Source organism: Salinicoccus halitifaciens (assembly GCF_021026095.1).
Lineage (GTDB): Bacteria > Bacillota > Bacilli > Staphylococcales > Salinicoccaceae > Lacicoccus > Lacicoccus halitifaciens.
The window spans coordinates 115,344-173,014 of record NZ_JAJNCU010000008.1 but is presented as its reverse complement, the minus strand read 5'-3'; the positions used below and the strand labels follow the sequence as shown (position 1 = coordinate 173,014).

Annotated in this window: 53 protein-coding genes (1 of these 53 only partly in view); 15 read left to right on the top strand and 38 right to left on the bottom strand. The window is 42.9% G+C overall.

All coding sequences use genetic code 11. The annotated features are described in order from the left end of the window. The 6 genes from LPW40_RS12340 to sufB all read left to right on the top strand — a co-directional run. Positions 1 to 299 carry the end of a sulfurtransferase gene (locus LPW40_RS12340; RefSeq protein ID WP_230822555.1) on the top strand. The gene continues 604 nt to the left of window position 1, outside the view, so only the last 299 of its 903 coding nucleotides appear in the window; the start codon falls outside the window, past its left edge; it ends in the stop codon at positions 297 to 299. Between the two features lie 256 nt (positions 300 to 555). Further along, positions 556 to 1,341, top strand: coding sequence for a Fe-S cluster assembly ATPase SufC (gene sufC / locus LPW40_RS12335; protein ID WP_230822554.1), 786 nt, complete (start codon positions 556 to 558; stop codon positions 1,339 to 1,341). Positions 1,342 to 1,356: 15 nt separating this feature from the next. Beyond that, positions 1,357 to 2,673: a Fe-S cluster assembly protein SufD gene (gene sufD / locus LPW40_RS12330; RefSeq protein ID WP_230822553.1), complete on the top strand. Its 1,317-nt coding sequence runs from the start codon at positions 1,357 to 1,359 to the stop codon at positions 2,671 to 2,673. A 22-nt stretch (positions 2,674 to 2,695) separates the two neighbouring features. After that, positions 2,696 to 3,919 (top strand): cysteine desulfurase, encoded by a 1,224-nt coding sequence (locus LPW40_RS12325; RefSeq protein WP_230822552.1) that lies wholly within the window; start codon positions 2,696 to 2,698, stop codon positions 3,917 to 3,919. Further along, positions 3,909 to 4,346 (top strand): Fe-S cluster assembly sulfur transfer protein SufU, encoded by a 438-nt coding sequence (sufU, locus tag LPW40_RS12320; protein ID WP_230822551.1) that lies wholly within the window; start codon positions 3,909 to 3,911, stop codon positions 4,344 to 4,346. Before LPW40_RS12325 ends, sufU begins: the two co-directional genes overlap by 11 nt. A 21-nt stretch (positions 4,347 to 4,367) precedes the next feature. Continuing rightward, a complete protein-coding gene (gene sufB, locus LPW40_RS12315; protein WP_230822550.1) occupies positions 4,368 to 5,765 on the top strand; it encodes a Fe-S cluster assembly protein SufB in 1,398 nt (465 codons plus the stop codon). Between the two features lie 44 nt (positions 5,766 to 5,809). On the opposite strand, the gene cyoE is transcribed toward sufB, so the two are convergent. Further along, a complete protein-coding gene (gene cyoE, locus LPW40_RS12310) occupies positions 5,810 to 6,733 on the bottom strand; it encodes a heme o synthase (protein ID WP_230822549.1) in 924 nt (307 codons plus the stop codon). Positions 6,734 to 6,928: 195 nt separating this feature from the next. Here cyoE and LPW40_RS12305 point away from each other — a divergent pair, with 195 nt between their 5' ends. Then, positions 6,929 to 8,107, top strand: a complete 1,179-nt coding sequence (locus LPW40_RS12305; protein ID WP_230822548.1) for an MFS transporter — start codon at positions 6,929 to 6,931, stop codon at positions 8,105 to 8,107. Between the two features lie 98 nt (positions 8,108 to 8,205). Here LPW40_RS12305 and LPW40_RS12300 read toward each other — a convergent pair whose 3' ends face one another. The 7 genes from LPW40_RS12300 to LPW40_RS12270 all read right to left on the bottom strand — a co-directional run bounded on the left by LPW40_RS12300 (position 8,206) and on the right by LPW40_RS12270 (position 14,187). Continuing rightward, positions 8,206 to 9,795 carry an IS1182 family transposase gene (locus LPW40_RS12300; RefSeq protein WP_230822547.1) on the bottom strand — a complete coding sequence of 530 codons (1,590 nt, stop codon included), beginning with the start codon at positions 9,793 to 9,795 and terminating at the stop codon, positions 8,206 to 8,208. A 163-nt stretch (positions 9,796 to 9,958) separates the two neighbouring features. After that, the gene (locus LPW40_RS12295; RefSeq protein WP_230822546.1) at positions 9,959 to 10,648 is read right to left on the bottom strand and encodes a response regulator transcription factor; all 690 of its coding nucleotides are present in this window, start codon (positions 10,646 to 10,648) and stop codon (positions 9,959 to 9,961) included. Further along, entirely contained in the window at positions 10,649 to 11,743 is a 1,095-nt protein-coding gene (locus tag LPW40_RS12290) for a sensor histidine kinase (RefSeq protein ID WP_230822545.1), read from the bottom strand. 63 nt (positions 11,744 to 11,806) lie between these two features. Then, positions 11,807 to 12,001 (bottom strand): DUF5957 family protein, encoded by a 195-nt coding sequence (locus tag LPW40_RS12285; RefSeq protein WP_230822544.1) that lies wholly within the window; start codon positions 11,999 to 12,001, stop codon positions 11,807 to 11,809. Beyond that, positions 11,998 to 12,405 (bottom strand): DUF6220 domain-containing protein, encoded by a 408-nt coding sequence (locus tag LPW40_RS12280; RefSeq protein ID WP_230822543.1) that lies wholly within the window; start codon positions 12,403 to 12,405, stop codon positions 11,998 to 12,000. Before LPW40_RS12280 ends, LPW40_RS12285 begins: the two co-directional genes overlap by 4 nt. A 227-nt stretch (positions 12,406 to 12,632) precedes the next feature. Beyond that, positions 12,633 to 13,616, bottom strand: coding sequence for a toll/interleukin-1 receptor domain-containing protein (locus tag LPW40_RS12275; RefSeq protein WP_230822542.1), 984 nt, complete (start codon positions 13,614 to 13,616; stop codon positions 12,633 to 12,635). Positions 13,617 to 13,701: 85 nt separating this feature from the next. Further along, positions 13,702 to 14,187, bottom strand: coding sequence for a hypothetical protein (locus LPW40_RS12270; protein ID WP_230822541.1), 486 nt, complete (start codon positions 14,185 to 14,187; stop codon positions 13,702 to 13,704). Positions 14,188 to 14,802: 615 nt separating this feature from the next. Between LPW40_RS12270 and LPW40_RS12265 the strand changes: the two genes are divergently transcribed. Then, positions 14,803 to 15,567: a hypothetical protein gene (locus LPW40_RS12265; RefSeq protein ID WP_230822540.1), complete on the top strand. Its 765-nt coding sequence runs from the start codon at positions 14,803 to 14,805 to the stop codon at positions 15,565 to 15,567. Between the two features lie 218 nt (positions 15,568 to 15,785). Here LPW40_RS12265 and LPW40_RS12260 read toward each other — a convergent pair whose 3' ends face one another. The 20 genes from LPW40_RS12260 to LPW40_RS12165 form a co-directional block, all read right to left on the bottom strand. After that, positions 15,786 to 16,112: a pyridoxamine 5'-phosphate oxidase family protein gene (locus LPW40_RS12260; RefSeq protein WP_230822539.1), complete on the bottom strand. Its 327-nt coding sequence runs from the start codon at positions 16,110 to 16,112 to the stop codon at positions 15,786 to 15,788. Positions 16,113 to 16,660: 548 nt separating this feature from the next. After that, positions 16,661 to 18,385: a septation ring formation regulator EzrA gene (locus tag LPW40_RS12255; protein WP_269063330.1), complete on the bottom strand. Its 1,725-nt coding sequence runs from the start codon at positions 18,383 to 18,385 to the stop codon at positions 16,661 to 16,663. Between the two features lie 1,014 nt (positions 18,386 to 19,399). Continuing rightward, the gene (locus LPW40_RS12250) at positions 19,400 to 20,284 is read right to left on the bottom strand and encodes a glycerophosphodiester phosphodiesterase (RefSeq protein ID WP_230822538.1); all 885 of its coding nucleotides are present in this window, start codon (positions 20,282 to 20,284) and stop codon (positions 19,400 to 19,402) included. A 141-nt stretch (positions 20,285 to 20,425) separates the two neighbouring features. Then, complete coding sequence (locus tag LPW40_RS12245; protein ID WP_230822537.1) at positions 20,426 to 20,779, bottom strand: pyridoxamine 5'-phosphate oxidase family protein; 354 nt, start codon at positions 20,777 to 20,779, stop codon at positions 20,426 to 20,428. A 237-nt stretch (positions 20,780 to 21,016) separates the two neighbouring features. Further along, positions 21,017 to 21,388, bottom strand: a complete 372-nt coding sequence (locus LPW40_RS12240; RefSeq protein WP_230822536.1) for a pyridoxamine 5'-phosphate oxidase family protein — start codon at positions 21,386 to 21,388, stop codon at positions 21,017 to 21,019. A gap of 266 nt (positions 21,389 to 21,654) precedes the next feature. Further along, positions 21,655 to 22,350 (bottom strand): hypothetical protein, encoded by a 696-nt coding sequence (locus tag LPW40_RS12235; protein ID WP_230822535.1) that lies wholly within the window; start codon positions 22,348 to 22,350, stop codon positions 21,655 to 21,657. Between the two features lie 67 nt (positions 22,351 to 22,417). Beyond that, the gene (locus tag LPW40_RS12230) at positions 22,418 to 23,107 is read right to left on the bottom strand and encodes a sugar transferase (protein ID WP_230822534.1); all 690 of its coding nucleotides are present in this window, start codon (positions 23,105 to 23,107) and stop codon (positions 22,418 to 22,420) included. Continuing rightward, positions 23,016 to 23,969 carry a hypothetical protein gene (locus LPW40_RS12225; RefSeq protein WP_230822533.1) on the bottom strand — a complete coding sequence of 318 codons (954 nt, stop codon included), beginning with the start codon at positions 23,967 to 23,969 and terminating at the stop codon, positions 23,016 to 23,018. The genes LPW40_RS12230 and LPW40_RS12225 overlap by 92 nt, the downstream gene beginning before the upstream one ends. Before the next feature lie 20 nt (positions 23,970 to 23,989). Beyond that, a complete protein-coding gene (gene galU / locus LPW40_RS12220) occupies positions 23,990 to 24,877 on the bottom strand; it encodes a UTP--glucose-1-phosphate uridylyltransferase GalU (RefSeq protein WP_230822532.1) in 888 nt (295 codons plus the stop codon). Positions 24,878 to 25,279: 402 nt separating this feature from the next. Continuing rightward, complete coding sequence (wzy, locus tag LPW40_RS12215) at positions 25,280 to 26,665, bottom strand: O-antigen polysaccharide polymerase Wzy (RefSeq protein WP_230822531.1); 1,386 nt, start codon at positions 26,663 to 26,665, stop codon at positions 25,280 to 25,282. Between the two features lie 121 nt (positions 26,666 to 26,786). Further along, positions 26,787 to 27,692: an ATP-grasp fold amidoligase family protein gene (locus tag LPW40_RS12210; RefSeq protein ID WP_230822530.1), complete on the bottom strand. Its 906-nt coding sequence runs from the start codon at positions 27,690 to 27,692 to the stop codon at positions 26,787 to 26,789. 63 nt (positions 27,693 to 27,755) lie between these two features. Beyond that, positions 27,756 to 28,922: a nucleotide sugar dehydrogenase gene (locus LPW40_RS12205; protein WP_230822529.1), complete on the bottom strand. Its 1,167-nt coding sequence runs from the start codon at positions 28,920 to 28,922 to the stop codon at positions 27,756 to 27,758. A gap of 13 nt (positions 28,923 to 28,935) precedes the next feature. Continuing rightward, a complete protein-coding gene (locus LPW40_RS12200; RefSeq protein ID WP_230822528.1) occupies positions 28,936 to 30,180 on the bottom strand; it encodes an oligosaccharide flippase family protein in 1,245 nt (414 codons plus the stop codon). 25 nt (positions 30,181 to 30,205) lie between these two features. After that, complete coding sequence (locus tag LPW40_RS12195; protein ID WP_230822527.1) at positions 30,206 to 31,360, bottom strand: glycosyltransferase family 4 protein; 1,155 nt, start codon at positions 31,358 to 31,360, stop codon at positions 30,206 to 30,208. Then, positions 31,360 to 32,487 (bottom strand): non-hydrolyzing UDP-N-acetylglucosamine 2-epimerase, encoded by a 1,128-nt coding sequence (wecB, locus tag LPW40_RS12190; protein WP_230822526.1) that lies wholly within the window; start codon positions 32,485 to 32,487, stop codon positions 31,360 to 31,362. The genes LPW40_RS12195 and wecB overlap by 1 nt, the downstream gene beginning before the upstream one ends. A 3-nt stretch (positions 32,488 to 32,490) precedes the next feature. Continuing rightward, positions 32,491 to 33,600: a capsular polysaccharide biosynthesis protein CapF gene (locus LPW40_RS12185; protein WP_230822525.1), complete on the bottom strand. Its 1,110-nt coding sequence runs from the start codon at positions 33,598 to 33,600 to the stop codon at positions 32,491 to 32,493. Continuing rightward, positions 33,597 to 34,619 carry a nucleoside-diphosphate sugar epimerase/dehydratase gene (locus LPW40_RS12180; protein WP_230822524.1) on the bottom strand — a complete coding sequence of 341 codons (1,023 nt, stop codon included), beginning with the start codon at positions 34,617 to 34,619 and terminating at the stop codon, positions 33,597 to 33,599. Before LPW40_RS12180 ends, LPW40_RS12185 begins: the two co-directional genes overlap by 4 nt. After that, positions 34,612 to 35,859: a glycosyltransferase family 4 protein gene (locus LPW40_RS12175; protein WP_230822523.1), complete on the bottom strand. Its 1,248-nt coding sequence runs from the start codon at positions 35,857 to 35,859 to the stop codon at positions 34,612 to 34,614. The genes LPW40_RS12180 and LPW40_RS12175 overlap by 8 nt, the downstream gene beginning before the upstream one ends. A 27-nt stretch (positions 35,860 to 35,886) precedes the next feature. Next, entirely contained in the window at positions 35,887 to 37,692 is a 1,806-nt protein-coding gene (locus LPW40_RS12170) for a polysaccharide biosynthesis protein (RefSeq protein ID WP_230822522.1), read from the bottom strand. Positions 37,693 to 37,965: 273 nt separating this feature from the next. Then, positions 37,966 to 39,483 carry an SLC13 family permease gene (locus tag LPW40_RS12165; RefSeq protein ID WP_230822712.1) on the bottom strand — a complete coding sequence of 506 codons (1,518 nt, stop codon included), beginning with the start codon at positions 39,481 to 39,483 and terminating at the stop codon, positions 37,966 to 37,968. A gap of 400 nt (positions 39,484 to 39,883) precedes the next feature. Here LPW40_RS12165 and LPW40_RS12160 point away from each other — a divergent pair, with 400 nt between their 5' ends. After that, complete coding sequence (locus tag LPW40_RS12160) at positions 39,884 to 41,068, top strand: amidohydrolase (RefSeq protein WP_230822521.1); 1,185 nt, start codon at positions 39,884 to 39,886, stop codon at positions 41,066 to 41,068. Positions 41,069 to 41,225: 157 nt separating this feature from the next. On the opposite strand, the gene LPW40_RS12155 is transcribed toward LPW40_RS12160, so the two are convergent. Genes LPW40_RS12155 through LPW40_RS12145 form a run of 3 tightly spaced genes read right to left on the bottom strand, consistent with a single transcriptional unit; the run spans position 41,226 to position 42,794 of the window. Beyond that, the gene (locus LPW40_RS12155) at positions 41,226 to 42,230 is read right to left on the bottom strand and encodes an LLM class flavin-dependent oxidoreductase (RefSeq protein WP_230822520.1); all 1,005 of its coding nucleotides are present in this window, start codon (positions 42,228 to 42,230) and stop codon (positions 41,226 to 41,228) included. Position 42,231: 1 nt separating this feature from the next. Beyond that, positions 42,232 to 42,561 carry a DUF3219 family protein gene (locus LPW40_RS12150; protein ID WP_230822519.1) on the bottom strand — a complete coding sequence of 110 codons (330 nt, stop codon included), beginning with the start codon at positions 42,559 to 42,561 and terminating at the stop codon, positions 42,232 to 42,234. A gap of 17 nt (positions 42,562 to 42,578) precedes the next feature. Continuing rightward, entirely contained in the window at positions 42,579 to 42,794 is a 216-nt protein-coding gene (locus LPW40_RS12145; RefSeq protein ID WP_097042555.1) for a hypothetical protein, read from the bottom strand. A gap of 340 nt (positions 42,795 to 43,134) precedes the next feature. Here LPW40_RS12145 and LPW40_RS12140 point away from each other — a divergent pair, with 340 nt between their 5' ends. After that, complete coding sequence (locus LPW40_RS12140; protein ID WP_230822518.1) at positions 43,135 to 45,090, top strand: LysM peptidoglycan-binding domain-containing protein; 1,956 nt, start codon at positions 43,135 to 43,137, stop codon at positions 45,088 to 45,090. A 357-nt stretch (positions 45,091 to 45,447) separates the two neighbouring features. Here LPW40_RS12140 and LPW40_RS12135 read toward each other — a convergent pair whose 3' ends face one another. The 5 genes from LPW40_RS12135 to LPW40_RS12115 form a co-directional block, all read right to left on the bottom strand. After that, on the bottom strand, positions 45,448 to 46,518 hold the full coding sequence (locus LPW40_RS12135; protein ID WP_230822517.1) for a YkvI family membrane protein: 1,071 nt from the start codon (positions 46,516 to 46,518) through the stop codon (positions 45,448 to 45,450). Between the two features lie 104 nt (positions 46,519 to 46,622). Further along, positions 46,623 to 46,955: a cupin domain-containing protein gene (locus tag LPW40_RS12130; protein ID WP_230822516.1), complete on the bottom strand. Its 333-nt coding sequence runs from the start codon at positions 46,953 to 46,955 to the stop codon at positions 46,623 to 46,625. A gap of 4 nt (positions 46,956 to 46,959) precedes the next feature. Then, a complete protein-coding gene (locus LPW40_RS12125) occupies positions 46,960 to 48,243 on the bottom strand; it encodes a TRAP transporter large permease (protein WP_230822515.1) in 1,284 nt (427 codons plus the stop codon). Further along, positions 48,240 to 48,716, bottom strand: a complete 477-nt coding sequence (locus LPW40_RS12120) for a TRAP transporter small permease (RefSeq protein ID WP_230822514.1) — start codon at positions 48,714 to 48,716, stop codon at positions 48,240 to 48,242. The genes LPW40_RS12125 and LPW40_RS12120 overlap by 4 nt, the downstream gene beginning before the upstream one ends. Positions 48,717 to 48,750: 34 nt before the next feature. Then, positions 48,751 to 49,788 carry a DctP family TRAP transporter solute-binding subunit gene (locus tag LPW40_RS12115; RefSeq protein ID WP_230822513.1) on the bottom strand — a complete coding sequence of 346 codons (1,038 nt, stop codon included), beginning with the start codon at positions 49,786 to 49,788 and terminating at the stop codon, positions 48,751 to 48,753. Between the two features lie 228 nt (positions 49,789 to 50,016). Between LPW40_RS12115 and LPW40_RS12110 the strand changes: the two genes are divergently transcribed. Together LPW40_RS12110 and LPW40_RS12105 are read left to right on the top strand one after the other, a co-directional pair. Further along, entirely contained in the window at positions 50,017 to 50,679 is a 663-nt protein-coding gene (locus tag LPW40_RS12110) for a GntR family transcriptional regulator (RefSeq protein WP_230822512.1), read from the top strand. Between the two features lie 12 nt (positions 50,680 to 50,691). After that, positions 50,692 to 52,281 (top strand): M20/M25/M40 family metallo-hydrolase, encoded by a 1,590-nt coding sequence (locus LPW40_RS12105; protein ID WP_230822511.1) that lies wholly within the window; start codon positions 50,692 to 50,694, stop codon positions 52,279 to 52,281. 43 nt (positions 52,282 to 52,324) lie between these two features. On the opposite strand, the gene LPW40_RS12100 is transcribed toward LPW40_RS12105, so the two are convergent. Then, positions 52,325 to 53,488: a M20 family metallo-hydrolase gene (locus LPW40_RS12100; protein WP_230822510.1), complete on the bottom strand. Its 1,164-nt coding sequence runs from the start codon at positions 53,486 to 53,488 to the stop codon at positions 52,325 to 52,327. A gap of 230 nt (positions 53,489 to 53,718) precedes the next feature. Between LPW40_RS12100 and LPW40_RS12095 the strand changes: the two genes are divergently transcribed. The 3 genes from LPW40_RS12095 (at position 53,719) to LPW40_RS12085 (ending at position 56,349) form a co-directional block, all read left to right on the top strand. Further along, entirely contained in the window at positions 53,719 to 54,825 is a 1,107-nt protein-coding gene (locus LPW40_RS12095) for a YkvI family membrane protein (protein WP_230822509.1), read from the top strand. Positions 54,826 to 55,022: 197 nt separating this feature from the next. Next, on the top strand, positions 55,023 to 55,880 hold the full coding sequence (locus LPW40_RS12090; RefSeq protein ID WP_230822508.1) for a YsnF/AvaK domain-containing protein: 858 nt from the start codon (positions 55,023 to 55,025) through the stop codon (positions 55,878 to 55,880). Positions 55,881 to 56,034: 154 nt separating this feature from the next. Continuing rightward, positions 56,035 to 56,349: a hypothetical protein gene (locus LPW40_RS12085; protein ID WP_230822507.1), complete on the top strand. Its 315-nt coding sequence runs from the start codon at positions 56,035 to 56,037 to the stop codon at positions 56,347 to 56,349. Positions 56,350 to 56,820: 471 nt separating this feature from the next. On the opposite strand, the gene LPW40_RS12080 is transcribed toward LPW40_RS12085, so the two are convergent. Then, the gene (locus LPW40_RS12080; RefSeq protein WP_230822506.1) at positions 56,821 to 57,555 is read right to left on the bottom strand and encodes an MBL fold metallo-hydrolase; all 735 of its coding nucleotides are present in this window, start codon (positions 57,553 to 57,555) and stop codon (positions 56,821 to 56,823) included. Positions 57,556 to 57,671 lie beyond the last annotated feature (116 nt).

Genomic DNA, 57,671 nt, shown 5'->3' with positions numbered 1-57,671 from the left:
ACACGTATGCCCGTCCCGGCCACATACCGGGCGCAGTCAATGTCTTCTTCGGAGATCTGGCCGATCCTGAAACCGGTGAAGTCTACGATGATGAAAAATTGAAAGAGCGGTTTGAAGCGGTGGGCGCACTGGATCAGGATAAGAAGGTCATCACCTATTGCGGCAGCGCCATCGCAGCAACATGGACACAGTACCTGCTGAATAAACTCGGTCAGGACAATGTGGCGGTCTATGACGGTTCATTATCCGAATGGGCGGCGGATGAAAGCCTGCCGATGGAAACAAAGGATTCGAAGTAAGATTACAACATTTGAATCATAAACCATAAGAAACCTGAATGATGACGGAATCATTTGGGTTTTCCCATTCTCAAGGAGGATAAAACGCTTTCCTGCCGTCTTCATACTTTCGAACGAGGCGCCCCCCTTTAATATGTTCAGCTTTTAAGGTATAATATTACAGTGTGAATCATACTCCATTTCTTTGACTATAGATTAGAATTATTATAAACTAGTGGAGTATGAGAATAATATTTTCTAATTGGAGGATAAGTAAATGACTTCTGTTCTGGAAATCAAAAACTTACACGTCGAAATAGACGGTAAAGAAATCTTAAAAGGTGTCGACCTGACACTCAAGCAAGGCGAAATCCATGCGGTCATGGGACCGAACGGTACGGGCAAGTCCACTTTGGCGCAGGCGATCATGGGACACCCGCGTTATGAAGTGACACAGGGCGAAATACTTCTTGACGGTGAAGATGTACTGGAGATGGAAGTGGACGAGCGTGCGAAAGCCGGTCTATTCCTCGGTATGCAGTACCCATCTGAAATCTCAGGAGTGACGACTTCAGACTTCCTGCGTTCGGCGATCAACTCACACCGTGAGGAAGGCGACGAAATCAACCTGATGCAGTTCATCAAGAAATTGGATAAAAACATGGAGTACCTTGAAATCGATCAGGACATGGCAACACGTTACCTGAATGAAGGGTTCTCCGGCGGTGAGAAAAAGAGAAATGAAATCCTCCAGCTGATGATGCTTGAGCCTAAATTCGGCATTCTGGATGAGATCGACTCCGGTCTTGACATCGACGCACTTGCGATTGTATCAAAAGGCATCAACAAACTGCGCGGTGAAAACTTCGGTTCACTGATCATCACTCACTACCAAAGACTTCTCAACTACATCGAGCCTGACCATGTACACGTCATGATGAAAGGCAAGATCGTCAAATCCGGCGGCAAAGAACTTTCAGAGCGTCTTGAGTCCGAAGGTTATGACTGGATCAAAGAAGAATTAGGTATTGATGACGTAACTGTAGAATCTGACGTTAAATAAGACAGGAGGATCATAATGGCTACTGTATCTAATGAATATATTATAAATGCAGATGAAGTCATTCAGCGCGCAACCGAGCGTGGTGAATCCGACTTCCTTATCAATAAAAAGCGGGAAGCACTCGAGACGATCGAAAATCTTGAGATGCCGAAGCCTGACAAGACGAACATCAAGAGATGGGACTTCTTCACAATGGCAGAGCCTGTCGTCGACAGCAGTGTCTACAACAGCCTGGATGAACTGCCTGAAGCGGTCAAGGAGCTTCATGATATCGAAAACACAAAAAACATCTATGTCCAGCACAACAATACGCCTGCTTATGTACAGATAGATGAAAAACTGCAGGATAAAGGTGTCATCATCGAAAACATCATCGAAGCGACACACAATCACCCTGAACTTGTTGAAAAGTACTTCATGACCGACGGTGTGAAAGTCGACGAGCATAAGCTCACGGCCTTCCATACTGCAATGCTGAACGGCGGCCTGTTCGTCTATGTGCCGAAAGATGTTCAGATTGAAGATCCTATACAGATGGTCGTGCTCCACGATGATGAAAAGGCATCACTTGTGAACCATGTGCTCATCGTTGCGGACAAAGGATCGGAAGTCACTTATGTGGAGAACTACCTGTCCAACGTCGAGCAGACCAACGAGCAGATCAACATCGTCTCCGAAGTCCTTGCACTGGATAATGCGAAAATCACTTACGGCGCGGTGGATGTGCTTGCAGAAGGCATGACCGGCTACATCAACAGACGCGGTGTTGCGTCGGCTGATGCAAGAATCGACTGGGCACTCGGCCTGATGAGTGATTCAAACATCATCAACGACAACACGACCTATCTCATGGGCGACCGTTCGAACTCGGACATGAAGACGGTCACGATCGGACGCGGTGAGCAGAACCAGAACGTCACGACGCAGATCATCCACTATGGCAAGGATTCCAACGGACATATACTGAAGCACGGCGTCATGAAGGACAGGGCGACAAGCATCTTCAACGGCATCGGCTATATCAAGCACGGTGCGACACGCAGTGATGCACAGCAGGAATCACGCATTCTCATGCTGAGCGAACGTGCACGCGGTGACGCAAACCCGATCCTCCTCATCGATGAAGACGATGTGACAGCCGGTCACGCAGCCTCAGTCGGCCGTGTGGACCCGCTCCAGCTGTTCTATCTGATGAGCCGCGGTATTTCGCAGAGGGAAGCAGAGAGACTTGTCATCCACGGTTTCCTGGATCCTGTAGTGAAGGCACTGCCGATCGAATCGGTCAAGAAGCAGCTTAAAGAGATTATAGAGCTGAAAGTATTATCGAAATAAGCGTTAAAGGGGTTTTTCCCATATGGATATAAATACCATCCGCAGAGATTTTCCGATTCTGGATCAGGAAGTCAACGGTAAGCCTCTGGTTTACCTGGACACTTCAGCGACCAGCCAGTCGCCGACCCAGGTGATCGATGCGATGAACGACTACTACCGGAATTACAATTCAAACGTCCACAGAGGCGTGCATACACTCGGAACGAAGGCAACGGATGCATATGAGCAGGCACGGATGAAGGTCAGAGGTTTCATCAATGCACAACGCTATGAAGAAATCATCTTCACACGCGGGACGACTTCGGCAATCAACCTGGTTGCCAGGAGTTTCGGTGAAGACAATGTTTCGGAAGGTGACGACATCGTCGTCACTGCGGTGGAGCACCATGCAAACATCGTACCCTGGCAGGAACTTGCGAAACGCAAAAAGGCCAATCTCGTATTCATCCCCCTTGAAGCGGATGGAACGATCAAATTGGAAAATGTCGAAGCAGTGATGTCGGACAGGACGAAAATTGTGGCGCTTACACACGTTTCCAACGTGCTCGGCACGATCAACGACATCAAGAGCATTGCGGAAATCGCCCACAGCCACGGCGCATATATCGCTGTGGATGGTGCACAGGCGGTGCCCCACATGAGCGTGGATGTTCAGGATCTGGATGTTGACTTCTATGCATTCAGCGGCCATAAGATGCTAGGCCCGACAGGCATCGGCGTCCTTTACGGCAAAGCTGATTTGCTTGATAATATGGAACCCATCGAATATGGTGGAGATATGATCGACTTCGTGGATTTGAGAGAATCCACATGGACCGATCTTCCGGTGAAATTCGAAGCGGGCACACCAATGATCGCAGAAGCGATCGGGCTGTCGGCAGCGATCGATTACATCAATGAGGTCGGTGCAGATGAAATACTCCGCTACGAACAGGAACTGGTCAAGTACGCATATGATAAGATGTCACAGATTGAAGGCATAGAGATTTACGGACCAAGGGAAGAACGCGCCGGATTGATCACTTTCAACCTGGACGGTGTACATCCGCATGATCTGGCGACTGCACTGGATTCTGACGGCGTTGCGGTCAGGGCCGGGCATCACTGTGCCCAGCCGCTGATGAAGTTCCTGGAAGTTTCCTCCACGGCCAGAGCGAGCTTTTATTTATACAACACTAAAGATGAAATTGATTACTTCATCGATTCTTTGGAACGCACAAAGGAGTTTTTCACGCATGAATTTTAATAACCTGAACCAGCTGTATCGCTCGGTCATCATGGACCACTACAAGAACCCGAGGAACAAAGGTGTACTTGAGGCAGGCACGATGACCGTCGATATGAACAATCCGACATGTGGTGATGCAATCCGTCTGACTCTGGACGTTCAGGATGGAATCGTCCGCGATGCCAAATTCGACGGCGAAGGCTGTTCCATTTCATTGTCCAGCGCTTCGATGATGACAGAGGCCATCAAGGGCAAATCACTCGAAGAGGCGCTCGGCATGAGTGAGGAATTCAGTAAGATGATGCTCGGTGAAGACTACGATATTCCGGAAGAGTATGGGGATATAGAAGCATTGTCCGGGGTGAGCCAGTTCCCTGCACGTATAAAATGTGCGACGCTAACCTGGAAAGCACTTGAAAAAGGTGTTAAGGAATCCGGACAGTAATATATAGAAGGAGTGATTGTCATGGCTAAAAATGTACCTGAAATAGAAGATTATAAATATGGTTTCCATGATGAAGACGTATCAATTTTCCGTTCAGACCGCGGTCTGACACCGGAAATCGTTAAAGAGATTTCGAAAATGAAGGAAGAGCCTCAGTGGATGCTGGATTACCGCCTGAAATCACTGCAGCATTTCTACGACAGACCAATGCCGATGTGGGGCGGGGATCTTTCAGAGTTGAACTTTGATGAGATCACTTACTACGTGAAGCCTTCCGAGCAGACTGAACGCTCATGGGATGAAGTGCCGGAAGAAATCAAACTGACGTTTGACAAGCTCGGTATTCCTGAAGCAGAACAAAAATACCTTGCAGGTGTTTCTGCACAGTATGAATCAGAAGTGGTATACCACAACATGGAGCAGGCTCTTGAAGAGAAGGGCGTAATATTCAAGGACACGGACTCTGCACTTCGTGAAAACGAAGACCTTTTCAGAGAGTACTTCGGAACTGTAGTGCCGGCGACGGACAACAAATTCTCGGCGCTGAACTCAGCTGTATGGTCCGGTGGATCATTCATCTACTGCCCTCCTGGAGTCACGGTCGATTCGCCTCTGCAGGCTTACTTCCGCATCAACTCCGAGAACATGGGTCAGTTCGAGCGTACGCTGATCATCTGTGATGAAGGTTCAAGCGTCCACTACGTGGAAGGTTGTACAGCACCTGTCTATACGACGAACTCACTGCACTCCGCAGTTGTTGAGATCATCGTCAAAAAAGATGCTTACTGCCGTTACACGACGATCCAGAACTGGGCGAACAACGTCTACAACCTCGTAACCAAGCGTACTTTCGTTGACGAAAACGGTACGATGGAATGGGTCGACGGCAACCTCGGTTCCAAGATCACAATGAAATACCCTTCAATCTTCCTTAAAGGCGAAGGTGCACGCGGTATGACATTGTCCATCGCTCTGGCAGGTAAAGGCCAGCTGCAGGATGCGGGTGCGAAAATGATCCACCTGGCACCTAACACGTCTTCAACGATCGTTTCCAAATCGATCGCCAAAGGCGGCGGTAAAGTTTCCTACCGCGGACAGGTCCATTTCGGCAGAAAAGCTGAAAATGCAAGATCGAACATCGAGTGTGACACAATGATCATGGATAACGAGTCCACTTCCGATACGATTCCGTACAATGAAATCTTAAATGATAACATTTCACTGGAACACGAAGCGAAAGTTTCGAAAGTATCTGAAGAGCAGTTATTCTATCTGATGAGCCGTGGCATCGGTGAACTTGAAGCGGTCGAAATGATCGTCATGGGCTTCATCGAGCCATTCACTAAAGAACTTCCAATGGAATATGCGGTTGAGATGAACCGTCTGATCTCCTTTGAAATGGAAGGTTCAATCGGTTAATGACCATATTAAAACCCCTTACCGGGCTCCGGTAAGGGGTTTTTCTATATTGTGACGATGATCATCACGAGCAGTGTGATGATGAGGTAGATCAGCGAATAACGCAGGTTCCTGCGTGCCCACACCCCGGTATCCATGGTCTTTATTCCCCTGAAGGCGAGGATGATCCAGCCTGCCGTGAGTCCGAGCGTGATAATGAAGAATATCAAGCCCATTGAAGGGAGCAGGACGAACGGGAAAGGGAGGAGGGCGATGATGTATATCAGCATCTGCCGGATGGTCATCGTGACTCCTGAGACGACGGGCAGCATCGGGACGCCTGCCCGCGTGTAATCATCGAGTCTCCTGATCGCGATGGCGAGGGTGTGCGGCACCTGCCAGATGAACAGCAGGTAGAACAGCATGACCGGGACGATATGATTCGCCGGTGCCACTGCCGCCCAGCCGATCAGCGGCGTGAATGCCCCTGAAATGCTGCCGATGATCGTATTGATGGTATATTTCCGCTTGGACCAGAAGGTGTATAGCACCACATAGAAAAACCAGCCGAGGAACGAATAAAGTGCCGCCTCAAGCGTCGTGAACAGCATGATGCCGAGGCCGAGGATCGTTGTGATGACCGCAGCACGGAAGACCGCGGTCAATGTGAAATCCCCCGTGACCGTCGGACGGTTCTGCGTGCGGTCCATCTTCTTATCGAGATCGGCTTCATACCAGTTGTTGAACATCAGGGCACCGGCGATGATCAGCGTGCTTCCGATCATGGTGAGCAGGAAGGTGCTGAAGTGGCTGCTGAAAGCCTCACCGCTGAAGTAGAGCGCAAGCCAGAAAGCGGTGAATACCGGCAGCACATTCGCCACCAGCACTTTACCCTTCAGCAGGTATTTGACATTTGTAAGAAATCCGTAAAAGCCGGAAGCGGTCCGAGACTGCATCCGGCCCCCGGATGATGAATGATCGTTATTCAAAAGAATTCCCTCTCAAGTATTGTACTCAACATAATAATGTTGGAAATTATCCATATTACATTATAGCAGTCCGCCGGGTATTTCGCATTACCACAGGAGCCTCTACGGGCATGTTTCTGGGCATTTGTGTCTGAATTCTGTACAATTAATGAATGATTGCATCTTTTAAAATATTAAAAGGAAGCTGTGTTATAAATGGCCGCTCAAAGAAAAGAGAAATTATGGACGAAAGGGTTCGTGCTGACATCGACGGTAAACCTGATGCTGACACTGTCGATGTACCTGCTGCTTGTCACGATGGCGGTGTATGCCATGGAAACGTACGGCGCATCGGTCAGCATGGCCGGTTTCGTCTCCAGCATATTCATCATCGGGACACTGTTCGGCCGCCTGTACGGCGGGAAGAACATCGCAAGGATCGGCAACAGGAAGATGCTCCTCGGCGGAGCGGCGGCGGTGCTCGCCACCACTGCATTGTACTTTGTGCCGATGGGCATCTATCCCCTGATGGGCTTGAGGTTCCTGCATGGCGTGGCACTCGGTCTTGCGGCGACCGCGACGGGGACGATCGTCGCCCAGATCATCCCGCGCTCAAGGAGCGGTGAGGGAATCGGCTACTTCAGCATGAGCGTCGTACTGGCGACGGCCGTGGGGCCTCTGGTCGGGGTTGTGCTTCTGAATCAGTACGGATTCACCAGCATCTTCATATTCTCACTCATCATGGCCATCATCAGCGTGCTGCTCAGTCTGACGGTGCGTCCGCCGGAAGTGGAAGTGCCCGCCTCCGGTTATAAACGTTTCAGCCTGTCGGATTATTTCGAGGCGCGTGCCGTACCGATTTCGATTGTGATGTTCGTACTGGCCTTCGCCTATTCAAGCATCCTTTCATTCGTCACGGGATATACTGCCGAAATCGGTCTGGTCGAAGCGGGCAGCTTCTTCTTCCTTGTGTACGGGGTTGCGGTGCTGCTCTCCAGGCCGGTGACCGGTCCGCTGATGGACAGGAAAGGTGCAAATATCGTCGTCTATCCCGCGTTAATATTATTCGCAGCGGGCATGTTTGTGATCAGCCAGGCGGATGCCGGGTGGATGCTGCTCGCAGCGGCGCTCCTCATGGGCCTCGGCTACGGTAACTTCCAGTCGATCTCACAGGCACTGGCCATCAAAGCGACGCCGCGGCACCGCATGGGACTTGCGAATACGACCTACTTCATCGCCCTGGACCTGGGCCTCGGCTTCGGTCCGCTCGTACTCGGGTTCATCGTGCCGATGCTCGGTTACAGGGGCATGTACGCATCACTTGTGCTTGTGGTCCTCGCGGGCCTCGTCGTTTATTACTTTGTGCATGGCAGGAAGCACGCAGGCACTGCATAAAGCACCCGCTGAAATTTTAAGGGGCTGGGACATAAAGCCCTTCGACAGGTAAAAAAAGCGGCGATCCATCTGTAAACCCAGATGGATCGCCGCTTTTTCTATATGCCGGCAGACAGGTCGCCCTGAATCTGCCGGAACTTCCGCAGATTCAGGGCGAGTAATGCGAGACCGGTTTCGATTTTGACCTTGCGTGCGCCCCGGACTGAGAATCGTTTGAACGTCAAATTCGCCTTCAAATTGCCGAAAACCGTTTCGATATCGATCTTCCTCTGCTGATAGATCATCCGGTTCTCTTTCATTGAAAGCGTGCGTCGGGCCTGGGCTTTGAAATACTCCAGGTTCATATTCTTTTGGATGCGCTTGTTGATGCGTCTATCGCTTTTGATGCACTGATCATACAGTGCACAGCCGGCGCAGTCCGCGGAGGCATAGATTTTGAGCCGGCGTGTATGGCCGTAGTGATCCGTCCGGTCCGCATAGCGCTCAAACCGGATGGCCCGGCCGTCCGGACAGGTGTAGATGTCGTTTTCAGCGTCATAGGCCCAGTTGGCCGGATGCATGGCATCTGTTGTGTGTGCGTGCTTCCGCTCTCTATAGTACGTGTTGTACGGGATCAGCGCCGTCCGTTCATACGCATCCTGAATCAGTTCATAGTTGGCTTCACTGCCATAACCGGCATCGGCGACGATCTTTTCCGGCAGATGCCCGAACTGATCACGCATCGTATTGAGGAAGGGCGGCAGGGTGCGGGTGTCGGTCGGGTTCGGGTAGAGGTCATACCCCAGGACAAACTGATTGTTGCTGGCAACCTGCAGGTTATACCCGGCTTTCAGCTGGCCATTGCGCATATGATCCTCTTTCATCCGCATAAATGTCGCATCCGGATCGGTTTTCGAATAGCTGTTGCGTGTGCCCAGAATGGCCAGCTGTCCGGTGTATTTCTCTTCCCGCGCCCGCAGGTCGGCACATTTCCTTTTGGTCTTCCGGATGATGGCACGCTTGGCCCGTACGGCTTTTCGCGCTTCAACAGCCTCAGTCGCATCGATGGTCTCCGTCAGTCCGGCCTCCACCGTCTCCAGTGCCTGATGCATGGTGTTCAGGTGCCCGGCTGTGACCAGTGACTCCGATTCCTCAAGCAGCGCCGGGATGATCATCTGCGCATGCATCGTGTCATACATCAGCCTGGACTGGGCGCGCAGTTTCTCCTGATGCTTTTCGACGCTTTTCCTGAAGACGAAGGTATATTTGTTGGCATTGGCTTCGAGTTTAGTGCCATCGATGAAAATCGCATCCGCATCAATCAGATCATGGGCCTGGAGCTGCATCCTGAATTGGATGAAGGCCTCTTTGATGAGGGCTGCCATGGCGGGGTGCACCCGGAACCGGTTGATGGTCCGGTAAGAGGGGCGCTGGCGCTGGGCCAGCCACATCATGCGCAGGCTGTCGCCGAGCTCGGCTTCGATTTTCCGGCCGGACCACATGGACTGGGCATACCCGCACAGGATGATCTTCATCATCATCCTCGGATGGTAGGAGGACGCCCCGAAATCATGCTCGAATGCTTTGAACGGCGCCTCCGGGATGCTCTCCACCATTTCATTCACCGCAACGGCGATGTCATCGCCCGGAATCATCACTTCGATATCCAATGGTATTGTGAGCTGGTTCATGTTATAATCTTTATACATAAGGCACCTCTTCCTTTGTTTGTGTGGTTACTTACATTATAAGAGTGTGCCTTGTTTTTGTCTTATATTTATATAAAAATCCCCGGATTAAAATTCACATTTTAATCCGGGGATTTTTGGTTATGGGCGGGGACTTATGTCCCAGCCCCTCCTTGACTCCTCTTTAATTCCCCTTAAATCTGTATCCCACTCCCCATACGGTTTCTATGAACTGTGGGTTGGAGGGATCCGTTTCAATACTCTCCCGGATTTTCCTAATGTGAACGGTGACGGTGGAACTGTCTCCAATGGCGTCCATTCCCCATATGCGTTCGAAGAGGTGTTCTTTGCTGAAGACAATACCGGGATTTTCGGCGAGGAATTTCAGCAGATCGAACTGCTTCGCGGTGAGCACCTTCTCTTCACCACTCAGGAACACTTTCCGTGAATCCGGCTCGATGACAAGGGCGCCAATCTGGATTTCATCAAGCTTATCAACAGGGTGCTTCAACCGTTCATACCTTGAAATGTGCGCCTTGACGCGGGCAACGAGTTCATTAGGATTGAACGGTTTCACGATATAGTCATCGGCACCGCGGTCGAAGCCGCGGATTTTATCGATGTCTTCTTTTCTTGCAGTGACCATCAGTATCGGGATGTCGAGGAAAGTCCTCAGTTCCTTGCACAGTTCAAGGCCGTCAGTGTCCGGAAGCATAAGATCAAGCAGTATGAGTGCATACTGCTCACGTCGTGCAAGCGCCATGCCCGTAGTACTGTCGAAGGCGATGTCGCTTTCAATCCCATTCACTTCAAGATAGTCCCTCTCCAGTTCCGCAATATGCTGCTCGTCTTCTATGATCAACACTTTCGCCATCTATTCCACCCTCTCCATCCGGAAGTAAATGCTTGTACCCTCACCGGGCGCGCTCTCCGCCAGAACAATGCCGCCATGTGCCTCGATGATTTTCTTCACAATGGACAAACCGAGGCCGCTGCCGCCTGTCTCAGAATTCCTCGATGCATCCGCCCTGTAAAAGCTTTCAAAGATGAAGGGCAGGTCCTTCTCACTGATGCCGCTGCCATTATCCCTCACTTCAATGATCACGTCTTTCCCGTCCTCCATCAGATTCACTTCAATCATTTTCTTATCTTTATCCATATACTTCAGACTGTTTTGGACGACGTTTGATATCGCCCGTTTTAGCTTATCCCGATCCGCTTTGACGATAAAGGTCTCCTCGCCGTCTGCATGAAGTCTCACCTTCCCGTTTTCGCCTTCCATATCGAAGCTTAAGTCTTCCACCATGTCGGATAGGAACGCCTGCAGGTCGATGGATTCAAAGTGATATGGCAGCTGATCCGAATCGATTTTTGTATATAAAAGCAGTTCATCCAGGAGCATATCCATATTATCGGCTGTCTTTGAAATGATGCCGGCATAACGCTCCAGTTTCTCCGGTGTATTGGCAACACCATCTTGTATACCGTGGACATATCCTTTGATGGAAGTGAGCGGGGTTTTCAAATCATGTGTAATGCCTGCGAGCAGTTCCTGGCGGTTCGCTTCATACTGCTTCTGCCTCTCCCTCGCTTCGGAAAGCTTTCTCCGCATATCATCGAATGTATTACCGAGCTCACCCAATTCATCCCGCCTGTCAGTTTCAACACTGTGGTTCAAATCCCCTTCACTGATCTTTTTGGCGGCAAGGGATAATTCTTCAATTGGCTTAATGATACTTCTTGAGACATACCAGGACAAGAGTCCGTTCGTGAAGACAAGGATGAGGACCATTGCTGAAAGTCTCAGAGCAAGGAACGTTCTCATATCGGTGCCTTCGGGATTACCTTCGAATATGACAAACAGCGTATAACCCAGCACTATTTCTATAAGGAAAAAGCCGGCAACCGGTATGAGGATCATGCCAATATTGGATATGAGCAATCTATTTTTAATGGACAAAGGCGCCACCTCCCTTTCTTCGCTTTGCTTCCATTATAATGGATATACTAAAGGCTGCCTTCCGGCAGCCCTTTATCTCTGAAAACTTCTTTGATCTACCATTGGTACAATGATTGCACAGACCAGCGCCGTGAAGTAAGGCAGGTACTTGATGCCGAACGGTGCATCAAAAATCATCATACTAAAGACAGCAATCATGCTGGTTAATGCAATCCCGAGGATGAAGCCGCCAATCAACCCGACAAGCATCGCGATGAATAGTCTCATGCTGTCTCCTCCCTTCCAGTTGCAGATATCATTCTGAAAGCGCTGATGGTCATCCATACAGAAAGGATAAGCAGTCCTGTGCCAAGGACCGGATGAAGCGGTCCTAGCCCGCTGATGCCGATATTTGCTGTGAAGTACATCATGAATATAAGGATAAACGTGCCGAACAGATGCCAGTAGACTTGCCGGGGCATCGCTCCGACTAATGCCGCCAACAGCATACACACTGGCAGGTTGAAGCCGAATATATGGATGAAGCTCGTGTGTTGCAGCCAGTGGGCCGGATTGTCGAAGACCGCCATGCCGGCGGTGTAAAATTGAATTGTTACGCAAAGTGCGAAGATGACGGCAAGCAGAAGATAGATGCCCCTGCCGATACGCCCTCTTAAAGTGTTTTCTCTCATTATTCATTCTCCTCTTGTTTGGATATGGCTTCATACTACAAGGGAAAGTTGAAATATCTCTTATGTAATTCTTAAATATTTCTTAAATCGAAAAAATCCCTGCAGATCGGGTTATCGGTCTGCAGAGATATATAGCTCTATTCTTATATAATATAAATCTGTGAAACTGAGAGTACCATATTATAATGCTTGAGGGTTACATACAATAAATATTAAAGCTTTAATTTTTATCGTTTTAGGTCCGGCTCTAATCTAGAACTCCATAATTCTTTGACTACTCCAACAACCTCTTTATGCTCGGAACTTCCCATCATATTCATCATTAGCTTCATAGTGATCTCACCGTTTTGACTATAATTAAACATAATATTTTCATTCAAACTATTATCTGAATTAATGTCTAACATATGTCCAAATTGAAAATTAATTCCCGGAAATAGATGGTTTCCTCTCCAAACTTTGAAACCGGACTTCAAAGTCCCATCTAGATATAACTTAAAGATATGTTTTTGATGGTTTATTTTTTCATTAGTATATTTGAAGTTAGAATTCTTATTTTCCAGTTCCTCAAAAAGTTGATTAAATAAATCTATCATTTCATTATAAGCACTTGCCTCTAGCTGATCTTTTTCCAAATCATTTAACCTTTTTAGCTTTGGTAAATCAATATCATTAAATATCTTATTGTTAGACGTAGGCTCCTCTATATTAAAGGGGCGTGGTTTTAAATCTTTTTTCTTACCAAGAGGTGGGAGCTCATAATATGGTATGCCCTCCACCCTGTGTAAAAGCTGATTATACTTCTTTTCATATTCGCTGTCACTCGAGAAGTCTATAAAGTGGAACCCACGAAGATGATATGGAACCGCATCTTTGAAGTCTCCATCGTGACGCATTATAAAAATATATTTATCAGAGTTACTAAGTAAGTCCGGTAAACTCTGGAGAGTTTCGAACCCCACCCCACCTTGCATACCATCTGCTTTTCGAGCGTACTCTTTAGTGAGCACCATAATTACGTGATCACTTTCCTTCATTTCCTCAATCATCATTCTCTCTAATTGTACCGTATGCATTTGAGTGATTAATTTATCAATTATGGCATCAACCCCATCACTGCGTAAATCCTTCACTAAATCATATACCCATTGTTCGTGTTCCGGTGTTCCCCAATCATAGCTGACAAATACTTTTTTATGATTATCAGACATAATATCACTCCGCGTCTTTACTTTTATTACTATTAATAAACTATCTGTAAAATGATTATCTATAATTTTGTCTCATAACTTAGTGTCATAGTATTACAGAGTTAATACCTGCGAAGTACAGCTCATAGTGATTCATTAGTGCTTTTTCATAAGCCTTATACATTTTTTGTATAGTAGCAATTGAACCAGATTTCTTTAAATAGTGTTCGAACATACTATCATTATACAAAACTAAAAATGCAGGTGTTTCAGCATCCTCTGCAGGAAGACTTCCCCCACCGTCACCCATTGGTGGAAGTTCTTTTAGCCTTACATCAGAATATTGGTCTAATGTACTATTTTTCCTTAGTTTTACGAAGTTTAACTCGATACTATTATTTCTCCATATAATCTTAAATATTCTATTTATTAAGTTCCTCAATTCTTTATTAAAGATAATAACAACATCTACTAATAATGGAAATGAGAAGTTAATATATAAAAATTGAAAGAATTTATATATTTCTTCAAGAAGTCCGAGGATACTAATAAGTACTATTAGAACTAGTGTAATACTATACTCGTCATTCAACTTTCCTCCAATTTTAAATGACAAAACTTTATGTTTACATACTCAATTATATTGTAACTCATTTATAATATGTTCGGTACAGTTGTTAACATTTAGACCTTGGAAAATAAAATTCGAATATTAAAACAGAATTCTTACGCTATGTTGATAACAATGAGTACGTTTAAATAAGATCGAATTGTATATATGGAGTTGAGATTGCAAAGTTTTTATATCTTAGAGGTATAGAGTGCTGCAATTTATTTCATATTTAATATATGAAGAATACAAAATTAGAGTGAAAGCAATGTCATAACACCAAACTCTTGTTACATATACACCAACTTCAGCTCGTGAATAATTACTTAGAACATTAGTGAAGATTTAAAGTTTTATGTTTAGACATCATAAAACACTTGTCAATTAGTACTCAAATTATTATTACACATCGTGCCCCGGCACTTAGTGAACAATCTTATAAAATCTAAAGTGGAATATTTCATATATTTAATTGATTATTTAGTAAGCATTGTTTACTATCATTTAAAGACTACCTCTATTACGAAATTTTAAGTGTGAGACTAGTTGCATAATTGGAGGTTTATCAAAAAAGTATTTAGTGGAAGAGGTGGAAAGATGAATAGTGAAGATAAATACAATCTTTTTAAAGGAATGACAATTCCTTCTATAATATTTACTGGTACTGCCATTGGAGTTTTTATTATATTTATTTTCGTAGACTTACCAAATGCAAGATTGGCATTCTTGGGAAGTTACTCAGGCGGTATACTAGGTACTTTGGGAGTAATTTATGTTGCTCATATACAAGGTCAACAACAGTTAAAACACTTAAAAACTGTAGAGAATAATGAGAAAGCTAGGCTGAAAACAGAAATTCAATTGAATAAGATTTATACATACCATGATCTATTACAGACACTGGATGCCGATTTAACGAACTTAAAAGATACAGCTAACACTTTAATTCTGTTATTAAGTGGTCCAGAATTTAAAGCTTTGGACAGTAAAAAAACATCCGATAGATTTCTTACAGTTCTGCGTCAAACTTCTCAATACAAAGAAAGTCACTTCTATGAAATGACAGCAAAAGCAGAAATGTTAAATAAAACTCTAAGAAATGACAATGAATTGAAATTAGAAGATTTAAGTCCGTTAAATAGTTATGAAAAGATTGATCACAGTTTAAAAGTCATAAATCAATCCACAAAATTAATTGAAAATGGTCTAAATGTTCATCAGATTGCCCCGATAGTTTCTAGTCTAAGTGATTCTATAGACGAAAACTTCTTTAACGAAATAAATGAAATTGAAAAATGGATTTTTAACGAGAATATAAATATTGATAGTAACCTTACTAAATTAATGGAAAGATTGAATTAGAAGTAACTCATAAGCATTTTAGCTTAACTTACTGTTCCTTCTGAGTGAATAAGGAATATGATGTGTAATGATGATAAACGGAGGGCATTCGCTTTCACTATCTAAAAATATACTACTAAAATGAAAGCACCCTTACACAAGGGCGCTTTCATCTATGCTCTTTAATAGTGATATACTACTCCCCCACCAGCTTCACCTTCAGCGCATAATCTTAAGCATCACCATATCAGCTGCCACCGTGAGCAGTCCTTCTCCTGTGCCAGCCAGTCGATGATCGCCCGGTCGGTCACCACTTCGGTTTCGCCTATGATTTCAAGGTGATTGTCACTCTGCTCGTCGCCGCCCAATGTGATATAAACTAAAGGGTTGTGCTCAATGACGCTTATCATCGGGGAGTTCTTTTCTGTTTCGGTATATAGTGCATAATCCTTTATATAGAAAGTCATATATTCGCTGACTATGGGACTGACTGACGTCGACATGGTGCCTGCTTTGGAAGTCTGGAGTATCAAATCAATCTCGTCCATCAATCCCTCGGATTCCATCTATATATCACCTCTTAATTAAAAGGTAGCCTTTATTGGTTGTAGAAGCAATGAGAAGTTTTGAAAATAAAAACCGCATCCTCATGATGTTTCACTAAAGTCCGAAAGACCTCGCTCATACAGAGTCAAAAATCAGCTAATCGAGTAATCAGAAGATGTAAACTCAAGTAGGATTCAACCACTTTATCACAAATAAGATTCAACAGTTGACCGCAATCAAGACTCCCTACTTTTTGCTTGAAACAATGCTCTTCTGTATTTCATTTGTCAAGGCAACATAAAAATGTAAGAGCACCTACAATTGTCGATTTCCTACAGTTTAATATTGTCATTTACATCCCTACAATATATTAAAGCTGAGGCGGCAAATACCAAATTCATATTATTCTTCATGATTAGGCAGGATTCAATTTCACAATCGACATCACCAAAATGTATGTGCTCTATGTATATTTAACATCATATTCACTTTTAATGCTTTCGTTATTAATTCCTCAAGAGCGATCTGAATCCCGAGACTTGCTATTTTTCATAGTTTTAAGGCGTCTTTATATCCAAGCCCCGTCGTCCTCATATTTATAAATTAATTTTTCATCATTTTCAATTTTACGGACTGCGTCGGGGTTCGCTTTTTCAAGTGCACATCTGATGATTTCGAATGCTCGCTTGTATCTGCCCTCTTTGAACATCCTTTCAGACTCCCTGATTTGCTCATCAAAGTCATGATCATGACTGCGATACCTGTTACCGTGCATAATCATGATTTCCGTAAGTTCGGCCTCCTGCAGCACTTCATAAGACTCCTGTTCAAACTCATCTATATCCTTGACTGTCTGATTCACCTTATCTTTAATATATTGCACATTCAACGGCCGATTGGTAAAACATCTTTCAATCTCTTTGATATTAGTGTCCAGTTCATTTTTTAAAATGTCGATCCTTTTCGGCATTTCAGGTAAATTTGAAGTGAGCAATTTGCTGTAAACCTTCTCTTTTTTATCCTGGATGTAAATCATGTTCTCTTTTGCCTCTTCGGCATCTTCTCTTAAATTGAGCAGATGCTCCTGAATTTTTTCCTGCTCTTTGTTGACGCTCAAAATCTGATCTTTAACCTCGGATATCCTGTTTTCGACTGCGCTGTATCTTGTCTTGGTTTTCAATGTGTCGATAATGATTTCATCATACACATCCAACAGTCTCTCAATCTCATGTTCAAACTTCCGGACAGAATGTATATGAGCATCATTGATATAAAACTGATCCTGCAAATATTGGATTTCTGTTCTTAATGTATAATTCGAGTTTCTTGCGTGGAACAGCTCATCCGTAATGAGTGATTGATCCTGATTCAATTTGATTTTCGCTTTTACTTCGATTTCAATCAGTTCAAGCAAATCATCGACTTGTATGTTGATATCGTCCAGTATTCTCTCCGCCTCCTCAAGTTCCAGCCTGGAAATGAGCGGCTCCGTCAGTTTAAGCTTGCCTTTTAAAGCGGACAGTCTGTATGCCACTTTAATATGGTCCAGGTCATAGCCTTCTGCTTTCAGGGCATGGCATTCTACACTGATCTCCTGGAACTGTGCAGGAAGAGTCTCTTGCACTTCCCTGGTTAAAACCGAAATGGCATCCATATTCTCTTTCAGCGCCGACAGGTCGCTGTACATATCTTCGATATGCTTTGCAGCACTGACATAGTTGCCATCATTGATCATGGCATCGTATTCACGAATCTCAGGGTCCAAACTGTCGATGAGCGTTGCAAGCGGCTTGGCAGCCTCTCCAAACTGATAAGTACTGGTAAGCACCTCTTGCTTAGCCTCTCTATGAATTTTTTCAGCCTCCGTCCTGAGATTTGCGGACTTTTCACTCGACAGCACGAGTTCCTCGATTTCCGAAGCCAATTGATCGTACTGGAACTCTGCTTCGTCCAAACTGGTGTCGGCCTGTTTCACTTTCTTGCTGCTTTCTTTGAATTTGAATGACTCAAGGTCTTTCTTGGCATCCGAAAGTCTTTCTTCAAAGATATCAAGTGAAGCTGTCAGTGCCGTCTGCCATTCCTTCTGCCAGACAACATATAATTTTTTCGCTTCACCACAAAAGTTTAAACTTTTGATTTTAATTAATTCATCCTGGAAAGGCAGTGCTTTGACCTCCTCTATTCTTTGAAATTTATTATTGATCTCTTCCAACCTTATGTGCCTTATGTAAAACATAATAATACCTGAAATTGCTGTAATTACACTGATCAAGATGAGTAGATAAATCCACATATACTTGCCGCTGCCTCCTATAAATATAGTTAATAGTAGTCTGAAATCCTACAATAATACGCTTGCTGGCATTAATGATCAAAATTAGATAAATAATTATGAAGCTGATGAAGATCAGAAATCGAGGCTTAAGAAACCTCGAAAATAGAGCATGGGTAAAGAAGCCTGTAATAAGTAACTTAAAAAGTTAGTTTCCAGAGTATAAAGAAGTCAAGCTTGATTCTGTTGAAGTGAATGACACGAATAAATGAATCATCTTCTAATTTATATGTTTAACCCCCTATGATATGATTTAAAAATTCCTACTCATTGATTGGATTATAAGATCAGACGAATCTAAAATCTCATTTTTGGCAAGTTTACCATTTTTCAGAATAAAAAACTATCAACTATTAAAAAAAGAATCAGATATGTTTGATTACTTATTAAATATGAGGTAATATTAGATGCGTAAATAAAATAAACATAATCCTTAAATAATTCAACCACCAAGAAAAATTTATTTACGGCCCACCATAGCTTATACTATGGTGGGCTTTTTATTAATAATCTTTTTACGACTCGCTGCAAATAATAATCGCTGTTTATACATTGAAATCAAAGCAAGGAAACACTTTCATTCAATCTTTACCTTTACGGTGCTTATTGATAATTGACTTTATACCTTTACTAATTATTTTTCAGTTTTCTTTTTTAATATGATTCTGAAAGTATTAATAAGAAATCTAGTAAGGTCAGGCTGATTGTAAATTATATATTTCCTAAGCGAATAGTATAATGACTGAGTTATCCTCTAGGACCTGACATCAAATAATCATTCCATAATGCATAATTTTGGACATTGATAATTATTCCTCTATGTAATTTCAGATACTCTATTGATTAAGTTTCTCAATTCTCTCTTAAAGACAATAGCTATGACTAGTATTAATAAGGGAAATGAAAGCTAATGAATAAAATGCTCCGGAACATCTTTGTCCAAGAGCATTTAATATGAATTAAATTTTATACTTCTTAATCCAAATACTTGTTGGCTTTCTGTGGCAGGATTACATCCGTCTCAATCAGGCGCGGTTTCATTGATTTAGCTTTTTCATATGCCTCATCTGTATTCACAGAGTATATATGCAGCTTGATGCCTGCATCTTTGATTTTTTCAGCATTTTCTTCATCGATATTATTGACTGATGTTGAATAAATCGCACTTTCATACTTTTGAAGCTCCTGGATGTCCGCTTCAACATTGTCCGCAGCGTTGCCGAGAAAACTCACTGTTTCTTCCGGGTACCACGAATTGAATTGGTCACGCATACCCTGGTTGCTCAGCACGAAAAATGAGTGGTCGAGTATTCTTTCTTCTTCAGCAATTTCCAGGATCCCGTCTACAAACGACTGATCGCTCCAATCACCTTTTGAACCATCAAAGTTGACGCCAAGACCATATTCGTACGCTGCTTCCAATGCTTCTTCAAGCGTCGGCACTTTATACTCCGTCACATTGCCGTCTTTATCCAAGATGGACAGCTCCTGAATTTCTTCCCACGTCAGGTCGACGACTCTTCCGGAACCTGTTGTTGTACGGTCAACTGTATCGTCATGCATCAGTATGTACTGCCCGTCTTTAGTTTTGCGGACATCGATTTCGATGAAGCCGTAACCAAATTTACCTGCCCATTCAACAGCTTCCAAAGTGTTCTCCGGCACCATGACGTGGGAACCGCGGTGTGCACTCAGTTCCATGTTGTTGCTTGTCAGCCAGTTCTTATTCCTTGAATCTCCATTTGCACTTACATTACTGTCAAAAAGCATAGTTACAATCAATATGAGCGACATAGCGATAAATAATAGCCGATAGAAATTTTTCAACTGTATCATCTCCATTTCCTTTGATGCTTCCAACGATACAGGTAGATTGTTGAGCAGGTATTAACCTTCCATTAAAATGCTGAAAATATAATGATTGAATGTAAAGAAAGCACCCATATCTCTATGGGTGCTTCTTCATTTCCATCTATAAATTTAAGCAAAAGCTAGTAATCTTTACTCCCCCACCAGCTTCACTTTCAACGCCATAATCTTAAGGATTACCATATCAGCAGCCACCGTGAGCGGCCCCTTCTCCTGTGCCAGCCAGTCGATGATCGCCCGATCGGTCACCACCTCGGTTTCACCTATGATTTCAAGGTGATTGTCACTCTGCTCGTCGCCGCCCAATGTGATATGGACCAAAGGGTTGTGACCGATGCCGCTTATAACCGGGGAATTCTTTTCCGTTTCAGTATATAGTGCATAATCCTTTATATAGAAAGTCATATATTCGCTGACTGTGGGACTGACTGACGTCGACATGGTGCCTGCTTTGGAAGTCTGGAGGATCAGATCAATCTCGTCCATCAATTTCTCGGTTTCTATCTATATATCACCTCTTATTTAAAAGATAGCCTTGATTCGTTGTAGAAGCAAAAGGTGTTTTGAATATAAAAACCGTATTCTTATGAAATCACTCTGAAGCCAGAATGGCCTCACTCGTGTAGGGTCAAACCTTGACTCATTGACATGTAGACATATATAAAGCACCCATATCTTTATGGGTGCTTCTTAATTTATATATTAATAGAATCTAGCAGTCTTTTACTCCTCCACCAACTTCACTTTCAACGCCATAACTTTAAGCATCACCATATTTGTCGCCACAGTAAGCGGTCCTTTCTGTTGGGCCAGCCAGTCGATGATGTCCTGGTCGGTGACCACTTCAATCTCACCTATAACCTCAAGTCGATCCGCAGCATCCGCATTCCCACCCAGCGTAATATATACAAGCGGGTGCTCCTTGATGCCTCTCAGGATAGGAGAGTCTTTTTCCGTTTCGGTGAATAGTGCATAATCCCTTATATAGAAGTTCATATATTCGCTGACTGTATGATTGACTGATGTGGACATGGTGCCTGCTTTGGAAGTCTTGAGGATGAGGTCAATCTTGTCCATCAATTTTTCGGTTTCCATCTGTATATCACCTCTTATTTAAAAGATAGTCTTTATCTGTGCGTGATGCAATGGGAGCTTTAAAAATAAAAACCATGTCTTCATGAGACTACTTTTAAATAAAGAACTCAAGTTGATGTAGAGTTGAACACGATTATATTAGTAGATTAATCTGGGTACATTAGTAATAAATCACTTGTAAGTTTTTCCTTTTCAATATTACTTATTTACTTTTAATAGATCATTAAATTAAATAAAGTAGAATTAAAAAGCTTTAACTTTAAGTATCACTCTTTATTTTGCTTGTTAATAATATTGAAAATTTTTTCTAAACTATTTTGTAAGTTGCTAAGTACAATATTGTCAATTTTTATTTCACCCTCAGATTTCGCTAATCTCTTATTGATTTCTCTACAAAGAGTAGCATATGTAGATATATACTTAAATAAAAGAGTTGGTTCTTCTTTTCTGTGATGAGGAAGATAATTGAACCCTTCAAGACTTTTTAGCTCTATAGCATCATATTTATAACGCTTCATATTTTCAATATGTAATTCCTCAATTTCTTTATGGATAATGAGATTATGATTTTTAGTGTAAGGTCTTATTTTACCTTTCTCACCTACAACTACATTACCAAAGATATGTGAGGGTCTGTTCACCCTGATTTCACTGTTCAAATTATCTTTTAAAAGCATGTATTTAGACCAGTATTCATTTATGCGCTTATCTTTTTCGAATTCCATTTGTTTTTGCGCAATTTTCATACTGTATCGGCCTGATAACCACGCACCTATTAAAGCACCAAAGAAAGTAGAAAATACTCCTAAAAAAGAGATGCTTATTATTATAACATCGGTAATATTCACATTTTCCAAGATACTTTCAATAGTAGAACTGACAAATAATATTATAATGCTTAAAAGCAATATTAAAATAATACTTAATAAAATTATGTACTCAATATCTTTTTTATTATCCAAAATTGACGCAACCTTTTTGTACTACTTATAGTTGTAATAAAAGATATCATCTAAATTCTTTTTCATTTTAAACTGAACCTTTACCAGTGATCACCTGGATAAATGTCATCCAAATTATTTTGAGATCTAACCAAAAATTATTGTTATCTATGTACCATAAATCATACTCAATCTTCTTCCCGTGGTTCATGTCACTTCTCCCATTTACTTGGGCCCAACCTGTGATACCAGGCTTGACTTCCAAACGCCTTTGTTGCTCTTGGTCATAGTGCCTTGTAATCTGAATAATTTCAGGTCTGGGTCCGACTATGCTCATGTCGCCTTTAAGCACATTGAGTATTTGAGGGAGCTCATCAATAGAATACTTTCTAATGACTTCCCCGATATTAGTTATATTGGGGTTATTACCAGAAGCAGTTTTAAAAACAAAATCGTCCGGTACTCTTCCCTTCCAATTGTCATAAGGATTTTCATCGTTATTAGCATGAGTGCCAATGACCTTGTTATCAACCTTCATTGATCTGAACTTATACATTTCAAAAGGTTCATTATTTAAACCGCTTCTTTTTTGTTTAAAGAATACAGGTCCGTTGTCTTCTTTTTTAATCTTATAAGAAGCATATACCAGGACAGGGCTTACAGCTATTAGTGCAACGGTTCCTAAACTAACGTCCAATGCTCTTTTTGAGACTTTGTTCAATAGATTCTTGAACGTTTTTGATTTTTTCTTTTTCCTCATCCCTAAGATCTGAGTCATTTTTGACACCTCCTATACCATTTGCAATACCGATAACCCTGGTCGGTCTCGAAATTCTGTCTATAATGATTTCTCCATCCCGTCCCATGATTCCCCCGGCCACGACTATCTCACCATTGATAACATCAGTTCCGATAATATTATCAAATTCAGAATTTAAACGGGAGGTGATGTAGCCATCCATGATTTCCTGTGATTGTCGGACATCCAGTCTTCGAACTTCATGATTTGATTCAAGTGCCCTTTTTATAAACCCTTTGGAAAAATTACCAATACCGCCGTCTAAACAAAGTGCATTATCATTCAATATTTCTAAATAAGACTTCCCGACAACTTTTTCTGAAGAAACAAATGAAACAAGGCAGTCTACTCTTGACTCACTGTCTCCATAGCAGATGAAGTCAGGCTCGAAAGTGATTTGCTTTAAAGCATCAACACATATTCTTATTTTTTTAGGATTACGGCCAAACATATAAACTTTAGCACTTCTTTCAGAAAGCCTCAAAGCAAGTTTGGACGCTATATTACCTGTCCCATAAATAGCTACTGATTTACCTCTTAAATCTCTTTTAAAGTAATTTAGTATGGCTAAATCAGCTGCCTCCATGGTTAAATCATTAGGCTTGTAATCAAGAACAGTGAATGAGGTATCAAGGGTCTCATTATATAATGAGACCCCTTGTTTGCTTTCACAGTCCGCTATGATGATCTCATCTTTGTCCAGATTACTTAAGAATTCATTAAGCTTCATTTTAGAAGAGATCAGAAAGTTGGAACTTTCATTACTTAAAATAATACGATCAGGTAATTGTAAGAATTCTGTATTATGCTTAGCAGTAGTACTAAGTACAGTAAATTTCAATTATGCCACCCTTTCGCTATTTATTTAAATGTTTTATTTCTATGCTTTTTTAATGATGCTTCCATATAATTCAGTAAATCTTCTTTCATTGAGGATTTGAGTGCGTATTCAAGAGTTGTAGTGACAAATCCTGTTTTATCCCCAACATCATAACGGGTCCCTTGGAAATCGTAGGCATAGACAGAACGCTTTTGGCTCAAATCAGCCAGTGCATCAGTTAACTGAATTTCGCCCCCTGCACCTACTTTTTCTTTTTCAAGCTCCTCAAAAATATCTGCTGTTAGCACATATCGGCCCATAATCGCCAACCTTGAATTGGTCTCGGATAAATCAGGCTTTTCATACATTTTAGATACATTATATAAGTTTTCTTCTTTACTCTCATATTCAATGATGCCGTACCTTGAAACTTCCTCATCAGGTACTGTTTTAACACCTATGATTGGACCCTCGACCTGATCATACATATCGACTAACTGTTTGATACCAGGAGTCTCACTCTCCACAATATCATCACCGAGTAAAACCGCAAAAGGTTCATCACCTATGAATTGCTTTGCAGTATGAATAGCATGACCAAGGCCTTTTGGTTCTTTTTGTCTTATGTAAAAGATATTTGCTAAATTAGTTGAGAAATTCACCTTCTCTAAAACATCGTACTTCTCTTTTCTTTCTAAGTTCAATTCAAGCTCCACTTGGTGATCAAAGTGATCTTCAATAGCCCTTTTATGCCGACCAGTAACAATGATGATATCTTCTATCCCAGCTGCAACTGCTTCTTCCACGATATATTGAATAGTAGGTTTATCTAGAATCGGCAACATTTCTTTCGGCATCGCTTTTGTTGCCGGTAAGAATCTTGTACCTAATCCTGCAGCAGGAATTACTGCTTTTTTAACTTTTTTCATCTTTATCCTCCTTCGTGTAAATCAGTAATAAACGATTCTATATAATTACCTATTTTTATTACGTGCTCGTATAAAGTATTTAAATGGAATCTTTACTTATGTTTGTTTAATTGGATAATCATTTTTTTAAAATTTTACTAACTGATGAGAATATCCAATTATTAATGTAATACATTTAAATATTATAATGATTGAATTTATCATCATTTTTAAAACTATTGAAATGTGGTTTTATCCGCACTATATAGTAAAAACAATAAATTTCAGAATCTTTTGATACTAAGAAGTATATTATATTGTTAATATATTACTGATATTGCATCTACGATAAGGTACTAGAAAAAATTCATATTTATCATATTTTCATTTTCAATATTAGAAAATATTTACAAATTAAAATCACTAATTATTAGTAATCTTACGTTTAAATTTAAAGTTTAACCCTATAATTATTACTATAATAATAGGTGCTAAATATGCAAATGATGACAGAAGGTCCCCTCTTAACAAGAAAAACTGATAAGCAGCAAAAAATGGAGTAAAAATAGTTATAAAGTTCATTTCCTTTTTTCTTTCGCTCTCAATATATTTTTTTTGTATATATGAAGTAAGGTAACCATATAAGGCAAATAATAGTATTACACCGATAAAGCTAAAATTCACAAAAAATTCTACCCACAGAGAAGCGGAGATATTCAGAAACTCATATCCTAAGCCCTCACCAATTGTATATCCTGTACCGACTGGTTTATCAGTCCATATACTCCTTGGTACCCAGAATAATAGAACACCTATAAGTTGATAACCAAAGCTATAGCCATATATATCCGTATAAACTTTAGAATTCATTACTTGTTGAAAAGCATCAAAGTCTCCGCTAGCTAATACGAGTATTATCTCTCTAATCTCTATATTTGCTTCTAAGCTATTTCTGAACAGATCAGCGTATGGAAAAAGCACGATAAATATAAAAATAAAGAGGAATATTATTTTTGTTTGGCTCAAGCGACCCCATTTCATAAACACTATTATAATACTGAGATAAACAGCACCAAACCAATATCTTGGTGATGAAATAGGATTATTAATTATCAAATTGAATATCAATAGTGTTATGATACTCAATAATAGTAATAGGTCCCTATACGTCTTTATACCTTTTGGTGATTTATATTTCCATAACACTAAAGCAAAGAGAAGTGAGATATAAATAGGAACTTGCTGGAGTTTCCCTAATAATTGACCAATACTTGAACTAATATCCTCTGTTTCTGCTGCAATGTTTCTCGGTAAAAATAAATTATTTACACCAAGAAATAAGGAAGAGAATACAAATAGGACAATTGAAACTAATATTAGCATCATAAGAGATTTAAGATTAAAATATTTAGCTTGTGTCTCTGATTTGATTTTATTCTTAGGTCTCCGATACTTATGAATAGCTAAACCTATTTCATACCCGATGATACCGATATAAATAATAATAAAAGCATGTAATATATCAGTTTCACCATATACTCCAGAATAAGGAAAATGACCCAATTGAATTTGTGCTATAGGAGATAAGCCCAAAAACACATATATAAATACAAAAAAAGAGATCTCGATTAGTCTAAATTTCTCATTATACATTATTACAGACAATCTAAAGATAGAATAAACTGCTACAAGATAGGGGAGCATCAAAATCAGTTCAAAAGATTCTTGCATTAATATTAATGGAAATATTACTCCCATTACCCCAACTAAAACAATACTAATATATTTTCGTAAAAAAATAGAAATCATAAAATTTGTCCTTTTGATTATTATTTCACTACAGGTATAAAATATCTTCTAGAGGTATTGTTCTTATTTCAACGTATTCGAAAATTTTTTATTTATAGTAGGGTTAAACTTAATATTTTTATTACCACAATTCACCTAAGTGTTTATCATATATTTCAGGATAAATATTTCTATAACCACTACCACTAGTGAATGTCATCTCACCAAAATAAATTTTTCCATCACAATTATATAAATCAACTCGTACATGAGAGAAACCTTTACAAAGCGTTTCTGCTACTTCAACCATTCGATCAAAATTCTTTGGTGGTTCAATTTTCTTATTACTTCGCGGAAAATCATCAATTCTAAATTCTTGTAAATTCCATTCAGTATCGTATATATTTCTCTTATATTCTTTTTCCTTATCCAAATGCACCCAACAGTAATATACTTTTCCATTAAAGCAAATGAATTTATAATCTTTTAACTCGTTATGTTGATCAACTATATATTTCTCGACTATTATCTTAGGTTTTATATCTTTATACTGTAATTCAAATCCGCTTGTAAAAGCAAAATTCGTATTTAACCAAATATTAAATAGTTTTTTCGAACGTTTTAAATTTAAATCACTTTTATTTTTTACAATTATATTTGTTCCAGAACCATGATTCGCTTTTAATACAAATTGTTGAGGTAACTTTTCAAACTCAATCTCTTCAAAAGTATCCCACACTCCAAGTAGCGGAATAAGATACTGTTCACCAATCGTATTTTTAACCCAATCCCTCACTAAATATTTATCAGATAATATCGTTTTAATGTCATCTTGTTCATATAATTTCGACCACTGCATTTTCTCACTATAAGTCTCGATATGATTCCAGTTCAAATCTTTTCCAGTATTTCTCTTATAAAGTTTAGCTAAAATTATAGGATAAGATTCTTCTCTTCTTAACTTGTAATACTGAGCTAGAAAATATCTATATAAACTTCTTATTAATAAATAAGTTTCTGGAAAACTTTTTTTAATTAACTTCTTCATGCTACTAATTTTCCTTTCCACTTTTCAGAGATTTTTCTTAACTATTTGCTCTTTAATCCTACGTTAATCTCTCCCAAAAACATCTCTCGTATATACTTTTTCATTAACACTCTCTAATTCTTTTGAAAATCTGTTCGCTATAATAATATCTGCATACTCTGTAAATGTCTCAAAATCATCTATTACTTTAAGTCCCTCATACTGATTACCTTCTACCAAAGGTTCGTAAATAACTACTTCGATATGGTTATTTAAGAGGGTGTCAATAACGCTTTGAATAGCACTCTCTCTAAAATTGTCAGAGTTGTATTTCATAGTGAGTCTATAAATCCCTACAGATTTAGGGTTTTTTTTCATTATCCTGTCGGCGATATGAAACTTCCGTGTCTGGTTGGATTCCACTACAGCACTCATTATATTATTTGGCACATCTCTATAGTTAGCAAGTAATTGTTTGGTATCTTTAGGCAAGCAATAACCTCCATAACCAAAAGATGGATTATTATAATGATTACCTATTCTCGGATCAAGACTGACCCCTTCAATAATTTGCTTCGTATCCAACCCTCTTATTTCAGAGAAGGAATCTAATTCATTAAAGAATGATATTCTCATAGCGAGATATGTATTGGCAAATAACTTTATTGCCTCCGCCTCAGTAGGATTAGAAAATACTACTGGAATGTCGGCTTTCTCAGCGCCTTGAAGAAGAAGCTCTGAAAATTGCTTAGCTCCATGGCCCTCTCCTCCAACGATGATTCTAGCCGGGTTTAAATTATCGTAAAGAGCTTTTCCTTCCCGTAAAAATTCTGGAGAAAATATTATTTTGTTATAGGAATGCTGCTCTTTCATATCATCTGTGAAGCCGACAGGTACAGTTGATTTGATTATTATATAGGCCTCTTTATTAATTTCTAAGACCTTTTTTATTGACTCTTCTACAGTACTTGTATCAAAAAAGTTTTGATCAGGATCATAGTTTGTTGGCGTACAAACTATTACGTAGTTTGAATTTTCAATAGCTTCTATATAGTTTGTAGTTGCTTTTAAATTAAGGTCTTTATACTTTAAATAAAATTCGATTTCTTTATCGTTAATAGGGGATGTCTTGTTATTCACTTTTTCGACAGTTTCTTCTAGAATGTCCAAGGCTATCACTTCATTGTTTTGTGCAAGCAATACTGCATTTGATAGTCCAACATACCCTAATCCTATAATTGTAATTCTCAATGACTGTTTCCTCCTAATGAATATATTGGTTATTTTTAATAGCTTTATTCACCATGAATAATGAAAAGATAAACCTTAAAAGATGCCCACTTAATAGTGCCAAGACTGCCCCACTAAGAGCATATAATGGAATTAATAAAATTGATAATACGAGCGTGATCAGTGTGGAACTCAAATAAATTGGGATTTGAATTTTAAATCTTCTCGTAGCAATCAAAGCTGCATTTAAAAATCCTGACATATACCAGAATATAGATGTTACCATTATAAGAATGAGAATGTTTTTATACCCAATATATTCTTCGCTATACAACAATGATAAAATTGTGTTTCCAAAAAGAATAGCTACAACTAATCCAATTACTCCCAATAGAAACGCTAAAAATAACATCTTCCCTATTAACTTTTTATATGCGTTTAAATCAGTTATGTAGTATTTTGCTAATCTTGGAATTGTAACCTGTGATAAAGATACTATGAAAGTTTGACCAGCAATCATAATATAACTTATTCCAGCATATATTCCTAAAGCCTCTTCACCGTTAAAGAAAGATATAAAATACCTTGGTAAATTTGCATGAAGAGAATCCAATGTCATCGCGATCCCTAATGGAATTGCATAAATCATTAATTTTTTGAAGGTAAAAAAATTTAGCGAAGGTTTAGTAATACTTAAACTATAGTCTTTCTTGATTTTTAAAAAGTCATAGAACAAAACTACTAATAACCATGATACTAATTGAAACAACAAAGATAGTATAAGACTATCTGTAAACCATAGGACTACAGTAAATACAATAATTGAGAATAAAGCCCTGTAACATTTAGAGATAGCAACATATCTCATATTTTCTTTTTGCTGAAATTTTCCATGGCATACATCACTAAGTGTCTCGACCCATTTTACACCAGCCACTAAAAAAATTACTATTTTATAGTAATTTTCAAAAGGCAGTATAAATAACAAAAGTGTGGAAATTCCTAATGCCATTGACGAAGTAACAAACCTAAAGATAAAATACTTCGAAAAACTAGTTTCTCCTTGTATATCTGTAGCTATAATGGACTTTAAATTCATCGATAAAAATAAAAATATGGGAGCAGTGATAGCAAGAGCCAACGAATAAAGTCCAACAGTTTCAGCATCAGTAAGTTTTGCAATAATGGATATAATATACCATTGACTAAAAGCATAAAAAACTCCTGAAAAGAATGTCCATGAAAAGTTATTTCTAAATGTTAAAACCTTTGCATCCAACTAATCACCTTCAAAGAAATCATTTCTAAGATTTAAAGCTAAATAATTTTATATAATTCTCTAATTCATCTTCACTATTAGAGACTTTTTTCCCAAACTCAAATGCAGAGCGTGCAAAAGTTTTATAAACTTCTTCATCCATTTTAATGATACAAGATAAAGTTTCTAAATATTCGTTTTTATTGTCTAAAGGGATATCCCATCCCGCCTGAATTTTCTCCAAATTTCTCCAAGGAGTTTCATCGCTTATAATAACAGGACAACTTCCTATCAAAGCTTCAGAAATAACATGCCCATAATTTTCACCTAAAGTTGGAAATAAGAAAAAATGATTATCCATAAATATATCATTGACTTGTTCTCGTGTAGCCAATCCACGATATTTTACATTAATATTTTTTGGTAAGTTGTTAATGATAGCTAAACACTTATCCCAATAATTAGCGTCCTCAATGGGACCAAATATATTAAATGTAATATTTCCTTTTAACTCTTTTAATAGTTCAATAGCATAATGCAGGTTTTTCTTTGGATGTATGCGAGAAACAAACACTAAATCAACATTTCCAGGTTTCTTATTGATCTTTTTATTAAAAGTTAATCCCTCATAATTTGCAGTTAAATTATTTGCTACTTTTATAACTTTGCCTTTTCCTAATATATCCATAATGTGGTTTCTTTCAGATTCAGCGGTAGCATGAAATTCAATATGCTTATATAAACCTAATAATTTTGTAAAATTTACATACATACTCTTTTTGATTTTTTTTAATTTAAAGGCACCAGGTGAAAACTCTCCTCGCGGGGCTAAAACAATTTTTTTGTTTGGCAATAATTTTAGCTTCTTTAGAACTGTTGGAATAATACTAAACTTGTAGTTAAAAAAACTATTCAAATATATAGTATTTGCATTAGTTGAAGTGATTATTTTGTTAATCTTAAAAATGTTGAGTTTAGAAGCATCTGTATACATTACGTTTGCTTTACCATTCTTTATCCAACAATCTACTTCAATATTTTCAAAAGGAGATTGATCTCCAAGGTCCCTATCTGAGGTAACTATAAAGAAATCATATTCGTTCGATAAATTATCTACTATATTTTTAATAGATTGAACAGGCCCTCCTGCTTTAAAACTGGGTGAATAATAAGGCGCCATTATTAAAACTTTTTCTCTCATTAAGACTCTCTCCATACTTTTCTATTTATATAGTCAGAATAAGATAAGATAACTCTTAAAACCTTATGTGAAACATTATCAACATTATAATCTTTCACCATGTCTAAATCATATTTCTTCTGATTTTCTAGTATACTGATTCCTTGGAGAACCCTATTTTGCTTAAGTCCTACCATCATAACCGCGCCTTCTTCCATTGCTTCCGGTCTCTCATGAGCTTCTCTAATATTAAGTGCTTTAAAACCTAAAATTGAAGATTCTTCACTTATTGTTCCACTATCACTTAATACAGCCTTTGCTCCTTTTTGAAGTTTCACATAATCATTGAAACCTAAAGGTTTCATAGTATTTATTAATGAATTAAATACTACATTTTTCTCTTCTATCATCTTTTTGGTTCTCGGATGGGTACTCACAATTACAGGCATTTGATATTTTTTAGCGATAGCATTCAAGCTATCGACAAGATCATTAAAATTCTTTTCTGAACTAATATTTTCTTCTCTATGAGCTGAAACTACAAAGTATTGGTTCTCTTTAAGATTCAATTTTTCTATTATATTTGACTTATCTATATCATCTTTTCTTGAATTAAGTACCTCTAACATTGGACTCCCAGTTTTGATAATCTGATCGGCAGGAAGTCCTTCTCTAAGTAAATATTCCCTCGCTATGTCGCTATAAGTTAAGTTAATATCTGCTATATGATCTACTATTTTTCTGTTTGTCTCTTCCGGCACTCTTTGATCAAAGCATCTATTCCCTGCTTCCATATGAAAAATCGGGATTTTTTTGCGTTTAGCTGCTATAGCACATAAGCAGCTGTTTGTATCACCTAATACTAAAAAGGCATCTGGTTTTACTTTATCCATAATAGGATCCACCTTAATCAGTATATTGCCAATCGTTTCAACCGCTGTGCCTATCGCTGCTTCCAAAAAATAATCTGGTTTTCTTAAATTAAAGTCATTAAAAAAGACTTCATTAAGCTCGTAATCGTAGTTTTGGCCAGTATGTACTAACACATGTTCTATAGCCTCAGATTCTTCCAGACGGTTAATTACAGCAGAAAGCCTTATTATTTCCGGTCTTGTTCCTACTACTGTCATAACTTTAAGTTTCTCCATACTTTAGACCTCCTCATAAAATGTATCCGGATTTTCAGGATCGAATAACTCATTCGCCCACATGATTGTCACCATATCAGTGTTCCCTAAATTTTCTATGTTATGGGTATATCCAACTGGTATATCAATCACTTCAAGCTCTTCTCCATTGACATGATATTCCATTATTTCATCTTCGTTGATTTTTCTAAAACGAATAACACCTTTACCACTTACCACCAGAAATTTTTCATTTTTAGTGTGATGCCAATGGTTTCCCTTAGTAATCCCAGGTTTCGATACATTGACTGATACTTGTCCTCTATCAGCTGTTTTTAAAAACTCTGTGAAAGAACCTCTTTCATCTACATTCATTTTTAAATCATAACCAAAATCATCTTCCGGTAGATAACTTAAATAAGTGCTATAGAGCTTTTTAGTAAAAGGATCACTCAAATCAGGTATTGAACGATCATTCCTAGTCTCTTTAAAGCTCTGAAGTAAATCAGCAATCTCTCCTAACTCCACTTGATGAACCGGCTCTACTTCACAATAGTCATTTTTTCTATTCTCAAGACCATCCATACTATTTTGAAATTCTTTAATTATGTCGTCTATGTATACCAACCTCAATTTTTTTTGAGAGTCATTAATTTGAATAGGTAAATTATGAGTGATGTTATGACAGAAGGTCGCTACCACACTATTATAGTTAGGTTTACACCACTTACCGAATACATTAGGCAATCTGTAGACAAGGGTTTTGATTCCTAGTTCTTTACCATATTCAAAAACTAGATCCTCTGCTGCTTTCTTACTTTTGCCGTAAGGGTTATTTTGTTCAGCCTGTATGGATGATGTAATAAGTATTGGTGAAGTATTATTGTATTTCTTCAAAGCCAAGAGTAGTTCTTTAGTGAAATCATGATTGCCTTCCATAAATTCATTTTCTTTTTCCGGTCTGTTGACACCTGCCAAATGAAAGATAAACTGAGCTTGTTCGCATGCTTTCTCCAATTCTTCTTTTCTTGTGGTTCGAGTTATTTTTAAAACATTGTGTTCACCATTATGTCTTAAATCTGCAATCAGATTTTTTGCTATAAAACCATTTGCTCCAGTCACCATAATATTCATGAATGGACCCACTCCTTAAGCTCTTCTTGAACATATTCCAATTCCAAAAGCTTTTCTTTAATCTGTTCTACATTTAACCTGGTCGTATTGTGTGAATTATATTCCTCTTCAGAAGATAGTTCCTTATCGCCTTCTACGAAATATTTATCATAATTTAAATCACGTGAATCAGCAGGGACTCTGTAAAAATCCCCCATGTCTTCTGCAACCACATGCTCTTCTCTGGTCAATAATGTTTCATAAAGTTTTTCTCCATGTCTTGTTCCAATGACTTTAATCTCATTGTCAGCATTAAAAAGTTCCTTAATGGCTTGGGCTAAATCCTTAATAGTTGATGCTGGAGATTTCTGCACCATGATGTCCCCCGCTTCCGCATTTTCAAACGCAAAGATCACCAACTCTACTGCCTCTTCCAAACTCATTAGGAATCTTGTCATATCAGGGTCTGTTACAGTAATGTCTTGACCACTTTTTATCTGATCTACAAAGAGTGGTATAACCGAACCACGAGAAGCCATTACATTACCATACCTGGTTCCACAGATAAGCGTTCTTTCTGAGTCTACATTTTTGGATTTAGCTACAAAAACCTTTTCCATCATTGCCTTCGAAATTCCCATGGCATTGATAGGATAAGCAGCTTTGTCTGTAGAAAGACAAATTACTTTTTGCACTCCAAATTCCACTGATGCATCGAGTACATTTTCAGTCCCTATAACATTTGTTTTAACGGCTTCCATCGGGAAGAATTCGCAAGAAGGAACTTGCTTCAATGCAGCTGCGTGAAAAACAAAATCCACATTATACATAGCATTTTTCACACTGTCTTTGTTACGAACATCACCGAGGTAAAACTTAATTTTATTGTTTTTATATTTCTTTCTCATATCATCTTGCTTTTTTTCATCACGTGAAAATATTCTGATTTCTTTTATATCAGTATTAAGAAAACGTTCTAAGACTGCATTGCCAAAGGATCCTGTGCCTCCGGTAATAAGAAGTGTCTTGTCTTTAAACATTCTTCATGTCCCCCCGAATTTTTGTTATTAAATCCACATATTTTTGTGTAGATATGTCTTTTGTATGTTTCTCTTTAAATAATTTTCTTGCATTTCTGCCCATATTTTCAACTCGCCCTTTTTCACCTAAATTAATCAGCTGTTTTCTTAAGCTTTCAGAGTCACCATTCTTAACATGTAAGCCAGCATTATAATCTGTCAAATCTGTAACTATATCGCAGTTCTCACTCATTATTGCAATAACCGGCTTGCCCGCCATTAGATAGCTGTAAGTTTTACTTGGTACAGCCAGCCCATTTAGCTTTTCATCCAACGTTACAATAAAGCAATCACTCGCATCTAGTGCCTCAGAAAATTCTTGTCCATGAAGATAAGAATAGATGTCTATATTGGTAATATCATGCTGATGCACAAATTCTTTAAGCTTTTCTAATTTATTTCCATGTCCGGCAAATAAAAAATGAATGTTATCCTCTGCCTTAACTTTTAACATAGTATTCATTAATGTTTCTATATCTTGTGCTGTTCCTAAGTTTCCAAAGTAAGAAACTATTAATTTATTCGATTGCTTCAGTGTTTTGAAATATGAAGAATCTTCATATAAGAATCTTCTATCTTCTTTATTATTATCCTCATGCCAATTAGGTATGACTTCTATTTGCTCACTTTGCAACTGGGACCTATTTTGTAATAGGAAACTTTTCATTTCATTTGAGAGTGCAACGACACTCGTTAAATTTTTAAATATAAATTTATTTAATAAATTCATTATTTTTGAAAGGACACTATTTTCCGAGAGAACCCCGGTTTTTTGTGCTATCTCGGGGTATATATCATAACTTACAAAAACTACATCTACACCAAACAGCTTTTTTGCTAGAGCTGGAATTATTGGCAGTACCGGTGGATTAGAGTAGACTACAATAACTTTATAATTTCTTAATCTCCCAAATTTCTTGAATACAGATATCGTAAAGGAGAAGTAATTTATCAATCTTCCTACAAAAGAACTTCTGTCCATTTGTTTATAGTTCAACCTGCTTATCCAAATATCATTTATAACTTCATTTTCAGGGATTGATTCTTCTGATGTATATTCCTTCGGATACCCTGTTATGACATCAACTGAAAACCCTTCTTCTGAAAGTCTTTTTGCCGTGTCATATGGTAAAGTCGCTGATGATATATACTCCGGATAGAAATACTGGCATAAAAAAAGTATATCCTTCTTATTATTCATATAATGCCTCTTTTATTAAATATTTTATTATTGAATAAAATCCAAAAGCTTTTGCTTTATATTACTATTGTCTTTAGTCTCATTTAACAAAGTGATTAAGGAACTTATAGCATGAAAATCCTTGCTTCTTGCTTTACCAATATATATTTTCTCATAAATTTGCTCAGAATGGACTTCATTCTTATCCAATAATTCCTCATACAACTTTTCACCAGGTCTGACCCCGCTAAATTCAATTTTTATCTCATCTTCTGTATACCCACTAAATTTAATCATATTACGAGCCAGATCTACTATCTTGACCGGTTCTCCCATATCCAACACAAATACTTCTCCACCCTGAGCTAATGTCCCAGCCTGGATAACAAGTCTTGATGCTTCAGGTATGGTCATGAAATATCTCGTCATTCTTTCATCTGTCACTGTAATCGGACCGCCAGCTTCTATTTGTTTCCTGAATTTCGGTATGACTGACCCTCGACTTCCAAGTACGTTACCGAATCTAACTGCTACTAATGTAGTATATTCCGATTTTGAATCTAATGCCTGGACTACCATTTCAGCGACCCGCTTCGTCGCACCCATGACATTTGGAGGATTAACTGCTTTATCTGTGGATATCATTACAAATTTTTCTGTTCTAAATTCACATGATGCTTCCGCCGTATTTTTTGTACCTATTATATTATTTTTTACGGCCTCTATAGGATTGTATTCCATCAACGGTACATGTTTATGAGCTGCTGCATGATATACAATATTAGGTTTATATTCTTCAAACACCTCGAATATTCTTTCACGATCTTGTACATCTGCAATAATTGGTATATACTCCACACTGTTTTTATAAGCATTGATTTCTTCTAAAATCGTATAGATGCTATTCTCTCCGTGACCAAGAAGAACCACTTTTCTAGGTTGGAACTTTGTTATCTGCCTTACAATTTCAGAGCCGATACTACCCCCAGCCCCTGTCACAAGAATCACCTTATCTCTAACCTGATCCTCAATACCTTCCGTGTCCAGTTCCACTGGTTCACGTCCAAGAAGATCTTCCACTTCGACTTTCTTCAAATCATTGACTTCCACACTGCCTGACATTACATCATCGATGTTTGGCATGATCATCACTTCAACACCTTCTGCGACAGAAAGACTGTGAATCTCATTCAATTCGCTTTTACTTAGTGAAGGAATCGCGATGACTACTTTTTCAATACCGTACTTCTTGATGAGGCGCTGGATATCATTCCTGCCACCTTCAACTCTCACTCTGTGTGTCAATTCCATCCGCTGTTTAGCAGAATCATCATCGACAGCGACAATCGGAATCATCTCCATCTGCGGCGTATCCAACATTTGTTTCACCAACATAGCTCCGCCACGCCCGGCACCAACAATTAAAGTACGTTTTTTATTTTGATATCCTTTATCTTCTTTACCAACAATTCTGCTTCTGGCTACACGCCAAGACAATCTTGAGCCACCAATCAATATAAGATGCATCATCCATGTGATAATCATCAACCTTGTAAACGACGTCTGGAAAAATACCATCGTCAATATGTATGTAACTATTATTGATGCCGTCACCGCCTTCGTAATCGACATCAGTTCTCTTACACTCGCATACTCCCAAGCTCTGTGATATAAATTAAAAATGTAAGCAAAGACATGATGACTGACAAGGAGAGTAATGGAGACACCGACCAGCACCGGCCATGTATAATCCAGGAAAAACGGGGCCAAAATATAGTAGCCTAAAAATACGGAAAAAGTCACTATCAGCGAGTCAATCGCCAACAGTAATATGTAACGTCCTCTTGCGCCCAATCTACAAACCTTCTTTCTAGAATCTTCGAATAATATTACTATCTAATAGTTTTAATTCATTTTTTTCATTTAGCTTATACTATAACATAATATTTGTAAGATATTACCGGAATCTTAAAATTTTATCACACTCTTAACATTAAAATTTTCTTAAAACGTTTCCACATCTCACCTATATTATATTCACAATCATGTATTCAGAATATAGTTTTTCAGAAAAGAAAATGGCACAGTCCTTTTCGACTGTGCCATTATTAACCATTTATTTAAATACTAGAATGGGAAGCTATTCAAATCAATACCATAAACCACCGGCAGTGCCAGATAGATGAAGCCGACAATGATAATCAATGCAATGATGTTCAATGCAAAACCGGTCTTCGCCATTTCCTGAATAGATATCTTACCCGTACCGAAGACGATGGCGTTCGGGGGTGTACCCACCGGCAGCATGAATGCACAGTTCGCAGCCATCGCCGCAGGGAGCATCAACGCTAACGGATGGACATCCACCGCCATCGAAAGGCCTGCCAATACCGGTAAAATCATCGTTGCTGTTGCAGTGTTCGAAGTGAACTCCGTGAGGAACAGGATCATCAGTGCAACGATTCCGATCATGATGACGATAGGCATACCCTCGATATTCGCGAGCAGCTCACCGAGCCATGCGTCCACACCCGTTTCAACAATTGCCGCCGCAAGTGCCAAACCTCCGCCGAAGAGTAACAGCACACCCCAAGGCAGGTCTTTTGAAACCGACCAGTCGAGTATGCGACCGTTCTGCCTTCTCGTCGGGATGAGGAACAGAAGCACGGCTGCAATCATCGCAATCGATCCGTCCGTCAGCAGCTCCAAAAATGCGAAATTCTCAAAGACGAATCCACGGAGTATCCACATGGATGCCGCAAAAAGGAAGATGACAAGTACCCATTTCTCCTCTTTCGTCGTCTTACCGAGTGCTTCATATTCCTGGTTGATGATCTTCTTGCCTCCCGGCAGCTCCTTCAGATCATGCTTGAATGCAAAGTACGTCATATAGACCCATGCAATCGCAAGCAGGATGATGACCGTCGGTACACCGATCAGCATATACTGTGCAAAGCTCATATCATAGCCGAACAGTTCGTTCATCTGACCCGCCAGGATGATGAGCGGCGGCGTACCGATCAGTGTTCCAAGGCCGCCGATTGTGCCCGCGTAACCGATTCCAAGAACGAGCTGCTTTTCGAACTTCGTCACATCACCGCCATGCTCCTCGGTTGTGAGCGCGTGCGCCTCCTTGATAATCGCAAGCCCGATCGGAATCATAATCATCACCGCTGCAGTATTCGATACGAACATTGATAATAATGCTGTTGCAATCATGAAGCCGAGCATGATTGTGGCCGACGTCGTACCGATTGCACGGATGATTGTAAGTGCGACCCTAGTATGTAAGTTCCATTTCTCCATCGCAACTGCGAGCAGGAAACCGCCGAGGAATAAGAATATGATATCCGCGCCGTATGAACTGGACACCGTCCCGCTGTCCATTACGCCGCCCATCGGGAACAGGAACAACGGCAGGAGTGAAGTTGCCGGGATTGGTATGGCTTCGGTCATCCACCATGTCGCAATCCATAACGCGGATGCAACGACAAAGACGCCGTTTTGATCAAGCCCTTCCGTATCGAGGAACAACAATGTCAATATGAACAACAGCGGACCGAGAATCAATCCGGTCATCTGGAGTCTATTATATGAAGGATAGCCGGAATACTCTTCCTCTTTGTTCTCCACAGCCTTCTTCATATCCTCCGAACTGAAGAACTTCAAAAGTGACTTCGTACGCCGGGATTCCCGCCATATATTGTCGTAACTTTTCTTAACAAAAGATGAATCTTCTTCGCTGAATTTTCTGAAATTTGAATCATGATTGCGCTTTCTCAAAACCGTTTCCTCCATTCAATTAAAGTACAATGAGATGAATTTAACATATACAGAATATTTAAGCTATAGTCATTTTTACTCTTTAGTATGTCTCTTTTACACCTTTGAAGTTCTGGGTAGAGGACTTATGATACTTGGGAGCTGGTCAGATTTTTACGTCAGTGCGGTGTACGATTTCTTTAGTATATATCCACCGGTAATATCTGATAAAATGACAGTGAGGCTGAATTTGAAATAGTCAAAAATCAGGAGGATGAATTTTATGGAAGCGTTATTCAAAGCGTTGGAAGATGAATTCGATAATATGGTGGATTTCCGCCGGGATATGCATATGTATCCGGAGCTCTCCCACCACGAGGAGAAGACACCGGAGAAGATTGCACAGTTTTATAAGGATCTCGGTCTTGAGGATGTCCGGACGAAAGTCGGCGGACGCGGTGTCGTCGCGACACTCGAAGGCGGCAAGCCCGGCAAGACGGTTGCACTCCGTGCGGACTTCGATGCCCTGCCGATTCAGGACGCAAAAGACGTCGAGTATAAGTCTAAAGTCGACGGCGTAATGCACGCGTGCGGACACGATGTGCATACCTCGACACTGCTCCACGTCGCAAAAGTGCTGTTTCAGAACAAGGAGGAGGTGCCGGGCAAGGTCGTGTTCCTGCATCAGTTTGCGGAGGAAGTGATTCCGGGCGGTGCAAAATTCATGATCGAGGACGGCTGTCTTGACGGCGTTGATGCCGTATTCGGCGCACACGTCATCTCCACTATGCCGTTCGGCAAAGTCGGTGCACTGCCGGGTGCATTCATGGCAAGCGGGGACACTTTTGAAATCACCGTGCAGGGCAAGGGCGGACATGCCGGCATGCCGCAGCACAACAAAGATCCGTTGACTGTTGCGACCACTTTGTTCCAGAGCCTGCAGACGATTGTGAGCCGAGATACCGATCCGCTCAACTCCGGTGTCGTATCCGTCACGACGTTCAACACAGGGCAGCCTAACTTCAACGTCATCCCGGACAAGGTCGAAATGAAGGGCACCGTCCGTACGCTTGATGATGAAACGCGTGACAAGGCGGAGGAACGGATCAAGCAACTCACGAAAGGCATCGCTGACGCTTACGGTATGAGCGCGGAAGTGAATTATACACGGGGCTACCCTGTCGTCGTAAATGATGATGACGAAACTGTCCGCATCTTAGAAGTGCAACGCCAGGTCATGGGTGAGGAGAATGTCATCGACATCAAGCCGCAGACCAGCATGGAGGACTTTGGATATTACCTGGAGGAACGTCCAGGCTGTTTCTTCATCGTCGGTGGTACGATGGAAGACAAGGACGATGTCTATCCGCACCACCATCCGAATTTCGATGTTGATGAGCGCGCCATGATCAATATCGGCAAGATCTTCATCGCCACCGTGTTTGATTACAATAGTGATGCGAAATAAGTTTTTAGAATAAGTGACAGATAAAAAAAGAAACCCGAGCGTTTGCTTTCCTGGGGCATCGCGTGAGCCTGTAGTCTCACGCTGATGCTTTTCCCCTAGGAGTCAAACGCTCGGGTTCTTCAATTAATACTCTCAATATAAATATATATATCCTGTCTTATTCTTCGTCCATTGCTTTCTTCAACAAATCGAATGATTTGATTTTGTCTTCAATGGAATACGTATTGGTGGAGATCATGATTTCATCGGCTGCCGCTTCATTGGCAAGGCCCTTCAACCTTGACGCAACTTTATCTCCCGTACCGGTGAGCATGTTATCGAGCCGCTTCTCCACGTTTTCCTGTTCTTCAGCAGTCAGTTCGAAGTTCATGGCATCTGCTACGCTCGGCAGGCCATCATTTTCGCCGCTTTCACCGAATGACCGTTCCTTCTCAACACCCCAGATGAGCGTGCTCATCGCAATATCCTTAGCCTGCTCATCACTTTCTGCAACAAAGGCAGTCACGGTGACCATCACCTGCGGTTTCTGTCCTTCACTTCTTGGTTTGAAATTATCCCTGTACGTATCGAGCACTTCCTGCATATCGCCGGCATTCGACATGAAGTAGCCGAAGCAGTAGTTCATGCCGAGCTTCCCTGCGAGTTCTGCGCTCTTCACGCTCGTGCCGAGCATCCATACTTCAGGGACAGGATCTGCAAGCGGGCTCATCTTCAGCTTATTGTTGTGGTTGTCATGATGGATGTAGCCCATGAGTTCTGTCACGCGTTCCTCGTTCGCATACACATTCTTCAAGTACTCCTTATTGAGTGCTTCCGTCGCCTCAGCGGGACCGCCCGGTGCGCGTCCGAGCCCCAGGTCCACCCGGCCGGGGAAGAGTGTCCCGAGCGTATGGTAATTCTCCGCCACCTTATACGGACTGTAGTACGGGATGAGCGTTGCACCCGAGCCAATCCGGATTTCATCCGTCCTGCTGCCGATGGCTGCAAGCGTCACTTCAGGCGTGCTTGAGGCGAAGCCCGTCATCGCATGGTGTTCGGCGAGCCAGAACCTCGAATAGCCGAGCCGCTCACCTTCCATGGCGAGCCGTATCGCATTGTGGAGGGCATCACTCGCCGTACTCCCTTTAGAAATCGGTGCCTGATCCAATATGCCAAGTTTCATATCATGCACCGATGTTCCCGACGTTTTTGAATGTCACCGTATACTCATCCGCCGTTTCATTGTCTTCCGCTTCATACAAATTCACGATGCCGCTGTAGAAGTTGATGATCTCGCCGCGGAATGCGAGGTTCTTCTCCGGCACTTCCACATCAAGCGTCCCTTCATATAACAGACCCGCCGTTTCACTGTAGACATCCTTCGTCACATTGAACGACACCGTAATCTCCTCGACATCCCTTGCTCCCGACCGCATGCCTTCTGCGAAAATCGGTTTATCCTTATAATCCGTCAGTTCAATCTCTTTGCCGTTCAGTCTTATCTTCTCTGCCATTTCCTCTTCACTCTCACTTATGATTGTCTGTTTTCGATTTCCTGGATGGATACGCTCGTGACAAGGTTCGGGTTGACCAGGAGCCTCTGCCCGCCCCCGAGATCCACGTTGATGAACTGCGAGTTGTCGATCGACCTTGAAAACACCCCGATCAAACCTTCCACCGCTTCAGGATGTGCAATTTCCGTCGACTCACCGCCGACCATGTGCAACGTCACCATTTTCTGTGTCATGATTATTCCTCCTTATTCTTCTTATACTATTCATAATACACTTTAAGAGGTCTTGCGAAACTTGAGGGGACTTATCATGTGGATCGGGTTTTTATTTTAATAATTATTAAGGGTTTGTAAATCGTCCCGGTTAGCGGCCCTGTCTTTTATATGCAGAGTAAATATTCTTTTTTAGTATAGAATCGTTAAGTTTTTTTACAATTGTTTTAGTTACATTACAATTGTGTTACAAGTGACTTTTTTCAAGTTATGTCTGCTAATATAGGTCTTGTTGATAATCAATTGCGAATTCTTTCGATAATTCTAAATAATAACATAACTTCAGGAGGTACTCCCTTTTATGAAAAAGGTCATCACAGCATTAACAGCGACAGCAGCAATTTCCACTTACGGTCTCTCTCAGGATGCAATCGCGAATAATGGCACCGGGACTTACTCGATCCTCAACGGTGATACACTTTGGAGTATTGCTCAGTCGAGCGGCCTAACGGTCGATCAGCTGAAGAGCTACAATAATCTGTCATCGGACCTCATCCGTACGGGCAGCCAACTGAACTTGTCAGCGCCTTCCACTCCAGCCACTTATACGGTCAAGGCGGGTGACACACTTTGGGGCATCGGCAACAGGCATAATGTTTCCGTTGCGGATCTGAAGGAATGGAACAACTTGTCTTCAGACCTGATCCTGGTCAACCAGACGCTCTCTTTGAAAGGTGAAGTCGAGGAAGAGGTTGAAGTGGTCGAGGTTGAGGTAGAAAACGCGGCAGTTGAAGAGACTGAAGTTGTTGAAGTAGAAGTTGAAGACATCCAGACTAATGCAGATACATATACTGTGAAACCTGGGGATACACTTTACGGCATTGCAAGCGAATTCGGCATGACTTACCGCACTTTGATGTCGATCAATGGACTGACAAGCTATGTCATCTATCCGGGCGACGTCCTGAATGTCAGCGGCGAAGCGCAGGCGGTTGAGGTTGAAGCGCCGGTTGAGACTGAGGAAGAGCCTGTTGCTGAAGAAGCACCGGTCCAGGAAGTGACTGTCGAAGAAGTTGAAGCAGAAGAACCTGCAGTTGAGGAAGCACCGGCCGAAGAGGCAACTGTTGAAGTGGCAGAGCCGGCAGCTGAAGTAGAAGTTGTTGAAGAGGTTGCAGAAGAAGCACCTGTAGCTGAGGAAGCGCCTGTTCAAGAGGAAGTTGCTGAAGAGGTTGCAGAAGTAGAACCTGCAGTCGAAGAAGAGACTGTCCAAGAGGAAGAAGTCGAAGCAACAGCTGAGCCTGCAGTCGAGGAAGCACCGGCTCAGGAAGAACAAATTGTAGAAGAAGAACCAGCAGTTGAAGAGGAGCCGGCTCAGGAAGAAGCCGTAGAAGAGACTCCTGTAGTTGAAGAAGCACCTGTCGAAGAAGAGGTTGCTGAAGAAGAGCCTGTTCAGGAGGAAGTTGTAGAGGAAGAGCCTACAGTTGAGGAAGAACCTGTTCAGGAGGAAATCGCTGAAGAGGTTGAAGAAGTAGAACCTCCAGTCGAAGAAGCGCCTGTGCAAGAAGAAGTTGTTGAAGAGGAAGAAGAAGTCGTTGAGGAAGAGCCGGAAGCTCAGCCTCAACCTTCCAACATTACTGGCGACTCATACACGGTTCAAAGCGGTGACACTCTGGCAAGCATCGCAAAGAGAGCCGGCATGAGCTACAACGACATCATGGCATACAACGAAATGGATACAGTCCTGATCTACCCTGGCCTGACCCTTGACCTGGTGGACAACCGTCCGGCAGAACCGGTGCAGGAGGAAGTTGAAGCGCCTGTCCAGGAAGCAGCAGTTGAAGAAACTGCAGCGGAAGTTCAGCCTGAACCGACTCCGGAACCTGTCGTCGAAGAAGTCGTTGAATCAGAGCCAGAACCGGTTGTAGAAGAAACACAGACGCCTCAAGTACAGGCGCCTGCAACTGCTTCATACGGTACGAACTGGTACCCGCAAGGTGAATGTACATGGTATGCGTTTGAACGCCGTAAGCAGCTAGGCAAACCTGTCAGCGGCAGCTGGGGTAATGCATACAACTGGGCGAGTGCAGCACGCTCCCAGGGCCTCGCTGTTAACAACACACCTTCAGTCGGTGCTATCATCCAGTCGAATGCATGGCAGAATGGTGCATACAGCTTCGGACACGTTGGTGTCGTCGAGCAGGTGAACCCGGACGGATCAATCATGATCTCCGAAATGAACTGGAGCAACGGCTTGGGTGGCAAATCATTCAGAACGCTGTCCGCATCACAGGCAGCAAGCCATAACTTCATTCACTAAGTTTCCTACCCCCATAATATAGATGACCCCGCTTACTTGATTGTAAGCGGGGTTTTATTATATTCAACCGATCGTCCCGATACGCGCGATAATCTGCTGGGCTTCCAATGGACCGTTCCGGTGCGTGCGATGGGCTGTTGGGTGTCCAATGGACCGTCCCGACGCACGCGATGAGCTGATGAGCTTCCAACGGACCGTCCCGACGCGTACGAGGAGCCGCTGGGCCTCCAACAGACCGTCTTGGCACGCGCGATGAGCTGCTGGGCTTCCAACGGACCGTCCCGGGCTAATCGATGATCGGTTGGCATGCAAAACGGCCCTGCCCCTTCATGAGGGACGGGCCGTTTATTTTCATTATTATAATAGGTCTTCCGCTGAACTTTTGTTCATGAACCAGCGGATGGTGAGTCCGAGGCCGATCAGGAGGCCGAGGATACCGAATGCCGGATAGACGATGCCTACCAGTTCCACGAAGCCGACGAAGCTCAGGAAGTAGCCGATGACGGCTGCGATGATGAGTATGATGTAATACTTTCTGGAGTACGGGATGCTGTAGCGTTTCAGGAACGGATACATGACCCCGACCGCCGTATTGTAGATCACCAGCAACATGACGATAGCTAATATGAGCTGCAATGCCGGGTGGATGTTTGCAGCAAGTGATAACGTCGGCAATGCCAGGTCGTTGACCACGTCCATATTCGATATGAGTGCCGCGTTGATCAGGAGCATCAGCACCGTGATGACCACCCCGCCGAGCAGTCCGCCGCGTGCGGCGGCCGTATGGCTTGATGAGTTCGCACCCATGATGGATAGGAAGCTGAATGCCGTGGCGAGTGTGAAGCCGGCATACATCGCCCCGTCCAGGAACCATACGCCGCTCGGTGTACGTTCCGGCTGTGCGAGCGAATTGACGTCCTCAAGCGGCACCTGCGGGTTGAAGATGTTGACGAGCGCCACGATGATGACGATGGCGATCAGGAACGGCGTAACCGAACCAAGTACTGCCACGATTTTATCAAAGTCGAGCATCAGCGTGATGACGACGAGTATGACCATGATGAGCGTCCCGAGCCAGTAAGGCACACCGAAACTTTCATTGAATGCCGATCCTGCACCTGCGAACATGATAACCGCGATGCCGTACAGGAAGAAGACGAATAAATAATCTATGATTGTGCCCATGAATTTGCCGAACATCGTGAATATCGGCGTCTTATGCGACTCCGCCTGGATCCGGTAGCCGAACTTCGTCGCCTGCCGGCCGATGAACAGCACAATCAGACCTGATAAAAGGATTGCTATGTAACTGTACAGGCCATGGTTGGTGAAGAACTGCAGAATCTCCTGGCCGGTCGAGAACCCCGCGCCGACGATGACCCCGGTATATGCGAAAGCTATTTTCCAAATTTCCCTGTTCAATTTCATAAACTCCTTTTTTGAAAAGATACTTTCCCATTATACCGATTTTTCTGATTTATGTAAAATCAAGGATTGATATGCAGTAAAAAAAGCAGACCCTTCGGCCTGCTTCATTTCATGACTGTGGCAAAGATGATCATGTCATCCGTCCCTGTATTCTCAACACCGTGGGAGCCGCCCCGCTCTATCAGGCAGAAATCCCCGGCGGTGACGATGTGTCTGCCGCGTTCGTCCAGGAAGATCCCGTCACCCTGCATGATGTAGTACCCTTCATAATCGTCATGGTGTGTATGGTAACCGATGCTCGCACCGGTCGGCACCGTGACTTTCACAACTGACTTGAAGGCCGCGTGACCCGGGACATCGCACTTTTCAATCGTGATGATGCCTCTGCCGCCGTGGAGGTTTTCGATATTGGTGCTTTTATTCGTCTTATAAATCATATCATCACTCCCCTATCAGATTCGGCAGGAATGTCGAGATCGCCGGGAAGAAGATGATGAGCAGCACCATGATGCCGATGATGGCGAGGACGTGCAGTATATACGGGAGCGTATCCTCGATGCCCATCTTGCGATCGGTGATGCTGCAGCCGGCGATGAGTGAGAGCCCCACCGGCGGCGTGATGTTCGCAAGCGCGAAGTTCATGATCATCACCATGCCGAAGTGGATCGGGTCGATGCCGTACTGCTGCGCAATCGGCATGAAAATCGGACTGAGGAGTACGATCAGCGACGTCACTTCCGTGAGCGTGCCCAGTATCAGGAGTATCAGTGACACGATTAACAGGAACATGAGCGGCGAGTCTGCGAACTCAAGGAAGAAGTTCGATATTTCCGCCGGGATCCTGTTTGCGGTGAGCACATAGGTGAACCCGCTTGCGAGCGATATGATGATGAGAATCGTTGCCGATGTCACCGCAGACGACCGCATGATCTGGCCGAATTTCTTTATTGTCAGCTCCCTGTAGAACATGGCGAGTACGAAACCGTATGCCACGGCGATGACCGCTGCTTCAGTCGCAGTCGCAAAGCCTGTAAATATGCTACCGAGTATGAATATCGGCGCAAGCAGCGGCAATACCGCCTGCCTTGCGATCGTGAAGAATTCTTTCCCGTTCATCTTCTCATGGCTTTCCGTACCGAATCCTTTCCGCTTTGCCATAAATGCCACATAAAGGCACATGATGACGGTGAGTATGATTCCCGGAATGATGCCGGCAAGGAATAGATTCCCGATGGAAATATTCGCCGTGATGCCGAGTATGACCATTGTGATGCTCGGCGGGATGATCAGGCCCAAAACACCTGCCGGGCCAATGACGCTCGCGATGAAGGAGTTGCTGTAGTTTTCTTCCTTCAGTTTCGGTACAAGCACGGAACCGACCGCGTAGGTCGTTGCGACGGTCGAGCCGGACACCGCACCGAAAAGTGCAGTTGTGACAACTGTCGTCACCGCGGTGCCGCCCGGCAGTTTCCCGAGCAGGGCTTTGGCAAACCGCATGAGGCGTGTCGTCAGACCGCCCTCCCCCATGATGTTACCCGCAAGGATGAACAGCGGAATCGCGAGGTACGAGAAGTTATCCACCCCTGAAAACATGCGCTGGACGAGAATTTCATTCGATACACCGGTTGAAAACAGCGCGACCACGGTGACGATGCCGAGTATGTATGCGATCGGCACACCGAGGAACAACAGAAGGAAGAAGGCAATCAGTATCATAATGATCATAAGGCCGCCCCCTCCTCATTCTCCACCGGGTTTTCAAATATATCCGTAACGATGAAGAAGATCGCGAAAATACCGCTGACCGGAATCGCCGAATAAAATGCCGTCATCGGAATCTGCAGCGTCGATGATGTCGAACCCATCGCAGTCATGGACAGCTTAAAGCCGTAGTAGATGACGATAAGATAGAAAACGACGATCAGTATATTGACTGCCGCCTGCAGGTATTTCCTGCGTTCTTCTTTGAACCTGCGGACGAAGAATGTGACCGCGAGGTGCATCTTTTCATAAAATGCAAGGCTGCTCCCGAGGAATGTCAGCCAGACGATCATCAGCCTTGAAAACTCCTCAGTGCCCGGCATTGAATAACCGACGGCCCGCGTGATGACCTGCAGCAGGACGGTGCCGGTGAGCAGCGTCATAATGATGATCACGACGACGGTCAAAAATCCTGCGATGATTTTCCTCAATTTCATAAGAATCCCCTCCTGAAAAAAGAAAGGGAAGAAATTAATCTTCCCATCCTGATGCCTCACGGTATATATCCATCAATTCTTCGCCGAAGACGTCCTCTTCCCATTCTTCATATACAGGGAGCATCGCTTCACGGAATGCTTCGGTGTTGACGTTATCGTTGATTTCCATGCCATTCTCTTCAAGCTCGGCAAGGTATTCATCTTCCATTGCGTCATTTTCCGTCTGCACTTCCTCCGACGCCGTTTCAAACTCCTCCAGTATCACCTGCTGGTCCTCTTCGGAAATGGTGTCCCAAGTGTCCGTATCCGCCACGACCATGACGGTGTTGTAGAAATGGCCGGTGAGTGACAGATAATCCTGCACTTCGTAGAACCTCGGTGCGACGATGTTCGCAAGCGGGTTCTCCTGTGCATCGAGCGCACCCTGTTGGAGGGCACCGTACACTTCACTGAACGCCATGACCGTCGGCAGCGCGCCGACCTGTTCGAATGCATCGACACGCAGTGCGGTCTCAGCCACACGGATGTTCAACCCCTGAAGGTCTTCCGGCTCGACGATCGGGCCTTCATTGTTCGTGATATGTCTGAAGCCCCACTCCAGGTAGCCGATTTGGGTCATTCCCTGATCTGCCATGATGTCGGCGAGCGCCTCACCGAACTCACCCCTGTAGGCTTCACGTGCGTTTTCAATATCCGCCCACATATAAGGCAGATCTTCAATCGCCATCTTCATATCCAGTGCTTGCATACTGCCGACCATGATGGCACCCGACTGCATCGACCCGACCTGAATCTGCTCAAGCATTTCAGTTTCGGATCCTAACTGGCTGTCCGGATAGACATCGAATTCCACACGCCCCTCGGTTCTTTCAGAAACATTTTCAGCCACCTGGTCGATCTGGTCAGACGCTGGCGTGCCCGGTGACAGTGCGTGACCCAGCTGCAGTGTTACACTTTCACCTGAACCATTGTCCTCAGCCGCACCGTTATCTGCACCTTCTTCACCGCCGTTGCCGCATGCCGCAAGCATGAGAGACATCGCACCGATCAACCCGTATTTTATAATCTTCATATAATAGCCCCCTAATTGAAATCGTTTACACGTATACTGTATACTAAAAGATACATTAATCCGAATTTACAGTCAACTACATTTTTATAATTTTAAGAAAACTCATGAATTTTATTAAAAATACTGGGAAAAGCACTTTATTCCTTTAAAATTTTAGTGGATTGCCATTTATGAAAGTGCTACCATTAAAAAACCAGTATACTGTATACTAAATCATGGAGGCGCGGGATGAAAAAAATCAATAAGACGGTCAGGCTTTCCGATCAGGCGTATGACATCATCAAAGAATCCATTTTGACGGGCGAGCTGGCTGCCGGGGACACACTGCCGGAAGAAAGGTATGCCACCCAGCTGGGCATCAGCCGCACCCCTTTCAGGGACACGCTGGCGAGGCTCGCAGCAGAGGGACTCGTCATCCAAAAGTCCGGTGCACCTGCGGTGGTTGCAGAATTCACCAAGGAAATGTCACTGGAATATATGGAACTCCGGTACGTCCTGGAAGTTTATAACCTGGAGAAGGTGCTGCCGAAAGTGGATGAGGAAATCATCTACAGTTTAAGGGAAAATGTGGATCAGCAGAAGGATGCAATCAGCCGTAACAGTTATTCGGATTTTATGGCACGTGACAGGGAGTTCCATTCCATCTTCATCGATTTGAATAACAACAGTGAGTTGCAGAAAGTAGCTCACAAATACAACAATGATGTGAGCCGGGCATTCTTGCTGCTTTCTAGTACAGTGCCTACTAGTGCCACCGAGGCATTGGAGGAGCATTGTGAAATCCTTAATGCAATTGAACAGAAGGACTATGTCGGGGCGAAAAACAAATTGCTCATACATTTAAGTAAAGTTGAACAGCGGTTCATGAGATATTACGAAAATCAGGACTAAGGGGCGCATGTTATGAATTGGCAATCTGAAAAACAGCTTGAAGCACTCATCAAATTGTTGGTGAGCTGGGACAGTCGATCAAGTACTAAAGGGGAAATCAACTTTCCACACAAACTTAAAAACGAACTGAGGGCAAAACTCGGTACGTCTGAAAATTTGAATGTCGATCTGATAGACAGCGGTTTATCCAGAAATGCTCTGGCGGCTTCATACCTCAAGGAAGGCAATGAAAGTACGGTCATTCTGATCAGTCATTTTGACACCGTCCACACTGAAGAGTTCGGAAAAAACGAACATCTGGCCTTTGATGTGGATGCACTAACTGAATACTACAAAGAGAACGCCGGTAATTTCAAGGCCGATATCCAAGACGATATCGCATCCGGTGATTATTTGTTCGGGCGGGGCATAATGGATATGAAAATGGGCCTCGCACTTCACTTGAACATACTTGATAAAGCGATGCATGAATCATGGCCAGTCAACATCATCGTTCTCACCGTCCCGGATGAAGAAGTGGATTCTTCAGGCATGCGCAGTGCAGTCCGGTATTTGAACGATTTCAGGGAAAAGCACCGGTTGAACTACAGTCTCATCCTGAACAGTGAGCCGAGCTTCAACTTGCATCCGGATGACGATCAATATTATATTTATACGGGATCCATCGGCAAAATCATGCCGGCGACCCTCTTCTATGGTGTGGAGACGCATGCGGGGGAGCCGTTGAAAGGGTTGAATGCATTGTATATGAGTGCCTACCTGACCAAAAATCTGGAGTTTTCCGATGTCTTCGAGGAAACAGATATGGGTGAGAAGACACCTCCCCCGCTCACGTTGAAGACCCTCGACTTGAAGAATGACTATTCAACACAGACGACCAATCATGTCGCTAATATATCGAATGTCTTTACATTACGCCAACAGGCTGATGAAATATTTGATAAATATAATGCACTGGTCGATCAGTCGATGAAGGAGCTTCAGACTGATTATGAACGGATGGCCGAAGCGAATGCCGTCAGCCGGCCGTATAAAGTCAGGACAATGTCATATACCGATCTACATGACTATGCGGTCCGTAAAGCCGGTAAATCCAGAGTGAAGGAAATCATCGCGTTCTATACAGAGAACGAATTCATTGATGACCGGATCAGGAGTACTATGATCATTGATGATTTAATGGAGGAATGCCGGGAGCTCGCCCCGGCAGCCATCAATTACTTTGCACCACCCTACTATCCGCCCGTCAATAACACAGATGATGAGCTGATCCGCCACATCACCGCCCATACTAAAAAAGAGCTGAACGAAAAAAATATCGATGTCACCGTGATCAATTATTTCAACGGTATCTCCGATTTGAGCTATGTCACATATCAGGGGAATGAGGAGAGCTGGAAAGCTTACGAAGCTAACACACCTGTATGGGGAGAGACGTACACAATACCATTCAAGGAGATGGAGCTTCTGGATACCCCGTTCATCAATATCGGTCCTTTCGGCAAAGACCCGCATAAACTGACTGAACGGATACACAAGGCGAGTGCCTTCAATGTCACACCAGCCATACTCCAAAATGTAATACTGAAGTTTTTCGGCTAATGCATATGAAAAAGCTGATCAGGCTTGACCTGATCAGCTTTTTTTATTCGTCCAATAATTTTTCTACAGCGCCGAGCATAGCTTTCGCGCCCGCTTCAATATCCTCATCCGAGGAGAACTCCGCCGGGTTGTGGCTGATGCCGTCCTTGCTCGGGATGAAGATCATGCCGGCATTCATCCTGCGGGACAACGGGTTCGCATCGTGGTTCGCCCCGCTTGTCAGCACCTCATATGAAAGGCCGTTCTCCTCACATGACTCACGGATGTAAGCCATGATCTTCTCCGACATGTGCGCCGGTGCTTTCGCCGGGTTCTGGACGATGTCCACTTTGAAGTTCTCTTCTGCATACTGCTTGAACTGATTGATGATCTCCTTCAGCGTGTCCATGTCGTCGCCGCGAAGGTCGATGGAGAACTCGACTTTCCCCGGGATGACGTTCGGGGATGATGGATAGACCTGGAGTGTTCCGACCGTGCCGACGTTCGGTGCGCCGTAGGATTTCACGATGCGCTCGAATTCAGTGAGGATCTTTGCCGTATTCATCAGCGCATCATTCCGTTCCTCCATGCTGATGGTGCCCGCATGCCCCGCTTCACCGTGGACGGTTACATTCATACGGTTCAGGCTTGCAATCGAGTTCACGATGCCAATGTTCTTACCACTAGTCTCGAGGTTCTTCCCCTGCTCGATATGCAGTTCCAAATAGTCGGTATAGTCCTCGTAGCCGATGGACTCATCGACCGTGGCTGCAGTCCTGTTGATGCCGGCAAGCCACTCCTCGAAACGGTCCGTGCGTTCGAGCAGGTCCGTGAAAACACTGCTGCCGATGAGGCCGACTTCCTCTGCTCGGAAGGCGACGACGGTGACAGGTTTCTTGAGGGGCACTTTATTGTCAATCAGCGTTGCCGCCACTTCGAGCGCCGTGATGACCCCGAGTGCACCGTCGAATTTACCGCCGTTGTTCACCGTGTCGAGATGCGAACCGATGAGGATGCCTTTCCCCTCTTCCGGACCGAGCGTGCCGAAGCTGTTGCCGAAGGCATCCTGATGAGTGCGGAGACCGAGTTCCCTGCACTTTTTGATGAACCAGCGGTGCGCCTCATCCTCGAAATCCGAGAACGCCGGGCGCGTCATCCCCTCCCCTTCGTCCGTCACTTCATTCAGCTCATCCAGCATGCCGATCAGCCTTTTCAAATCAATTTCCATGAAAATTCCCCTTCCCTTGTGATGATTGCGTTGTAATCGCTTTAAAGCTGTGAAATTCTGGAATCTACTTTGACAAGCCGGGTGGAAGTATGTTTAAAATGATACTTGTGTGGTATTTTTCACAATACCTTTTCCTCAAATCCTCTGAAAGCTCCCAACCCTCATTCACCACAACACTTTAAATATTCTTGAAAATCAATTATAACAAATTAATTAGGAGATGATCATTTTTGAGTTCCGGACAAAAAGATGCGATTAAAATAGGATTTGCCTATGTCGGGGTCGTGCTTGGCGCAGGATTCTCGACGGGACAGGAAATCCTTCAATTTTTCACTAACTTTGGCATGATGAGTTTTGCGACGGTGATTCTATCCGCGCTCGTCATAATGTTCATAGGCAGACAGGCAGCCAAACTCGGGCACAGGATGGAGGCGGAATCGCACCTTGAACCCATCAAACTGTTATTCGGGGACAGGCTCGGCACTGTAGTGGATTATATTTTAATATTCTTTTTATATGGCGTAATGATCATTATGCTTGCAGGCGGCGGTTCTGCATTCGAAGAAAGCTTCGGGGTGCCGGCATGGCTCGGTTCACTTCTCATGGCAATCGCTGTACTGATCACTTTAACAATGAACTTCAATAAAATTTTAACGACGCTCGGTGCGGTGACGCCGGCGCTGATCATCATCGTAATGGTGATCGCAGCCTACAGTATGTTCAACCCGTCCATGCCGCTGGCTGAAACCGCACAATATACAGACATAGAAAAGACGCCGACGGGCATATGGTGGCTTGAGGCCATCACATACAGCGGCATCGTGCTCGCGATGGCATTCAGCATATTGTCCATCGTCGGATCACAGTCCACAATGAAGGTCGCAAAACGCGGCGGACTGTATGGCGGAATCATTTTACTTATACTGATGCTGCTGATGAACGGCGGGCTTCTGGCGAAGATCGATGTCACGTCAACTGCAGATCTGCCGACTTTGATACTCGCAGCAGAGATCCATCCGTTACTGTCATTGGCGCTCACGATTGTGATGCTCCTCATCATTTATAATACGGCAGTGGGCATGTTGTACCCGTTCCTGTCCAGGTTCTGGACGCCGTATACGAGGAAGTACAAGATCGCACTGGTCACAAGTGTCACCGTGGGTTATTTCCTGAGCCTGGTCGGTTTCGTCGACCTTGTGAACTTCTTCTACCCGATACTCGGCTACCTCGGCATCGCGATTGCCGTGCTGCTGACCGCACTCTGGGTGAAGAGCAAAGTGCAGGGTGGTCTCGACATCAAGCCGCAGGTCAAGGTCAAAGGACCTAAACGGATATAATATAATAGTAGATTTTGAGGATTTGAGGGTGGCCACCAGACCGAGGGTTTTGGTGGCTTTTTTCTATGCGCGGCGGAGGCAGTGTACGTCACGGGCGGCCGATCGCTGGAGTGATGGTTTTTATTCCACTGTTTCAATATAAAGGTGAAGGGGAATACATTAACTGATATATGTTATTGATAATGGAGGCTGAATATATGGGCAGAATAGAATCGTTTACTACTGAACGGGTTTTGATGGACAGGATCGGGCAATTGAAGTCGGATGGCCTGGCGGAGGACCGGATGACGGTCATTTCGAATTATGAGCTTGATGGTTTAAGGTCAAGATACAGCGGCATCGGCCACAGGACGACGGATACGGATCCGTGGGATAAGATCGTGTCATGGTTCCAGGGCGACGATGCCGAGGATCAGGTGATGGACCGGCTGGAGCTGACGGACCGTGAAAAGGAGAAGTACCGGAATCATCTGGAGGCCGGGCGTATGCTCCTCTACATCGATTATGATGAGCGTTCGTTCTACCGGCTCACGGAGAGTGATGATACGTATGATTATGATGATCCGGAGCGGCCGCGCCGTCCGGTGAAGCTCGGCCACACTGTGGAAAATGATGTTGAGGGCAAAACGCGGGTGCCGGGCAGTGATGAAGAGGCGCTCCAGCTTCGGAAGGAAGAGCTCGTGGTCGATAAGGAGTCGCGCCAGGTCGGCGAAGTCGTCGTGGATAAGTATACGGATTCGGAGGTTCAGGAGTTCGATGTGCCTGTCGACCGTGAGGAAGTGACGGTCGAGCGCCGGAAGATCGAGGGCGAGCCCTTGTTTGAGGAGTACAGCTATGATGATACCGACGATGATGAAGGCACCATCCGCATCCCTATCACGAAAGAGCGCATCAAGATTGTGAAGGAGCATGTGGTGACAGAGGAAGTCATCATCCGGAAGCGGATCGTGACGGAGAATAAGCATATCTCTGAAGTCGTGCATCGTGAAAACATCGATATCACTGAAAAACGCAATCCGGGTGAGGTTTCTAGTGACCTGGATAAGCGGTTGTAGATTTGAATTGGAGTGTGTGGGGATGTGCCCTTCGCGCTCCTTTTTAATTTGTGGCTGAAATTCGAAAATTGGTGGGTGCGGGCAGTGCCGGCCGTCATTTCAGGAATGATTCTGTTAAAATGAAATTATTGAAAATAGACTGCAGGAGGACGACATGGGTAAAATCGAATCATTTCCAAGTGAGGCACTGTTGATAGAAAGAATCGAGAAGCACCTGTCGGAAGGTGTGGCCGAGGAGCGGATGACCGTCATCGCCAATACCGACTTGAAGAAAGTGAGATCCGAGTACCCAGGCATCCGGAATGAATCGAAGGATATCGGCCCGTGGGAGAAATTTCTTTCGATCATGGCTGTCAAAAGCCGGGAGGAAAAGGAACTGGATAAGCTCGATGATCTGACCGAACATGAGAAATATGTATACCGGAAGGCGCTGGAGGATAATGAAGCGGTGCTGTATATCGGGGAATGATGAATAGGGGCTCCTTCGGGGAGCCCTGTTTTTGTGTGCGGGGGAGTTTGAAGGTATGTGGCTGTTTAGTTAGCCTTGGAATTACATGTTAACTGAACACTTGAGGGGCGTTACTGTTCAGTTAGTTTTGAAATCGCATGTTAACTGAACACTTGAGGGGCGTTACTGTTTAGTTAGACTTGGAATCGCATGCTAAGTGAACACTTGAGGGGCGTTACTATTTAGTTAGACTTGGAATCGCATGCTAAGTAAACACCCGAAGGCTGATGCTGCTCATTCGTGAGGATATCGGATATCTAGACCTGAGTAAGCAGAATTTTGGTTTCCCTGCTCATTCGTGATGATATTCAGGGCTGAGTGAGCAGGATTTTACTTTTTCTGCTCATTCGCGATGATATTCAGGACTGAATAAGCAGGATTTTGTTTTCTCTGCTCATTCGCGGTGATTTCAGTCCTTGAGTGAGCAGGCTTTTATATTTCAATGACCATGCCGGTTTCGGCGAGGCTGACGTTTTTGAGTCCTGCGGATTTTGCGGTCTGAAGCAGCTCCTCTATATCCCCGTAATGTGGGAGATGGGAGAGGATGGTTCTTTTCGCTTGTGACTCCTCGGCAAGGAGGGCCGCTTCTTCTGCGTTCATATGACCGAGCCGTTTCGCATCCTCCCCTTCGTAGTGGCTGCATTCGGTGATGAGGACGTCGGCGTTTTCTGCGAATTTGGCAAGGCTTTTCTTATAGCTTGTATCCGCGGTGTAGACGAGTGTTTTACCTTCGTCGTCAACGATTTTCATGGCGTATGTCTCCACCGGGTGCGTGTTCTTATGGAATGTGATGGTGAATGGACCGACGTTGAAGGTGCTGTTTTTATTGTAGGCATGGAATTTATTGAAGTTCGTGTCATCCACCTGCCTCGCGATATCGTTGTCCGCGGGGCCATAAATGTGAAGGCGTTCGTCAGCCTGGTCGATATACGTGCCGATCATGCGGCCGAACATGAAGGCGCCGAGGTCGACGGAATGGTCATAATGGTAATGCGACAGGAAGAGGTGGTTCAGCTCATTCAGTTCGATATAGTTCTGAACATGCGCGGCCACCCCGCTGCCCGCATCCAGCAGTATGGCGAAACCGTCCTTCTCGACGAGGTAACCGGATGTGGGTTCGTTCTTTTTCGGGAAACCGCCCCACATGCCGACGATGGTACATTTCATTGAAGACACTCCTCTACTCATAATGATTGATGTAAATTCATCATATCATGGTATCATTAAGGGATCGAAGTTTTTTATTCTAATAGGTTTGGACGCGGCGGTGAAGTGTGACGATT

Excerpts from the sequence above, each read along its gene's own strand:
- sufC (WP_230822554.1), top strand. The coding sequence starts at position 556 with ATGACTTCTGTTCTGGAAATCAAAAACTTACACGTCGAAATAGACGGT.
- sufD (WP_230822553.1), top strand. The coding sequence starts at position 1,357 with ATGGCTACTGTATCTAATGAATATATTATAAATGCAGATGAAGTCATT.
- LPW40_RS12325 (WP_230822552.1), top strand. The coding sequence starts at position 2,696 with ATGGATATAAATACCATCCGCAGAGATTTTCCGATTCTGGATCAGGAA.
- sufU (WP_230822551.1), top strand. The coding sequence starts at position 3,909 with ATGAATTTTAATAACCTGAACCAGCTGTATCGCTCGGTCATCATGGAC.
- sufB (WP_230822550.1), top strand. The coding sequence starts at position 4,368 with ATGGCTAAAAATGTACCTGAAATAGAAGATTATAAATATGGTTTCCAT.
- LPW40_RS12305 (WP_230822548.1), top strand. The coding sequence starts at position 6,929 with ATGGCCGCTCAAAGAAAAGAGAAATTATGGACGAAAGGGTTCGTGCTG.
- LPW40_RS12300 (WP_230822547.1), bottom strand. The coding sequence starts at position 9,795 with ATGTATAAAGATTATAACATGAACCAGCTCACAATACCATTGGATATC.
- LPW40_RS12295 (WP_230822546.1), bottom strand. The coding sequence starts at position 10,648 with ATGGCGAAAGTGTTGATCATAGAAGACGAGCAGCATATTGCGGAACTG.
- LPW40_RS12285 (WP_230822544.1), bottom strand. The coding sequence starts at position 12,001 with ATGAGACTATTCATCGCGATGCTTGTCGGGTTGATTGGCGGCTTCATC.
- LPW40_RS12280 (WP_230822543.1), bottom strand. The coding sequence starts at position 12,405 with ATGAGAGAAAACACTTTAAGAGGGCGTATCGGCAGGGGCATCTATCTT.
- LPW40_RS12275 (WP_230822542.1), bottom strand. The coding sequence starts at position 13,616 with ATGTCTGATAATCATAAAAAAGTATTTGTCAGCTATGATTGGGGAACA.
- LPW40_RS12265 (WP_230822540.1), top strand. The coding sequence starts at position 14,803 with ATGAATAGTGAAGATAAATACAATCTTTTTAAAGGAATGACAATTCCT.
- LPW40_RS12260 (WP_230822539.1), bottom strand. The coding sequence starts at position 16,112 with ATGGAATCCGAGGGATTGATGGACGAGATTGATTTGATACTCCAGACT.
- LPW40_RS12255 (WP_269063330.1), bottom strand. The coding sequence starts at position 18,385 with ATGTGGATTTATCTACTCATCTTGATCAGTGTAATTACAGCAATTTCA.
- LPW40_RS12245 (WP_230822537.1), bottom strand. The coding sequence starts at position 20,779 with ATGGACGAGATTGATCTGATCCTCCAGACTTCCAAAGCAGGCACCATG.
- LPW40_RS12240 (WP_230822536.1), bottom strand. The coding sequence starts at position 21,388 with ATGGAAACCGAAAAATTGATGGACAAGATTGACCTCATCCTCAAGACT.
- LPW40_RS12230 (WP_230822534.1), bottom strand. The coding sequence starts at position 23,107 with ATGACTCAGATCTTAGGGATGAGGAAAAAGAAAAAATCAAAAACGTTC.
- galU (WP_230822532.1), bottom strand. The coding sequence starts at position 24,877 with ATGAAAAAAGTTAAAAAAGCAGTAATTCCTGCTGCAGGATTAGGTACA.
- wzy (WP_230822531.1), bottom strand. The coding sequence starts at position 26,665 with ATGATTTCTATTTTTTTACGAAAATATATTAGTATTGTTTTAGTTGGG.
- LPW40_RS12210 (WP_230822530.1), bottom strand. The coding sequence starts at position 27,692 with ATGAAGAAGTTAATTAAAAAAAGTTTTCCAGAAACTTATTTATTAATA.
- LPW40_RS12195 (WP_230822527.1), bottom strand. The coding sequence starts at position 31,360 with ATGAGAGAAAAAGTTTTAATAATGGCGCCTTATTATTCACCCAGTTTT.
- wecB (WP_230822526.1), bottom strand. The coding sequence starts at position 32,487 with ATGGAGAAACTTAAAGTTATGACAGTAGTAGGAACAAGACCGGAAATA.
- LPW40_RS12185 (WP_230822525.1), bottom strand. The coding sequence starts at position 33,600 with ATGAATATTATGGTGACTGGAGCAAATGGTTTTATAGCAAAAAATCTG.
- LPW40_RS12180 (WP_230822524.1), bottom strand. The coding sequence starts at position 34,619 with ATGTTTAAAGACAAGACACTTCTTATTACCGGAGGCACAGGATCCTTT.
- LPW40_RS12175 (WP_230822523.1), bottom strand. The coding sequence starts at position 35,859 with ATGAATAATAAGAAGGATATACTTTTTTTATGCCAGTATTTCTATCCG.
- LPW40_RS12165 (WP_230822712.1), bottom strand. The coding sequence starts at position 39,483 with ATGAAGAAGGCTGTGGAGAACAAAGAGGAAGAGTATTCCGGCTATCCT.
- LPW40_RS12160 (WP_230822521.1), top strand. The coding sequence starts at position 39,884 with ATGGAAGCGTTATTCAAAGCGTTGGAAGATGAATTCGATAATATGGTG.
- LPW40_RS12155 (WP_230822520.1), bottom strand. The coding sequence starts at position 42,230 with ATGAAACTTGGCATATTGGATCAGGCACCGATTTCTAAAGGGAGTACG.
- LPW40_RS12150 (WP_230822519.1), bottom strand. The coding sequence starts at position 42,561 with ATGGCAGAGAAGATAAGACTGAACGGCAAAGAGATTGAACTGACGGAT.
- LPW40_RS12145 (WP_097042555.1), bottom strand. The coding sequence starts at position 42,794 with ATGACACAGAAAATGGTGACGTTGCACATGGTCGGCGGTGAGTCGACG.
- LPW40_RS12140 (WP_230822518.1), top strand. The coding sequence starts at position 43,135 with ATGAAAAAGGTCATCACAGCATTAACAGCGACAGCAGCAATTTCCACT.
- LPW40_RS12135 (WP_230822517.1), bottom strand. The coding sequence starts at position 46,518 with ATGAAATTGAACAGGGAAATTTGGAAAATAGCTTTCGCATATACCGGG.
- LPW40_RS12130 (WP_230822516.1), bottom strand. The coding sequence starts at position 46,955 with ATGATTTATAAGACGAATAAAAGCACCAATATCGAAAACCTCCACGGC.
- LPW40_RS12125 (WP_230822515.1), bottom strand. The coding sequence starts at position 48,243 with ATGATCATTATGATACTGATTGCCTTCTTCCTTCTGTTGTTCCTCGGT.
- LPW40_RS12120 (WP_230822514.1), bottom strand. The coding sequence starts at position 48,716 with ATGAAATTGAGGAAAATCATCGCAGGATTTTTGACCGTCGTCGTGATC.
- LPW40_RS12115 (WP_230822513.1), bottom strand. The coding sequence starts at position 49,788 with ATGAAGATTATAAAATACGGGTTGATCGGTGCGATGTCTCTCATGCTT.
- LPW40_RS12110 (WP_230822512.1), top strand. The coding sequence starts at position 50,017 with ATGAAAAAAATCAATAAGACGGTCAGGCTTTCCGATCAGGCGTATGAC.
- LPW40_RS12105 (WP_230822511.1), top strand. The coding sequence starts at position 50,692 with ATGAATTGGCAATCTGAAAAACAGCTTGAAGCACTCATCAAATTGTTG.
- LPW40_RS12100 (WP_230822510.1), bottom strand. The coding sequence starts at position 53,488 with ATGGAAATTGATTTGAAAAGGCTGATCGGCATGCTGGATGAGCTGAAT.
- LPW40_RS12090 (WP_230822508.1), top strand. The coding sequence starts at position 55,023 with ATGGGCAGAATAGAATCGTTTACTACTGAACGGGTTTTGATGGACAGG.
- LPW40_RS12085 (WP_230822507.1), top strand. The coding sequence starts at position 56,035 with ATGGGTAAAATCGAATCATTTCCAAGTGAGGCACTGTTGATAGAAAGA.
- LPW40_RS12080 (WP_230822506.1), bottom strand. The coding sequence starts at position 57,555 with ATGAAATGTACCATCGTCGGCATGTGGGGCGGTTTCCCGAAAAAGAAC.